Origin of the sequence: Dialister sp. i34-0019-2H8 (assembly GCF_042846925.1) — a bacterium.
Lineage (GTDB): Bacteria > Bacillota > Negativicutes > Veillonellales > Dialisteraceae > Dialister.
On record NZ_BAABYQ010000001.1, the window covers coordinates 2120741 to 2178411 of the forward strand.

Annotated in this window: 49 protein-coding genes, 6 tRNA genes, 1 rRNA gene, 2 pseudogenes and 1 other annotated feature (2 of these 59 running past the window's edge); of the genes and pseudogenes, 3 read left to right on the forward strand and 55 right to left on the reverse strand. The window is 50.8% G+C overall.

Annotation, left to right across the window (positions count from 1 at the left end):
* Positions 1-759 carry the 3' portion of a DNA repair protein gene (locus ACGG9R_RS09195; protein ID WP_390154261.1) on the forward strand. 501 nt of this gene lie to the left of the window's left edge, so the window shows 759 of its 1260 coding nt (coding positions 502-1260); its start codon lies beyond the left edge, outside the window; its stop codon occupies positions 757-759.
* On the forward strand, positions 752-1060 hold the full coding sequence (locus tag ACGG9R_RS09200; RefSeq protein ID WP_390154264.1) for a hypothetical protein: 309 nt from the start codon (positions 752-754) through the stop codon (positions 1058-1060). The genes ACGG9R_RS09195 and ACGG9R_RS09200 overlap by 8 nt, the downstream gene beginning before the upstream one ends.
* 175 nt (positions 1061-1235) lie before the next feature.
* Here ACGG9R_RS09200 and ACGG9R_RS09205 read toward each other — a convergent pair whose 3' ends face one another.
* From ACGG9R_RS09205 to tyrS, 27 genes are all read right to left on the reverse strand, one after another.
* On the reverse strand, positions 1236-1868 hold the full coding sequence (locus tag ACGG9R_RS09205; RefSeq protein ID WP_390154267.1) for a GH25 family lysozyme: 633 nt from the start codon (positions 1866-1868) through the stop codon (positions 1236-1238).
* A gap of 131 nt (positions 1869-1999) precedes the next feature.
* The gene (locus ACGG9R_RS09210) at positions 2000-2467 is read right to left on the reverse strand and encodes a phage holin family protein (RefSeq protein WP_390155140.1); all 468 of its coding nucleotides are present in this window, start codon (positions 2465-2467) and stop codon (positions 2000-2002) included.
* A 378-nt stretch (positions 2468-2845) separates the two neighbouring features.
* On the reverse strand, positions 2846-3868 hold the full coding sequence (locus ACGG9R_RS09215; RefSeq protein WP_390154270.1) for a nucleoside hydrolase: 1023 nt from the start codon (positions 3866-3868) through the stop codon (positions 2846-2848).
* Positions 3869-4159: 291 nt separating this feature from the next.
* A complete protein-coding gene (gene dcuC / locus ACGG9R_RS09220; protein WP_390154273.1) occupies positions 4160-5527 on the reverse strand; it encodes a C4-dicarboxylate transporter DcuC in 1368 nt (455 codons plus the stop codon).
* A gap of 656 nt (positions 5528-6183) precedes the next feature.
* The gene (gene tuf / locus ACGG9R_RS09225) at positions 6184-7371 is read right to left on the reverse strand and encodes an elongation factor Tu (RefSeq protein WP_390154276.1); all 1188 of its coding nucleotides are present in this window, start codon (positions 7369-7371) and stop codon (positions 6184-6186) included.
* Between the two features lie 489 nt (positions 7372-7860).
* Positions 7861-7937, reverse strand: a tRNA-Met gene (locus ACGG9R_RS09230).
* A 3-nt stretch (positions 7938-7940) separates the two neighbouring features.
* Positions 7941-8016, reverse strand: a tRNA-Thr gene (locus ACGG9R_RS09235).
* Between the two features lie 31 nt (positions 8017-8047).
* Positions 8048-8123, reverse strand: a tRNA-Met gene (locus ACGG9R_RS09240).
* Positions 8124-8130: 7 nt separating this feature from the next.
* Positions 8131-8215, reverse strand: a tRNA-Tyr gene (locus ACGG9R_RS09245).
* A gap of 3 nt (positions 8216-8218) precedes the next feature.
* Positions 8219-8294: transfer RNA gene (locus ACGG9R_RS09250), tRNA-Thr, on the reverse strand.
* Positions 8295-8484: 190 nt separating this feature from the next.
* Positions 8485-9432 (reverse strand): DDE-type integrase/transposase/recombinase, encoded by a 948-nt coding sequence (locus tag ACGG9R_RS09255; protein WP_390154279.1) that lies wholly within the window; start codon positions 9430-9432, stop codon positions 8485-8487.
* A gap of 221 nt (positions 9433-9653) precedes the next feature.
* A complete protein-coding gene (locus tag ACGG9R_RS09260; RefSeq protein ID WP_022105394.1) occupies positions 9654-9896 on the reverse strand; it encodes a DUF951 domain-containing protein in 243 nt (80 codons plus the stop codon).
* A 423-nt stretch (positions 9897-10319) separates the two neighbouring features.
* Entirely contained in the window at positions 10320-11372 is a 1053-nt protein-coding gene (locus ACGG9R_RS09265; protein WP_390154282.1) for a hypothetical protein, read from the reverse strand.
* Between the two features lie 239 nt (positions 11373-11611).
* Positions 11612-12526: a DNA-binding protein WhiA gene (gene whiA / locus ACGG9R_RS09270; RefSeq protein ID WP_390154285.1), complete on the reverse strand. Its 915-nt coding sequence runs from the start codon at positions 12524-12526 to the stop codon at positions 11612-11614.
* Positions 12526-13878 (reverse strand): uridine diphosphate-N-acetylglucosamine-binding protein YvcK, encoded by a 1353-nt coding sequence (gene yvcK / locus ACGG9R_RS09275; protein WP_390154289.1) that lies wholly within the window; start codon positions 13876-13878, stop codon positions 12526-12528. Before yvcK ends, whiA begins: the two co-directional genes overlap by 1 nt.
* A complete protein-coding gene (gene rapZ, locus ACGG9R_RS09280; RefSeq protein WP_390154292.1) occupies positions 13875-14789 on the reverse strand; it encodes an RNase adapter RapZ in 915 nt (304 codons plus the stop codon). The genes yvcK and rapZ overlap by 4 nt, the downstream gene beginning before the upstream one ends.
* A 461-nt stretch (positions 14790-15250) precedes the next feature.
* Entirely contained in the window at positions 15251-16063 is an 813-nt protein-coding gene (locus ACGG9R_RS09285; RefSeq protein WP_390154295.1) for a Cof-type HAD-IIB family hydrolase, read from the reverse strand.
* Between the two features lie 705 nt (positions 16064-16768).
* A complete protein-coding gene (locus ACGG9R_RS09290) occupies positions 16769-17962 on the reverse strand; it encodes a pyridoxal phosphate-dependent aminotransferase (protein ID WP_055236819.1) in 1194 nt (397 codons plus the stop codon).
* Between the two features lie 70 nt (positions 17963-18032).
* Entirely contained in the window at positions 18033-18158 is a 126-nt protein-coding gene (locus ACGG9R_RS09295; protein WP_390154298.1) for a hypothetical protein, read from the reverse strand.
* Positions 18159-18374: 216 nt separating this feature from the next.
* Positions 18375-18466 (reverse strand) — tRNA-Ser (locus tag ACGG9R_RS09300).
* Positions 18467-18830: 364 nt separating this feature from the next.
* On the reverse strand, positions 18831-19466 hold the full coding sequence (locus ACGG9R_RS09305) for an asparaginase domain-containing protein (RefSeq protein WP_390154301.1): 636 nt from the start codon (positions 19464-19466) through the stop codon (positions 18831-18833).
* Positions 19399-19812 (reverse strand): asparaginase, encoded by a 414-nt coding sequence (locus ACGG9R_RS09310; protein WP_390154304.1) that lies wholly within the window; start codon positions 19810-19812, stop codon positions 19399-19401. Before ACGG9R_RS09310 ends, ACGG9R_RS09305 begins: the two co-directional genes overlap by 68 nt.
* A 703-nt stretch (positions 19813-20515) precedes the next feature.
* Positions 20516-21232 carry an ABC transporter ATP-binding protein gene (locus ACGG9R_RS09315; protein ID WP_055237082.1) on the reverse strand — a complete coding sequence of 239 codons (717 nt, stop codon included), beginning with the start codon at positions 21230-21232 and terminating at the stop codon, positions 20516-20518.
* A 2-nt stretch (positions 21233-21234) separates the two neighbouring features.
* Positions 21235-21999, reverse strand: coding sequence for an ABC transporter ATP-binding protein (locus ACGG9R_RS09320; protein ID WP_390154307.1), 765 nt, complete (start codon positions 21997-21999; stop codon positions 21235-21237).
* A complete protein-coding gene (locus tag ACGG9R_RS09325) occupies positions 21999-22952 on the reverse strand; it encodes a branched-chain amino acid ABC transporter permease (RefSeq protein ID WP_390154310.1) in 954 nt (317 codons plus the stop codon). The genes ACGG9R_RS09320 and ACGG9R_RS09325 overlap by 1 nt, the downstream gene beginning before the upstream one ends.
* A complete protein-coding gene (locus ACGG9R_RS09330; RefSeq protein ID WP_022105096.1) occupies positions 22952-23833 on the reverse strand; it encodes a branched-chain amino acid ABC transporter permease in 882 nt (293 codons plus the stop codon). The genes ACGG9R_RS09325 and ACGG9R_RS09330 overlap by 1 nt, the downstream gene beginning before the upstream one ends.
* Before the next feature lie 301 nt (positions 23834-24134).
* Positions 24135-24582: a binding site (T-box leader), on the reverse strand.
* Between the two features lie 393 nt (positions 24583-24975).
* Complete coding sequence (gene tyrS / locus ACGG9R_RS09335; protein WP_390154313.1) at positions 24976-26226, reverse strand: tyrosine--tRNA ligase; 1251 nt, start codon at positions 26224-26226, stop codon at positions 24976-24978.
* A 549-nt stretch (positions 26227-26775) separates the two neighbouring features.
* Here tyrS and ACGG9R_RS09340 point away from each other — a divergent pair.
* Positions 26776-27189, forward strand: a complete 414-nt coding sequence (locus ACGG9R_RS09340; protein ID WP_390154316.1) for an amino acid-binding protein — start codon at positions 26776-26778, stop codon at positions 27187-27189.
* 172 nt (positions 27190-27361) lie between these two features.
* On the opposite strand, the gene bioA is transcribed toward ACGG9R_RS09340, so the two are convergent.
* The 28 genes and pseudogenes from bioA to rrf all read right to left on the reverse strand — a co-directional run.
* Positions 27362-28714, reverse strand: a complete 1353-nt coding sequence (gene bioA / locus ACGG9R_RS09345) for an adenosylmethionine--8-amino-7-oxononanoate transaminase (RefSeq protein WP_390154319.1) — start codon at positions 28712-28714, stop codon at positions 27362-27364.
* A gap of 200 nt (positions 28715-28914) precedes the next feature.
* Positions 28915-29589, reverse strand: a complete 675-nt coding sequence (bioD, locus tag ACGG9R_RS09350; RefSeq protein WP_390154321.1) for a dethiobiotin synthase — start codon at positions 29587-29589, stop codon at positions 28915-28917.
* 196 nt (positions 29590-29785) lie between these two features.
* Positions 29786-30355: a biotin transporter BioY gene (locus ACGG9R_RS09355; RefSeq protein WP_390154324.1), complete on the reverse strand. Its 570-nt coding sequence runs from the start codon at positions 30353-30355 to the stop codon at positions 29786-29788.
* A gap of 699 nt (positions 30356-31054) precedes the next feature.
* Positions 31055-31789, reverse strand: a complete 735-nt coding sequence (locus tag ACGG9R_RS09360; RefSeq protein ID WP_390154326.1) for a hypothetical protein — start codon at positions 31787-31789, stop codon at positions 31055-31057.
* Positions 31790-31806: 17 nt separating this feature from the next.
* Positions 31807-33240 (reverse strand): ATP/GTP-binding protein, encoded by a 1434-nt coding sequence (locus ACGG9R_RS09365; protein WP_390154329.1) that lies wholly within the window; start codon positions 33238-33240, stop codon positions 31807-31809.
* A gap of 544 nt (positions 33241-33784) precedes the next feature.
* Complete coding sequence (locus ACGG9R_RS09370; RefSeq protein ID WP_390154332.1) at positions 33785-34612, reverse strand: hypothetical protein; 828 nt, start codon at positions 34610-34612, stop codon at positions 33785-33787.
* Positions 34613-34662: 50 nt separating this feature from the next.
* Positions 34663-34950, reverse strand: coding sequence for a hypothetical protein (locus ACGG9R_RS09375; protein WP_390154335.1), 288 nt, complete (start codon positions 34948-34950; stop codon positions 34663-34665).
* Positions 34951-35170: 220 nt separating this feature from the next.
* Positions 35171-36393, reverse strand: a pseudogene (locus ACGG9R_RS09380) (nucleotide sugar dehydrogenase).
* Positions 36394-36481: 88 nt separating this feature from the next.
* Entirely contained in the window at positions 36482-37894 is a 1413-nt protein-coding gene (locus tag ACGG9R_RS09385) for a hypothetical protein (RefSeq protein ID WP_390154338.1), read from the reverse strand.
* Positions 37895-37970: 76 nt separating this feature from the next.
* The gene (gene tnpA, locus ACGG9R_RS09390) at positions 37971-38384 is read right to left on the reverse strand and encodes an IS200/IS605 family transposase (protein WP_045172396.1); all 414 of its coding nucleotides are present in this window, start codon (positions 38382-38384) and stop codon (positions 37971-37973) included.
* A 275-nt stretch (positions 38385-38659) separates the two neighbouring features.
* The gene (locus tag ACGG9R_RS09395) at positions 38660-39061 is read right to left on the reverse strand and encodes an acyltransferase family protein (protein ID WP_390154341.1); all 402 of its coding nucleotides are present in this window, start codon (positions 39059-39061) and stop codon (positions 38660-38662) included.
* Between the two features lie 40 nt (positions 39062-39101).
* Positions 39102-39591: pseudogene (locus ACGG9R_RS09400) on the reverse strand (UPF0236 family transposase-like protein); the annotation flags it as partial.
* A complete protein-coding gene (locus ACGG9R_RS09405; protein WP_390154344.1) occupies positions 39546-39680 on the reverse strand; it encodes a hypothetical protein in 135 nt (44 codons plus the stop codon). The pseudogene ACGG9R_RS09400 and the gene ACGG9R_RS09405, both read right to left, overlap by 46 nt.
* Positions 39677-39982: a hypothetical protein gene (locus ACGG9R_RS09410; protein ID WP_390154347.1), complete on the reverse strand. Its 306-nt coding sequence runs from the start codon at positions 39980-39982 to the stop codon at positions 39677-39679. Before ACGG9R_RS09410 ends, ACGG9R_RS09405 begins: the two co-directional genes overlap by 4 nt.
* 583 nt (positions 39983-40565) lie before the next feature.
* Positions 40566-41681 (reverse strand): RNA-directed DNA polymerase, encoded by a 1116-nt coding sequence (locus ACGG9R_RS09415; RefSeq protein ID WP_390154349.1) that lies wholly within the window; start codon positions 41679-41681, stop codon positions 40566-40568.
* 195 nt (positions 41682-41876) lie between these two features.
* The gene (locus ACGG9R_RS09420) at positions 41877-42428 is read right to left on the reverse strand and encodes an SIS domain-containing protein (protein ID WP_390154352.1); all 552 of its coding nucleotides are present in this window, start codon (positions 42426-42428) and stop codon (positions 41877-41879) included.
* A gap of 19 nt (positions 42429-42447) precedes the next feature.
* Positions 42448-42630: a hypothetical protein gene (locus tag ACGG9R_RS09425; protein ID WP_390154355.1), complete on the reverse strand. Its 183-nt coding sequence runs from the start codon at positions 42628-42630 to the stop codon at positions 42448-42450.
* Between the two features lie 63 nt (positions 42631-42693).
* On the reverse strand, positions 42694-43236 hold the full coding sequence (locus ACGG9R_RS09430; RefSeq protein ID WP_390154358.1) for a hypothetical protein: 543 nt from the start codon (positions 43234-43236) through the stop codon (positions 42694-42696).
* A gap of 478 nt (positions 43237-43714) precedes the next feature.
* On the reverse strand, positions 43715-44095 hold the full coding sequence (locus tag ACGG9R_RS09435) for an endonuclease domain-containing protein (RefSeq protein WP_390154361.1): 381 nt from the start codon (positions 44093-44095) through the stop codon (positions 43715-43717).
* A 510-nt stretch (positions 44096-44605) separates the two neighbouring features.
* Positions 44606-45538, reverse strand: coding sequence for an NAD-dependent epimerase/dehydratase family protein (locus ACGG9R_RS09440; protein ID WP_390154363.1), 933 nt, complete (start codon positions 45536-45538; stop codon positions 44606-44608).
* Positions 45539-45915: 377 nt separating this feature from the next.
* Positions 45916-48153, reverse strand: a complete 2238-nt coding sequence (locus ACGG9R_RS09445) for an autotransporter outer membrane beta-barrel domain-containing protein (RefSeq protein WP_390154366.1) — start codon at positions 48151-48153, stop codon at positions 45916-45918.
* Between the two features lie 321 nt (positions 48154-48474).
* The gene (yfbR, locus tag ACGG9R_RS09450; RefSeq protein ID WP_390154369.1) at positions 48475-49062 is read right to left on the reverse strand and encodes a 5'-deoxynucleotidase; all 588 of its coding nucleotides are present in this window, start codon (positions 49060-49062) and stop codon (positions 48475-48477) included.
* Complete coding sequence (gene thiD, locus ACGG9R_RS09455) at positions 49059-49868, reverse strand: bifunctional hydroxymethylpyrimidine kinase/phosphomethylpyrimidine kinase (RefSeq protein ID WP_390154372.1); 810 nt, start codon at positions 49866-49868, stop codon at positions 49059-49061. The genes yfbR and thiD overlap by 4 nt, the downstream gene beginning before the upstream one ends.
* A gap of 532 nt (positions 49869-50400) precedes the next feature.
* Positions 50401-50871, reverse strand: coding sequence for a histidine phosphatase family protein (locus ACGG9R_RS09460; RefSeq protein WP_055237561.1), 471 nt, complete (start codon positions 50869-50871; stop codon positions 50401-50403).
* 119 nt (positions 50872-50990) lie between these two features.
* Positions 50991-51671 (reverse strand): hypothetical protein, encoded by a 681-nt coding sequence (locus ACGG9R_RS09465; RefSeq protein WP_322350591.1) that lies wholly within the window; start codon positions 51669-51671, stop codon positions 50991-50993.
* The gene (locus ACGG9R_RS09470) at positions 51661-53139 is read right to left on the reverse strand and encodes a DUF2157 domain-containing protein (protein WP_390154376.1); all 1479 of its coding nucleotides are present in this window, start codon (positions 53137-53139) and stop codon (positions 51661-51663) included. The genes ACGG9R_RS09465 and ACGG9R_RS09470 overlap by 11 nt, the downstream gene beginning before the upstream one ends.
* Before the next feature lie 425 nt (positions 53140-53564).
* On the reverse strand, positions 53565-55910 hold the full coding sequence (locus ACGG9R_RS09475; protein WP_390154379.1) for an autotransporter outer membrane beta-barrel domain-containing protein: 2346 nt from the start codon (positions 55908-55910) through the stop codon (positions 53565-53567).
* Between the two features lie 1650 nt (positions 55911-57560).
* A 5S ribosomal RNA gene (rrf, locus tag ACGG9R_RS09480) occupies positions 57561-57671 on the reverse strand; it runs 6 nt beyond the window's last position.

A 57671-nucleotide genomic window follows, 5' to 3' on the forward strand; every position in this document is an offset into this window, starting at 1 on the left:
CACATCGGCTTCTTGGACGAGACAGCCTTTCGGGAAATCATGTGGCATCACCGTCCCATCACCGACATCTGGCAGATCGCAGGCGGCACCGCGCGCCGTCTTGCCAAGATCGGCGTCTACGACCTATACGGCATCACACGCATCCCTGAGGCGACGCTCTATCGCCTCTTCGGAAAAAATGCCGCCGCTCTCATCGATCATGCCTGGGGCCGTGAGCCCTGCACGCTGTCCGATATCCGTACCTATTCTCCGAGATCCCGCTCGATCTCTGCCGGACAGATCCTCTTTACGAACTACACCGCCGAAGACGCCCGCATCCTTCTCCATGAAATGGCAGAGACACTGATCCAAGAGCTTCTGGAAAAAGAGCTGGTCGCAAGGGAGATCAGCCTTCGCATCGGCTACGCAGGAGAAGAGCGCGCCTCCTCCGGCGGAAGCCGCCGCCTGCCCAGCTGGACCGACATCCCCAGCCGCCTCCAGCATGCGTTCTCTGCGCTCTATGAGGCGAAAGTCCGCCGGGAGATCCCCATCCGCTCACTAAACCTCAGTCTGGGCCGTCTCGCGCCCGCCGGCGAAGGCTATGAGGAGACAAGCCTTTTCAGCGATGCCAAAGCCGAGGCGAAGGAGCGCGCCATCGAGAAGGTCATGATCGAGATCAAAAAAAAGCATGGCAAAAATGCCATGCTTCGCGGGATTGACTATATGCCCAAGGCAACGCTGCGCCTCAGAAATACACTGATAGGAGGTCACCATGCCTGATAGAAAAAGAGCCGCGCAGTTCATGCCGTTCAACGGCCTGCGCGGCTACGCCGAACAAGTGACGGCCGCCCAGATCCGGCGAGCCGCCCGAAGAGAGATCACCGAAGACCGCGCCCGCGCCCTGAACGATGCCCTGCTCGAGCTTGAGAAGGGCGACACTGTCGCCATCACCTATTTTACAGGAAATGGCTACGCCTGCACCCATACCACCATCATCGAAGTCGATCCCGTCTATCGGAGACTTCGCACAGAAGACGGTATCATCCGCTTCAAAGATCTGTGGGATGTGGTGTGCGAGTGAGAGGAAAAATGTAAGGAAATACGGATTAAAAGTGACTGGGGACTAGTGACTAGTGACTAGGAACCTCGAGTGACTGGTGACTGAAATGCCATCTTCGGGCATCGCCACCATCCATACTCTGCGGTGCTTCCATATTTTATGCGCTGTACCACCATTTCTCATTCAAGCGAAATTTTCAAACGAAATCAACCGGCGATATGCCCTGCGGGCTAGTCCCGAGTCCCAAGATCCTATCCCCATCCAGCCGATGCCCTCCGATATCCAGCTGATCGGTATACTGCCAGAGGAAGGCTTCGGGAAAGTCGCAAGTCCTTCCCCACTGCGCGCACCAAACGGGCCAGCTGGAAGCTCTCCCCGGAAAGATCATCCGCGTCAGCCAGTCATAGCTCGCATAGACCCCGACAAGATAACCCGCACTCTTCAGAGAATCCACATACGCACCGCACATCGCCGTGATGCGCGAAGGCTCCATGAGCCACCGCGCCGCCTTCCAGCCGTCCGTATCTTCCATGTCATACCAGACACCAAGCGGCAGCTTTTCCGGGGAAAGTCCGCAGTCTGCGAGGACATGCACGGTGAACCACGCCTCATCCTCCGCCGCCTTTGGCGTATCCGCGTAGCTGTAGTAGTAGACTCCGACCGGCAGCCCGGCGGCGAGTGCGCCATTGATATGCTCATAAAAGAGACGGTCCAGATGCCCTCGTCCCCAGCCGAGACGGATGATGGCGAAGGCGATCCCCGCCCGGCGAATCTCCTCCCAGTCGATCTCCCCATTGTGTTCCGATACATCGATGCCTGTGTTGTACATAAGTTCTCCTTTTTGATACTAATAGTGACTAGGGATTAGGGATCAGGGACTCGGAACGCCGAGTCCCTGATGACTGAATGCCAGGGAAATGCAATACCAGTCCACAATCACCAGCCACTAGCCACCAGTCCCTATCTTCCCCTCAGCTTTTTCAAAAGCTCTGTCATGGATGAGACACCGGCATCCGACAGGTTCTCAATGACGGAAAGTGCTTCCGTCGCGGCAAGGTAACTGACCACGATCCCTGCCATACCGCCCGTGGAGGCCCCCGCTTCCTGAAGGAGCGCATCACTCACGATCCCCGCTGCCACGCAGAGGTTGTAAAGGATGAGCTTCTCCGTCCCCCGCTTCTTCATGATCTCACTGGAGATCAAGCGCTGCCTGCGCGCCTCCCGGATGCCGCAGACCGCCTCCAGAAAGGTCGGCTGCCTGCCGCAGGATACCAGATGCGCATGACTGATCGCGATCCAGCGCGTGAAACAATCGAGGAAGATCAGGATACCAAAAAGCAGGAGCATCGCCAGCTGTTTCTCAAGGGTCAGGAAAAGGATCCCGCCCATCAGCTTCATGGGGAATCCATCCGTCAGCCGTTCAAGCATGTCATTCACCTCTCTTCACCTCCTTCTGTCTATATAGTGTTTTCGGGGCCAAAAAAATTGTCATTTCCGGCAAATAAAAACGCACGACACATGTATATCTGTGTCGTGCGTTTTTATTTGGAAATTCAGGGTCAGCCCGTGGGGCGTATCACCCTTTGATGCGTACGAAAGAGGAGGGAGCGGATTCTATGGGTTCTATGGGGTCAGTGGGTAGGGCGGGGCGGTGCTCGAAGGTCTGCGGATAGCAGGTTTCCCATTTGGAAGTCCCAAACATCGGCCGCCTGGCCGCGAATGACAAAGATTTCTCGCTGCCGCTCGAAATGACGTGACGAGGATCTGATGTCTTCCAGTCTCTTACTCTCCCAGTCACCAGTTCCCCTATTTCCCCAGCGCCGCGAAGAGCATATCCGTGAATAGGCCGGCATCGGAATTGAGAGCGACCTTCGCCGTCACAGGAGCTTTGCATTTCTTCGTATTGTGGAAATCGGCCACCATACGCCCGTCGCAGAGGCCGCCTGCGATGTCGATGTCTACATTCGCATCTGCGAGCTCAGTCACGACATTCTCATTGATGAGGTAGGCGATGGCGAGTGCATCGTGAATGGGGGCCATGTGGTTATCGTAGCGATAGAGTATCGCGCCGGCGACAGTCCCTGCCTGGTGACGGAGGACATAGTTATGCTCCGATACATCATTGACCTTAAGGTTGTCGATGCGTTTCTGGACAAGAGCCGCTGCAACTTTCGCTTCCGGTGTACCAAGCTGTGCCAGCTCTTTGCATTTTTCTTCGGAGAGGCACGCACGCCAGGTGGCATCGAGCGGAAGAATGACCTTCGGGATGGCCGAGTCCATGACGATCTTCGCCGCTTCGGGGTCTGCATAGAAATTGAATTCAGCTGCCGGACTGGCGTTGGCGCCGCAGTGTCCGCCGCCCATGATGACGAGCTGCTTGATCTTTCCTGCGATCTTCGGCTCTATACGAAGAGCCATCGCAAGATTCGTCAGCGGGCCGACAGCTGCGACATAGATATCTCCTTCCGACTCCATCAGCTTCTTCACGAGATAGAAGACGGCATGTTCCTTCTCTGTCCGGATCTCGGCTTCGGGGAGCGGGAGAAAATCGCCGTGACAGTCATTGAGCGTCACGCGAGGAAGGCCGGGCTTTCTCCCCGGGATCTCATTGCAGATGATCGGTTCCTCACATCCGCGATAGACAGGGACGCTTGATTTCATGAACTGCACCACACGCAGCGCATTCTCCGTGGTTTTTGGCACGATGCGGTTCCCGTTCACCGTAGTCACGCCGATGAGGTCGATGGCGTCCGATTTCATCGCCAGCATCATGGCAATGGCATCATCAGAGCCGGGATCGCAGTCAAGAATCACTTTCTTCGGAATCATAGCAGAATACCTCCTTGGAATAATATGCGGGGTTCGGGGTTCGCCCGTGGATTGTGGATGAAAGTTTTGCTCGAATGAGGAATTAGAAATGGTGGTGGCGGCTTCGCCGCGAATATATATGGGGCGATGCCCGAAGGGCTCTTGATGGCAGGTTTCCCGTTTAGGATTTCCTATCATCGTTCACTTGACCGCGAACGAAAAAGATTTCTCGCTCCGCTCGAAATGACGATACGAGGGTCTGACGTCTCCGAATCCCTAGTCCCTAGTCACCAGTCACTAGTCACTAAAATCTCACATCGTAAAGATGTACGATGCGATCATGTCGACGATGAGCATGACGAAAAGGAGCGGAGCGGTGCGTTTGGCAAGGCGTATCGGGGCAAGTCCGGCAGTCCCGGCGATCGCGATGAGGGCTCCGCAGACAGGAGACGAGGCTCGGCCGATGGAGGTCGCCAGTTCCATCGGGAGGAGCAGTGTCAGCGTCGGGACGCCGAGTTTCGCCGCGACGGCAGGCGTCAGCGGGCCGAAGGCGAAGAAAGGAGCCGCGCCGCTCCCCATAATGATGGCGAAGACATACGTGATCCCGGTCAGGATCGCCATGATGAGGAGTGTCGCTCCCTTCATGTCAGAGATCATATTCGTGAAGATCGTGATGCCGCCCAAGATCTTGATGCCTTCCGCAAAGACGGAGGCCGAAATGATGATCGCAACGACGGAGACGAAAACATTCGCCATGCCTTTGAAGATCTCCGCCATATCTGACGGGATCCGGCTCCTGTCTTTCCGGACGATGAATTCACAGACGAAGGTCACGGCAAAGCCGATAAAATTGGCTGTGATGACATCGATCTTGATGGACGGCAGAAAATGCGCGGCAAAGACCAGCACCAGCGGGATGAGCGGCAGGAACACATAGAAAAAGGGGACCGACGGATCCTCGATTTCCTGTCCCCTCCCCAATTCGCCATCCGCATCGGCCAGGGCCGCATCCTTCCGGTCCATATAGCGGTAGTAAAAGGGGATGAGGAACGCCGTCACAAGGACGATGGAGAGCACGACTTTGTACTGGTAGCGCAGGAACATGTCGACGACATTCATCTCGGCGACATTCGCCATGAAGAGGGTGCTGCCGTCATTCGGGCCATAGTCAAGGCAGAGGAGTGCCAGCACAGAGGCCGCCGTGATGGGGCGGATTCCCAGAGCCATAAAGACGGGAAATACCGTCGCAAGCATCAGGACGGCCAACGACGCCTGACTCGGCAGTACGAGCTTCAGGCACATACCGATGAGATAGAAGGCAGAGAGGATCAGATATTTGTTCGAGATCCCACCCAAGAGCCGACTCGCGGTGAAAGCCAACTTCGTCGAAGCGCCGATGTGCTTCATGTAGGTCGCATACCCGGTGACGACCATGATGAGCGTGCCGATGCCTGCGATGTTCTTTTTGAAGGTGGCGGTCAGGAATCCGAAGGTATCCAGAAAGACATTGCCCAAAGATCCCTTCGGCAGGATCGGTGTACCGGTGAGAAGGCTCGCCGTCATCAGGATCACCACACCGGATGCGAAGAATACAAAGATCGCATTGTACTTTTTCAGGATCAGCTTCGCCACGATCACGGCAAAGATGATGGTGAGTGCGATCAGGAACCATGAATACATACTTACTTCCTCCTTTGAAGCAAAAATTTTCCTCATTATAGCATAGGTGGGGCTGGCGAGAAACAGACACGATGGTTGAGTGCAAGAGAAGCGCTTCTCGCATCTTCCCTCGCGGTCTTACCTACCGCCCCTGCCCTATCCGCCCTTCGGAGGAAGCTGCGAAGGGCGGATAGGGTGACCATGATATGAAAGACAGTTGAGATAAAGTCTTCCAGCTATCAGTCACTAGTCACCAGTCACTCCGATGATACGAGTAGGCCCTTGGAGAAGGGCCGCGCCGAAGGCGCAGGATAGAGTGCCTCGGAGAGGCACAACTCTACGCAGCGGTGTGAAAGACGATGTGAGGTTATCGTCTTTCTTGCGTATCATGAGGGCCGAAGTGGAGGGAGCCTTCTTGCAGACTGGTAAACCGGGAGCGAGGGAAAGGCGAAAAAGGAAGCACCAAGGTGTCGTTTACGTGAGGGCGCATGTGTGCATATGGCGGCAGTGCAATAAAGATCCCTCGGCTTCGCTCGGGATGACGATACGAGAAGTGAATTAGCCCCTATCGATTTTCATCCCGCTATGAGAGCACTCTCCCTCATACCAGGCACCACTTGCAAGCACGCAAAAAGAGCTCCCTTTCGGGAGCTCTCTTAATTCAACGGATGCTGAAATTATTTTGCGATCTTAGCTACAACGCCTGCGCCTACGGTACGGCCGCCTTCACGGATAGCGAAACGCTGGCCTTCTTCCATAGCGATCGGGGTGATGAGCTTAACGCTCATTTCTACGTTATCGCCAGGCATGCACATTTCAGTGCCTTCCGGCAGCTGGATGTCGCCGGTTACGTCGGTGGTTCTGAAGAAGAACTGCGGACGATAGCCGTTGAAGAACGGGGTATGACGGCCGCCTTCATCTTTGGTCAGTACGTATACCTGAGCGGTGAATTCAGTGTGTGGCTGAACGGTGCCCGGTTTTGCGAGGACCTGGCCACGAACGATGTCTTTACGGTCGATACCACGGAGCAGAGCGCCGATGTTATCGCCAGCCATTGCCTGGTCAAGGGTCTTTCTGAACATTTCTACGCCGGTAACGACGGTAGCGGTCGGTTTATCCTGCAGGCCGACGATTTCAGCGGTGTCGCCGACTTTGACAGTACCACGTTCTACACGACCGGTAGCAACGGTGCCACGACCGGTGATGGTGAATACGTCTTCGACTGGCATCAGGAATGGTTTATCGGTGTCACGTTCTGGGGTTGGGATGTAGTCATCTACCGCCTGCATCAGATCGCGAATCTTCTGTTCATCTTCTGGGTTGCCGTTGAGAGCGCCGAGAGCGGAGCCAACGATAATTGGGGTGTCATCGCCTGGATAGTCATAGGAAGAGAGGAGGTCTCTGATTTCCATTTCTACGAGGTCGATCAGTTCCGGATCATCTACCTGGTCAGCTTTGTTCAGGAATACAACGATAGCCGGTACACCGACCTGTTTAGCCAGGAGGATGTGTTCACGGGTCTGCGGCATTGGGCCGTCAGCTGCGGATACGACGAGGATAGCGCCGTCCATCTGAGCTGCACCGGTGATCATGTTCTTTACATAGTCTGCGTGCCCTGGGCAGTCAACGTGTGCGTAGTGACGGGTAGCGGTTTCATATTCTACAGTGGAGGTGTTGATGGTAATACCACGTGCTCTTTCTTCCGGTGCTTTATCGATGGAAGCATAGTCGAGGAAGTTAGCGCCGCCCTGTTCAGACAGTACTTTGGTGATAGCAGCAGTCAGGGTCGTTTTACCATGATCGACGTGGCCGATGGTGCCGATGTTAACATGCGGTTTAGTTCTTTCGTAATGTGCTTTTGCCATTTCTTTTCTTCTCCTTTTACAAAAAAGAATATGCAAAATATTTTTGCGCTTTATTTATTATACATGCAAAGTCAATGAGATACAAGGAAAATGTAGGGGGAAAGGATGGCTTGGTCAGGGGAAAATAGGGGGCAGGGTACAGGGTTAGCCCTTGGGGCGGCGTGACCCTTGATTACACGTAAAAACCTCGCTTGAATGAGAAATTAGAAATGAGAAATGCGAAATGGTGGTGCAGCGCCAGATCCTTCGACTCAGTTCTCACTGTTCCGCCTTTACATGATCGAACATCCGACATTTCACTCCGCTCAGGATGACGAAATGCGCCGCGAAGTATAAATACTGGCGATGCAATGAGCTGGCATGCCAGTCACTAGTCACGAGTCACCAGTCACTTGAGACTCCCAATCCCTAGCTACAAGCCACCAGTCACTGATCCCCATCTACACATGAAAAAAGAGCTCTCTTTCGAGAACTCTTATTTTCGTGGTTTGGTGGCGGCTCAGAGATTTGAACTCCGGACACAGCGGGTATGAACCGCTTGCTCTAGCCAACTGAGCTAAGCCGCCATATGGAGCTGATAACCAGGATTGAACTGGTGACCTTATCCTTACCAAGGATACGCTCTACCGACTGAGCTATATCAGCATATATAACGATATATGGGAAATAATAAACATGGTTGCGGGGGCAGGACTTGAACCTGCGGCCTTCGGGTTATGAGCCCGACGAGCTACCAACTGCTCCACCCCGCGATAGTGATGGTGGGCGGAATAGGATTCGAACCTATGAAGGCAAAGCCGGCAGATTTACAGTCTGCTCCCTTTAACCACTCGGGAATCCGCCCATATGGAGCTGGCAATAGGACTTGAACCTACGACCTACTGATTACAAATCAGTTGCTCTACCAACTGAGCTACGCCAGCACGTAAGCGACTTGATTATCATATCATCGATTTAGGCTTTTGTCAAGGACTTTTTTCAAACTTTTTCGAACCTTGCGGCTCGTTTTGAAGTTTCGTAGGAGTGTCCTCATCACGGTTATAGATTATAGCATGGACGCGCGTGTCTGTCTAGTACTTTTTTGAAAAAGTTTTGCGAAGAGATGTTGGTTTGTCAAACATATGTTACACCGTGCTTGATGAAATCATGGAGTGTATCTTTTGGAGATTTCCATCCAAGCGGTCGCATTGGGAAGCAGTTATAATCTCGATAATTATATCTTTTGAGTTGTATTCTGAAATCTTCAAAAGAGAAGAAACAATGCGTGGCATAAAAGCGTTCGTTATCCTTGCGATGACTGCGTTCTACTTTCCCATTGTGTCTTGGGGTAAAGGGACGAATCTTTTTGTGCTTGATGCCTAATTCCTTTAATTTACGCTCAAAAAGAGTAAGGTCTTCGTCAAGACTTGCTTTGGTGAATCGTTTAGTGAATTCGGTGCCGTTATCTGTCTGCACACATTCAATAGGCATCGGGAAAGCCTGAACGAGATGTACCAGAAATATCATGGAAGAGTAGGTGCTGTGCTCTTCAAAGGCTTCCACATAACGCCAGCGTGAGAACTCGTCAATGGCTGTATATTGATAGAAGCGTTTTCCTTTGGCTTCACCAGTCAGACATGCGGACGGCACAAACTTTACGTCAATCTGGATGCGCTGCCCTGGATACAGCATCTGTTCATAGGGTTTGGGCACATATTTGGGGTTAGGTGGTTTCACCGGAGTCACCCCTATGCGTTTCAATGTACGGTAAAGTCCGGTAATTGAACGACTGTATCCACGCTGACGCAGCTTTACCCAGAAAACCACTAGACCGGCTTCTGGATTTCGACGCCTCATATCCTGAATGAGCTTTAATTCCGCAGCTGTATGTGCTTTGGGATGGTGTTTGGGCCTGCGGGATTTATTACGTAGGGACTCCAGTGAGCCGTCATAACGTCGAAGCCAGCGATATACGTATTGGCGATATGTATTGTATTTGATGGCAGTTTTAGTAACGCCATGCTTCAATGCATATTCGACCATAGATCTGCGATATTTCATAAGTTGTGATATACTGTTCATGCGAGATACTCCTTTGATAAAAGTTTCTTTTGACGAATTAACTATATCACAAGGATATCTCGCTTTTCATGTTTTCAATGTGTAACACATGTATTGTAATCCTACATTTTTTGAAAAAGTTTTGCGAAGAGATCACGGAGCGCAGGATCCGCTCCCAGGTCGTCCTGCCGATCGCTTGCAAGGAAGGTCTTCCCCCTTGGAGGCCACTCTCCCGTCCTCTCCTATTCGCCTTCAAACTCTGAAGTGCGCTCAGCCAGCGGGGTATCCTGTGTGATGTCACGATTCAGGACTTTTTTCGCCCCCTTCAAAAATTTGGGGCGAGGGATCAAAACGATATGTCCGCAGCCGCAGCACTTGATGCGCATGTCGCTGCCCAGCTGCAGGACTTCCCACTCCTGGCTGCCGCAGGGATGTTTCTTTTTCATCTGTACGATGTCGCCGATGCGGAACTGGATGAATTTCATAGTGAGTCTCCTTGTCTATGGTTTTTATCTATTATATAAGGAAAGTGAATCAGGTTCAAGGTTCAGGGTTCAGGGTTCAGGAAAATGAGGAATGAAGGTGGCGGCTTCGCCGCAAATATATATGGGGCGATACGAGAAAAACGTTGTCGCACCCCGTTCCGCATTCTGGCTTTCAAAATTCAAGGAAACGTGGAATGATGGTGCATCGCATAAAATATAAATGTGCGGAGGTTTAAAACTAGCGGTTTTCTCGTATCGCAAACCTAATCCCTAGCTACTAATCCCTAGTCACTAGTCACCAGTCACAAGTCCCCAATCACTCCTAATCCCCAATCCCTAATCCCTAGCTACTAGTCATCAGTCACAAGTCCCCAATCACTCCTAATCCCCAATCCCTAATCCCTAGCTACTAGTCATCAGTCACTAATCCCCAGCCACCAGCAGAAAACGGAGCGGCAGGTATGCGGCGCCGGCAGGTATGAAACGGATGTAGAGATCCTTTCCGGCATGCCATGTGCCCGCCGGAAGGCAGCTCTCCATCGTACCATCACCGAACCATGCCTTTCCCACTGTCCCGTCTGTGCGATAGGTGCGGAGGAGCTTTTCATTCTGTCCGATCTCGAAGGTCCCCATGTAGACGCCGCCCATGGGATTGATATAGAGCTTGTAGTTCCCACTCCCTTTGGTCTTTACAGTGATATGGTAGCAGATGCCGTAGTCGCCTGTATTCTCACGGTTGACACCGCTCACCTCGTCCTTTCCCTGCTGAAAGGGGTAGGATGAACCGATGGTGATCTCCGCATTTCCTTTGGAAAAGTCCCATGGCTCGCAGGAAAGGTAAATATCTGCGGCGAAAGTGCCGCGCATTTCATGGGAATCAGGAGGAAGCGGCACTGCGGTATCGAGAGCCTTTTGGAGCGATTTGTCATCATCCATCGGCAAAATGGCAGCCCCGAGCTTCACCGGGTGCTTCGTTTCGATCTCTACGATGCCGCTCACGAGGTCTTCTTCGGAGATCCCTTTCGGATCGTCTTCAAAGAGGATGGTACGTTCGCCGGGCGCAAGCCGGAAGGTCTTTTCTTCCTGCTTCGCATCGATGGCTTCCCGGAAAGAGAGCGTGCTTCCTGTCGGGATGTAGCTGCTCGATGCATCCCCGCGGATGGCACGCTTCATCGTGAGGGGCTGTTTCTTGTCCGCTTTGGCATAGACGACGAGCCGCGCAGGCGCACCGGTCTCATTCACGTGGTAATAGTAGAGGCGTCCTTCCCCCTTTTCGACAGTGCCTTCATAGAGGATCCCCGTCGTATCTGCGTACTCGGGGCAGTCGGAAAAGATGAGCGTCCCTTCCTCCTTCTTCAGGGAAAGCGGGATCTCTGTGTAGTCCTCATACGCCAGCGAATCAGCGAACACAGAAGTAGAAATACAAATGGTCGCTGCCGCGACCATGGTGGATAAAAACGTTTGATAGTTGTTCATGATGACATCTTCTTTGATAGAAAAATGGGTGGTTGTGGGTTCAGGGGCGGCCCGTGGGGCGGGACGCCCCTTGATTCCAGTTGAAAGTATCGCATGAATGAGAAATGAGAAATGAGAAATGCGAAATGCGAAATGGTGGCACGGCGCATAAAAATCAGAAGCGCCGCAGAGGTTTGGAACCAGCGGTTTTCTCGTATCGCAAACCTAATCCCTAATCCCTAGTCACCAGCCACTAGTCCCTAGTCGGCAGTCCCCACCATCGCTTCGATCTTTTTGAAGCGGTGGGCGAGACCGGATTTTGTGATACCGCAGATCTCCGCAAGCTCGGAGAGACTGGCATTTGGGTGGGCGAGACGGAGGTCGCAGGCTTCGCGAATCTTTGGGGAGAGCGAGGAGCGACTCTCTTTGGCAAGAAGCTTTTGCACAAGGTGGGTCTGGCGGACGGCGGCGTCAACGGTTTTCTGGAGATTCGCCGTCTCGCAGTTCACCTGCCGGTTCACGCGGTTCCGCATATCCTTCACGACGCGGACGCTCTCGAAGTCCATGTAGCTTTGGGCAGCACCCACGATCTGGAGAAATTCGGAGACTTCATCCCCGTCTTTGATATAGACGATGTAGTCATTCTTGCGGTCGGTCAGGCGGGCATTCAGTCTGAAGCTCTTCATGGCTTTCACGATCTCTTCGGCGAAGCGGGCGGACTGCGTCACCATCTCGAGGTGGTAGTCGCTCTGGGGACGGCTGACGGAGCCGCCGCCTAGGAAGGCACCGGCCAGGTAGGCGCGGCGTTCTTCGGCGGTCACGAGCTTCTCCATATCCTCTGCGCCGGACAGCGGAGAGAGGCCCATGGTATCTAAGAAATGGAGGCCTTCCTTCGACGGCTGCACGAGGAGGGTGTAGACGTTCTTTTTCCTGAGACGGCGTCCCTGCCGTACCATGGTGGAGGGCATGAAGCCGAAGTCTTTCTTGAGGTACACCAGGACGCGACGGGCGACAGCGCTGTTGCCGGTGGAAAATTCCAGTCCCCAGCTGGCATGCGCGCCGGTGATGAAGGAACCGCTCATGCGGAGCAATGCAAGAAGCTCCGCTGCACGGCTTCCCGCATCTTCTCTGGGGATCCGTGCCAGTTCATTTTTGACCTGTTCTGTGAAGGACATCAATGACTCCTTTTCAAATATTCTTCCAGTGCTTCGGGCGGGATATTCACCTTCAGCAGGCTGTGGATCTGTGCAAGCTCCTCTGTCAGGACTTTCGTATCCTGTGTCGCGCCGCGAAGGGGCCCCAGAAGGTCTGCCTCGATGAGCTGCACGCCCATCCTCTTGACCTTTTCCCGATCGATCTTAACGGGCACGGCATGGACTTTTTCATATTTCTTCAGCACGTCGTCTTTCGGGACGGCATTGTTGGCGAGGACGAAATCAATGACGCCGCCGCCCACATGGTCGATCAGAGCTTTCAGGTGGTCGCTCACGGTATAACCGCCGGTCTCTCCCGGCTGGGTCATGACGTTACATATATAGAGTACGGGCGCGCTGCTTTGCCGGATGGCCTGCAGGATCTCCGGGACGAGAAGATTCGGCAGGACGCTCGTATAAAGGCTGCCCGGCCCTAAGGTAATGAGGTCTGCCTGTTTGATAGCTTCGAGCGCATCACCGACGGCGATCGGCGCCTTGGGGATGGTCGACATATGAAGGATGCGTACCTCCTTGCCGGATTTCTCCGGATAGGCAGAGATCTCAGACTCGCCCTCTATGATCTCTCCATCGGACATTTTCGCTTTGAGACGCACCTTCTCCGAGGTGGCCGGGACGACCTTGCCGCGGATATTGAGGACCTTGCTCGCCGCTTCGAGCGCGTTCTGCGGATTGCCGAATTCCTTGATGAGCGCCGCGAGGAAGAGATTCCCGAGGCTGTGCCCCGATAGCTCGCCATTGCCTGCGAAGCGATACTGAAAGAGCTGCTCCAGCACGGTCTCCTTATCTGCCAGCGCGACGAGGCAGTTTCGAAGATCACCCGGCGCGATGATCCCCATTTCTTCACGGAGACGGCCCGAGGAGCCGCCGTCATCGGCCACCGTCACGATGGCGGTAATGTTCGACGTCTTCGTCTTGAGGCCGCGAAGGAGCATGGAGAGCCCATGGCCGCCGCCAATGGAAACGATCTTCATCCCGCGGGAAAGCTCCATGCGGGACAGGATGCTCTTCGACACCTCGGTCTGCCCCGGAGCCATAAGCTCGAAGAAACGCTTCACGAGCCGCCGGACCGCATGTGTCATGATCCACAGCGCGAGGATGATCATGAGCGTGCCGCAGACCGCAAGGAAGGTATAGCTGTAGCTGCCCGTCATCTGAAAGGCGAAGCGCAGCATTTCCTCTTCCAGGATACCGAAGATCTGGTAATTCAAAATGAGTGTCGCACCGAAGACGAGAAGCAGGATGCCCAGAGAGAAAAGCAGCATCCACCGCTTCACCGCCAGCCCCGGATAGAGCCACTGGAGAAGATGTCTCATACCTTGCCCTCCATGATATCATTCGCATCGTGCTCGACCGGATTTCTATGGAGATCCCGATGCTCTATGCTGACGCGCGCATGCTTCCTTTTCAGGTACTGCCCCAGCTTCTCCGTCACGAAGACCGAGCGATGCATGCCGCCCGTGCAGCCGATGGCGATGGTGAACTGCGTCTTGCCCGCCGCCTCGAACTGATGCACGAGAAAATCCATGAAGTCATATAGCTTTGTCAGGAAATCCTGCGTCACCGGAGCCGATGCGATGTACTGCGCGACTTCCTTCACGCGCCCGCTCGAATGCTTGTATTTCGCGATGTAAAAGGGATTCGGCAGGAAACGGACATCGATCACCATATCGGCATCGATGGGGATGCCATACTTGAAGCCGAAGGAAAAGACCGTGATCTGCATCTCCTGATCCGTGCTGTCCGCACTGAACCGGCTCTGCATGTACTCCTTGAGGTCGGAGGCCTGCATCGATGTCGTATCAATGATCATATCCGCCTGTGCGCGCACGCCGGCAAGGATCTTTCTCTCCTGCTCGATGCCTTCCTGGATACGCATATTCTTCGCGAGCGGATGCTGGCGGCGCGTCTCCATGTAGCGGCGCACCAGCGCCTCATCGGAGGCCTCCAGAAAGACCACTTCATGCGGAATGCCGCGCTTTTCCAGCTCATCCAAGGCCTGCGGCAGGGCATCAAAGAAGGAGCCTCCGCGGATATCCGTCACGACCGCCACATGCCGCGTGGAAGACGTGCTCTTCCAGCAGAGATCCGCAAAACGGACGATCAGGACGGGCGGCAGATTGTCCACGCAGTAATAGCCCATATCTTCAAGCTTCTGCATGAAATTGGTCTTTCCGGCGCCACTCATGCCGGTGATGATGACGAAGCGAAATGTATCTTTGTCCATGGAATGCTCCTTTGGTAAATAGGGATTCAAGGTGAGCCCGTGGGCGGGGCGACCTTTGATTCCGTTTGAAAGCTTCGCTTGAATGAGAAATTAGAAATGAGAAATGAGAAATGGTGGTGCGGCGCATAAACATATAGAAGCGCCGCAGAGGTTTGAAACTAGCGGTTTTCTCGTATCGCAAACCTAATCCCTAGCCACTAATCCCTAGCTACCAGTCACAAGTCACCAGTCACTAGCCACTCATACCTGCTTTCAAACTTCAGGGTTAGCCACGGGGCGGAGCGCCCCTTGATTGTAGATGAAAGCTCTGCTCAAATGAGGAATGAAGGTGGCGGCTTCGCCGAGATCGAGGGCTCAGGTCGCAGCTGTTCTGGCATTCGTTATCTCACATACGACGTTTCTCGCCGCTCAGGATGACGAAACGGGGCGATGCCGCCACCTTCATTTCCGGTTTCTAATTTCTATTTCTCACCCAATACATACTTTTCCACTGCTTTCGCGACGCCGTCTTCATTATTGGAAAGCGTCTCGTGGCCGGCCGCTTCCTTCGCGCTCTTCGATGCATTCGCCACGGCAAATCCCCAAGGCGTCATGGACAGCATCGACACATCATTATTGCCATTCCCGAAGGTCATGATCTCCTCCATCGCGATCCCCCACGCTTTCGCAAGAGACGCGACGGCTTTTCCCTTCGAGCACTCTTTATTGTTCATTTCAAAGAAATACGGCTTCGACTTCACCTGACCGATCACGTCGCTGTACAGACCGCGGAGCGTGGTCTCGATGTCTTTCATCTTCTCCTCATCATGCTCACAGAGGAGGATCTTCGTCGGTGCCTTTTCCGGATGGTAGAAATCGTCTCCGACCTCATGCGCCTTCACACCGCACTGACGCTCATACTCATCCGTTCGTTCATCGCGATGCGCCACATAGATCTCATCATCGATATACGTCTGCGCGTACCAGCCATGCTCCCGGATGGTCTCAAGAATGGCAAGCGCCGTCTGCCGCTCGATCCGTACATCACGGATGAGCCGCCCGCTCTCGCAGAGACCCGTAAGCGAACCCGTGTAGCAGATCATCGGCACATCGCCGAGGCCGATCGCCTGCCCCCAGGGCCGCGCCGCCTGAAACATGCGGCCTGTCGCGATCACGATGCGGACACCCTTCTGCATCGCCTTTCGCAGGGTATCCCGGGTGTATGCGGAAAGGGAAATGTCATCATGTAAAAGTGTATCATCGAGGTCGATGGCAATGAGTTTGATAAGATTCATAGGAAGTACTCCTTTATATAATTTAAGGGTTCAGGTTGGCGGGCTCAGGGTTGTGGTGCGGCGCATAAAAATATAGAAGCGCCGCGGAGTATAGATAGTGGCGATGCCAGAAGGTGGCATTTAAGTCACTAGTCACTAATCACTAATCACCAGCCGCTGCATACCCTCATTATACCACAGCTGTGAAACGCCCGAGGACGTGGGAATAAAAAAGCTCCCGCCGATGAGTAATGCTATTAAGTTAAGGAAATCGTTAGCTACGTAACGTCTTGCTTCCCCCTTCGGGGGAAGTGCCGAAGGCAATAGGGGCATGCTAGCAGTATATCGTGCTATGTTGAATAGTCCGATGCTATCGATATTCCAACACTTTCATGCAATACCGCTACGTAGCCCCCCTCATCTCACTTCGCTCGAAATGGCGTCTCACTGGATTTTCACGTCGCTTCACTCCTAAAAATCCAGTTCGCTTGCACAAGCCCTTCGGGCAGCTCCCCCGATGGGGAGCCAAGAACGTTCTGCCGCTTAACTTAATAGCATTCCCTAGAGGGGAAGGCTGCGTACGAGAATACCATCTTCTAAGAAACGGCGGCGAAGCCGCCACGAGAGCCCTGAACCTTGAACCCTGAACCAAATGAAAGCAAAGTAAAAAGGGGCTGTGAAGAAATGAGGATTCATTTCTTCACAGCTCCATCTTATCCTAAGCCATCAATTCTTTTTGCCCGGATACTGAGAGAGACCCTTGCCGAGGAGCTCGATGGCTCTCTTGAGGTCGCTGCAGTTCAGGACATAGGCGAGGCGGGCTTCATCGATGCCCTTGCCTTCGGTCGCGTAGAAACCATTGCCGGGAGCGATCATGACGGTTTCCCCATTGTCAGAGAAATCCTTCAGCATCCAAATGGCAAATTTCTCCGCATCATCGACAGGAAGCTTCACCATGACGTAGAAAGCCCCCTTCGGGTCAGAGGAAATGACGCCCGGGATGGCTGCCAGACCGGCAGCGATGGTATCACGGCGTTTCTTATATTCTTCATTGACCGCTTCGAGGTAAGACTTCGGTGTATCATAGAGAGCAGCTGCGCCGATCTGCTCCACTTCCGGTACACAGAGGCGTGCCTGACAAAACTTATTGATCTGGCTGGTGAATTCATCATTCTTGGAGATAAGGCAGCCGATACGCGCTCCGCAGGCACTGTAACGCTTCGATACAGAGTCGATGATGATGACGTTGTCAGCGAGGTCTTCGTAGGTGCCAAAGCTGGTATACGCACCGTCGTAGACGAATTCGCGGTATACTTCATCCGCAATGAGAGCAAGGCCGTGTTTCTTCACGATGCCTGCCACCATATCCATTTCTTCTTTCGTGTAGACGACACCAGTCGGGTTGCCCGGGTTCGTCAGAAGGATGGCGCGGGTCTTGGCAGATACATACTGCTCGACAGTCGCTGCATCCGGCAGGCGGTAGCCATTTTCTGCATGAGTCGGTACCGCTTTTACGTGTGCGCCGGAGATCTTGGCAAACGAATTGTAGTTCGCATAGAACGGTTCAAAGACCAATATCTCATCCCCCGGATCGCAGAGAGCGAGAGCTGCAAGCTCCAGAGCCTCACTGCCACCATTGGTGATGTAGATGTTCTTCGCTTCGTAGTGCATTCCCCATGCTTCATAGTACTTCTGTACCTGAGCAATCAGCTTCGGATCCCCCTGCGAAGGACCATAAGCGACCACTTTTTTGTCAAAGCTGCGGATGGCATCCATAAACTGCGCCGGCGTCTCGATATCAGGCTGTCCGATATTCAGATGATAGACTTTCTTCCCTGCCTTCTCTGCTTCGAGAGCATAGGGGCCCAATCTGCGGATCGGGGATGTGGTCAAACTTAATGCGCGCTGAGAAATTTTCATACTGGCACCTTCCTTTGGCTTTCTGTAGGGAAGCACTGATTCGATCTTCATCAGACTGCATTCGTGAATTTTATACATAGCAGGGGCGTCCGCTGACAGAGACAGCCAGCTGCCGACGCAAAATCATGATGATGCCATGGATAAAAAGCCGGATGCCCTCTGACCCTCCGATGTGATCAGTTTTCCGTAATTTCATGCATGATAGCATAAAATTATTATATACCTTTTTCAGGCGTGCGTCATTAGGTAATTGTAACGAAGCCAAGTGAGGAAAAGAAGCCAGCCGTCATCCCCCCCCAAGAGCAGTGCGAAACGGCATAGCTATGCCGTATTTCTCATGATGCGGAAATGATTCTCTCGTACAAAAATGCATAGCAAAAGAGCCCGCCTTCTTCGACGAGCTCTTACTTTGTGGCGGAGAGAGGGGGATTCGAACCCCCGTGACGGTATTCGCCGTCAACATGATTTCCAATCATGCACCTTCAACCGCTCGGACACCTCTCCACGTTTGTTCCCTGACCTATCGGTCAGCGCCTTATTGATTTGTATCAGTGGTTGACTGACTTATGTAGTATACCAATCGAAGGCGCATATGTCAAGCATTTTTTTGAAAACTTTTTTGCTGAACATTTTGGTAACAGATTCCGAAGATTCAAAAGGAGCAAGGGGGGAAGCGCGGCGCATAAAAAATAGAAGCGCCGCGTATCTTGAATCAGGGTAAGCACGTATCGCAATCTGAAACCTCTTGCGGCAAATCCCCCCAGAAACTGGCAAAATCTAGGGGCACTGATTTTAACATGTATTCCCCCTAATCCCTAGTCACAAGTCACTAGCTACTAGTCACCAGTCACTAGCCGCCAGCCACGCATCAATGCGCCAACTTCTCGAAAATCGCCCGGATTTCTTCCCGATCCTTGGTCACACCGAGTGCGATGGCAAGAAGCAGGCGCGCTTTCCATGCGGAAAGGCGGCCTCCCAGGATGAGTCCGCTCTTTTTCATGGAGAAAGCGCTGCCATCGTAGCTGTATTCCTCCATGACGCTGCCTGAAGGCACGCGGGTCGTCAGCACCATCGGAAGACCGGCTTCGCCGAGCTTCATCATCTCCGCCTTGCACTTGGGCGGGACATTCCCGCAGCCAAGGGCATCGACGATCAGGCCATCCACCTGCGCCTCACCGGCCGCGCGGATGATATCGCCCTCCATACCGGACCAGCAGGTCACCATCCAGACCTTGGCTGACAGGGAGGACGGGTGAAGGCGCAGGTGTCCGATCGGACGGCGGCCATAGATGATCTCATGGCTGTAGACCGTGCCAAGAGGACCGTAATGCAGGTCGCGGAAGGTGTCGGGATTCGTCGTGTGGAATTTCGTCACGTCGAAGGCCGCATAGATGCGGTCCTGCAGGCAAACGAGGACGCCCATGCCGCGAGAGCGATCACTCGCCGCGACGCGGACCGCGGAGAGAATATTCTCGGGGGCCGTCCGCAGAGAGATCCGAGGCACCGCGCATCGCCCCTGTCACGCAGACCGGCTTCTCGGTGTGAAGCGTCATGTCGAGGAAGAAGGCGGTCTCTTCCAGACTGTCCGTGCCGTGCGTCACGACGAAGCCATCCGCCTTGTCTGCGAGCCCGTCGATGGTGCGGGCAAGGGACAGCATCTTCTCGGTATCCATCCATCCGCTCGGGACATTGGAAAATTCGACGACATCCACGTCTGCCCAGGAGGAGAGCCCAGGTACGGCTGCTGCCAGGTCCTCGCCGGAGACGGCAGGTACGAGCCCGCCGGTCACGGGATCCGTTTTCATAGCGATGGTGCCGCCGGTGGTGATGACGATGATATGTTTTTTCATAGGAAATCCTTCTTTCTGTGAGATAGTTCTTGTAATAGTTCTATTGTAGCATAGAGAGGGAAGATGGAGTGTAGGGTTCAGGGTTCGGGGTTCAGGGTTGTGATGGCGGCTCCGCCGCAAGTACATATGACGCAATGCCCGAAAGTCTACGAATAGCGGTACTCTCGTATCGTCATCCTGAGCGGGCAGAAACGACGTATCTGCGACAACCTCTGCCAGAACGAGTGAGGACTGCGTCGAAGGATCTATTCGTCCCCCGATTCCTCGCGAAAGAGGTTCAGCAGGTTCTATAGGTAGGACGGGAGTGGTGCGGCGCATAAAATCATGGAAGCGCCGTGGAGGTTTGAAACTAGCGGTTTTCTCGTATCGCAAACCTAATCCCTAGCTACTAATCCCTAGTCACCAGTCACTCATCCCTGCTTTCAAACTTCGGGAATCAAGGTTGTGGTGGCTGCTTCGTCGCAAGTATATATGAGGCGATGCCCGTTTGAGACTTAGAGACTTTAGACGTCTGACGTCTGACGTCTGAGGTCTGAAATCTAATGTCTCCCATTCATTTTCATACCGCCTTGGGGGGATCCATCCTGCGCCTTTGGCGCAGTCCTTCTCCAAGAGCCAGCCGCCAACTCCCCCAAAAGGAAAAGAGCCAGCTTTCGCTGACTCTTTTCCGAGATCGTGTTTCCAGCCGTGAGGCTGATATTGGTCACTGTTTCTTCTTACCGCCCAGATAGGCCGCCATGACATCCGGGTTTGCAGCCACTTCCTGCGCGGGGCCTTCCATGACGATCTTGCCGGTTTCCATGACATAGGCATAGTCGGCGATCTGGAGAGCTTTGCGCGCATTCTGTTCTACCAGAAGAACAGTAGTCCCCATTTTGTTGATATCCTTGACAACATCAAAGATCTGCTGTACCACGAGCGGAGCAAGGCCCATGGATGGTTCATCGAGCAGCATGACCTGCGGACGTGCCATCATGGCGCGGCCGATCGCAAGCATCTGCTGTTCGCCGCCGGAAAGGGTACCGGCGAATTGGCTCTGTCTTTCAAAGAGGCGCGGGAAGCGCTCAAAGACCTGGGCCATGTCTTCCGCGATCTCCTTCTTATCATTTCTGTGATAAGCGCCGAGCTCGATATTTTCGCGGACGGTCATGCCCTGAAGGATCTGACGCCCCTCTGGGACGAGGACGACGCCGCTGTTGACGATATCATAGGTCTTCTTCCCTGCGATGGATTCGCCCTTGAAGAGGACGTCGCCGGCGATGGGCTTCATGACGCCCATGATGGTCTTCATGGTGGTGGACTTGCCGGCGCCGTTCGCCCCGATCAGGGTGACGATCTTGCCTTCCGGGACAGCGAGGTTGATGCCCTTCAGGGCTTTGATATTGCCATACGCAGCTTCGATATTTTTAAGTTCAAGCAGCATCAGTCTTCCTCCTTACCCAAGTATGCTTCGATGACCTGCGGATTGTTCTGTACCTCTTCCGGCACGCCTTCTGCCAATTTTTTACCGAAATTGACGACCATGACGCGGTCGCAAAGGCTCATGACGAGCTGCATGTCGTGTTCGATGAGGACGATGGTGATGCCGTACTTTTCGCGGATCCCGCGGATGAGCTCTGTGAGCGCGGCGGTTTCCGAATCGTTCATGCCGGCAGCCGGTTCATCGAGGAGAATGAGCTGCGGCTTCGTCGCCATCGCACGGGCGATCTCCAGCTTTCTCTGCTTGCCGTAGGGAAGCTCGGTCGCCAGGCGGTCTGCATCTTCCTCAAGACCGACGAATTTCAGAAGCTCCATCGCATCCTCTCTGGCTTCTGCTTCTTCTTTTTTCTGGGAAGCGGTGTGGAGGATGCTGGCAAGGAAGCTGGATTTCAGGCGGTCATGATGACCGACGAGAATGTTTTCCAGAACGGTCATGCCGGTGAAGAGGCGGATATTCTGGAAAGTACGTGCGACGCCGAGATTGATGATCTCATACGGCTTCTTTCCTTCGATGGAGGTGCCGTTCAGGACGACATCCCCTTCCGTCACCTGATATACGCCGGTGATCAGGTTGAAAATGGTGGTCTTGCCGGCGCCGTTTGGCCCGATGACGCCGAAGATCTCCCCTTTGTCTACATGGAAGGACATATTGGAAACAGCGGTGAGGCCGCCGAACTGTTTCACTACATTTTTCATTTCGAGCAGCATCAGTTTTTCCCTCCTTCTACAGCTTTCTTGCTGAATTTCTTGGAGATCCATTTCACCGCATCATAGGAGAGGATGCCGTCCGGACGGAAGGCCATGAGTGCGACCAGCATGACGCCATAGATGATGTCGCGGTATTCCGCCATGGAGCGGAGCGACTCCGGTACGATGGTCAGGATGGAAGCGCCGAGGACAGAGCCCCACATGACATTGCTGCCGCCGAAGACGGTGTAGAGCAGGATGTCTACGACCTTGTGCCAGGAGAAATCGGTCGGACTGATGAAGAATGTCGCATGGGCATAGAGCGCGCCAGCGACGCCTGCGAAGAACGCAGAGAAGAGGAAGGTCATCATTTTGTAGCGGACTACATTGATGCCGGTCAGGGATGCTGCATATTCGTCAGCCTTGACCGCTGCCATGGCGCGGCCATAGCGGGAATGTTCGAGGCGGTACCAGAAGGTGACGATGAGTACGACGAGGATCAGAAGGACGAGGCACATGAGGAGCTGTCCTGCGGTCTGAGAGTCGATCTCCAGCGCATCGATGAGGCCGATGTCACTCGCATAGTCAGAAAGAACGCTTGCCATAGACGGGATGCCGGAGTAGCCAAGCGCGCCGTGGGTGATGTCCAGATTCAGCGCGATGACGCGGACGACTTCGCCGAAGCCCAGCGTCGCGATAGCAAGGTAAAGCCCGCGCAGACGGATGGTCGGCAGACCGATGATGAGTGCGACGATCGTCGCGGTGCAGCCGCCCAGGAGGATGCCTAACGGCATCGGGAAATTATATTCTGCGGTCAGGATCGCAGAGGTGTAAGCGCCGAAGCTCATGAGCCCTGCATTGCCCAGCGACAGGATGCCGGTGCAAAGCGTCATGTAAATGGTCATGGCCAGAATGATATTGATGCATACAAAGGTCAGGACCTGCAGGAAATAACCGTTCAGTAATTCTTCCATTACGGTCTGCCTCCTTTCCCGGCCTTGGAGAATAAGCCTTCCGGACGAATGAAGAGAATCAGGATGATGATGCCGAATGCGACAGCGTCACGATACGAAGAGCTGCCGTAAGCGACGGAGAATACTTCTGCGATGCCGAGGATGAAGCCGCCGGCCATGGCGCCTTCGACATTGCCAAGGCCGCCCATGATGAGGACTGCAAGCCCTTTAAGGCCCATCGCGGTACCCATGGTCGGTTCGATCGCATTGAAGGAAAGACCGATGAGGACGCCGGCTGCCGCACCCAGTGCCGATGCCATCATGACAGTGAAAGTGATGATGCGTCCGGTATTGATCCCGAGCAGGCTCGCTGTTTCCGCGCTTTCCGAAGTCGCACGGACAGCCTTGCCGATCTTTGTCTTATTGAGGAGGATGGTGAGGAGCACCATCAGGACGACAGCGGTCCCCAGTGAAATGATCTGGATCCCGGAGATCTTGAAAGCACCGAAGTCCATCAGTTCGTTACCGAAGGATGTCGGGAACGAACGGGTCTGCGGTCCCCATACCATCAGTGCGACACTTTCAAGGAAGGTCGAGACACCGATGGTGGAGATCAGCGGAGCAAGGTGCGTCACCTTGCGGCGACGCAGCGGGCGCAGTGCGAAGATCTCCAATGCATAGCCTAGGACGGCACCGCCGACCATGGCTCCAATCAAAGCTGGGAAAATCCCAAAGCCTGCCTCTGTGACGAGGAGCAGCCCGATGTAAGCGCCGACCATGAAGATCCCGCCATGCGCCATGTTGACGATGTTCAATACACCGAAAACCAGCGTGTAGCCGATGGCGATGACCGCATAGGCGCTTCCCAGCGTTAAACCGTTGACAAGCTGTTGTAAAAACACGATCTTTTCTCCTTTCAAAATACGAGGGCAAGCCCTCAAAGTGGGGATGGGGTATAAGGTGCAAGGTTCAGGGTTAGCCCCTTGATTGTGGATGAAAGCTTTACTCTCTAGTTAGAAGTGAGGAGTGGTGGTGCCCGAAAGTGGTATTCAAGTCACCAGTCACTCAAGGATCCTAATCCCTAAGCTACTAATCCCTAATCCCCAGTCACTAGCCACTAGCTATTAGAAACTAGTCACTTAAAAATCCCATCCCAGAACGAATAGCAATAAAAACGCCCCTGCTGCAATCTGGCGTCATTGCAGCAGGGGCGAAAGATTTCCGCGGTACCACCCTGGTTTTATCACTCAAAAGAGCGCTTTCTAATGAGATGTCACCATATAAAAACGCCCCTATTTCCATTCCGGAAATAGGGGCGACATGCGCGGTACCACCCTACATTATACTCAAGCTCACATCCGTAACGCGGATAGACGCCTTCATTTACTACGTTCGAAGAAGGAGCTCACAGGTGATATCAATCAGTGGAATGTTCCGGCTTGCACCATACGCCGGCTCTCTATGCCATGGACCACAGAATGCTTTGTCCCGATCATCGCTTTTCAGGTGCCTGTAACGCAGGCGGCGTCAGAAACTACTTTTTTCATCTCTGAAACTCCCGGGTGAGCGTGCATCCCTTCCCTGCTGGCTCGCACCGATCGCCGGCTCTCTGAAAGTTCTACGGAATGCTTTTCCCGTTCCTAGCTATTCGTTCTTTCGTTGTGAAATTTATTATACTATGTTATTGATGAATGTCAATAGTTTTTTGTGATTAGTAATTAGTAATTAGGGATTAGGGGTTAGGGATTAGGAGTGACTAGTGACTGGTGACTAAATACCACGTTCGGGCATCGCCATTATTTACACTCCGCGGCGCATTTCGTCATCCTGAGCGGAGTGAAATGTCGGATGTTCGATAATGTAAAAGCGGAACAGTGAGAACTGAGTCGAAGGATCTGGCGCCGCACCACCATTTCGCATTTCTCATTTCTAATTTCTCATTCAAGCAGAGTTTTCATCCGCAATCAAAGGGCGACACGCCCCACGGGCTCCCTCTCCCCCTAAACAAAAAAGCAGCAGACCTTCGTCTGCCGCTTCCTGCAAATTATTTCACGATGCGGATCGAGAAATAATTTTTCTTTCCTTTTTTGATGATGATGAACTGGCCATTCGTATTCGGATGCGCGGAGATCGCTGCTTCCGTATCCTTCACTTGGATGCCATTCACGCGGATCGCGCCATTCTTCACATCTTCTCTGGCCTGCCGCTTGGACTTCTCTACGCCGCCTTCGACGAGTGCTTCGACGATATTGATGCTCTCTTCATGCACTTCGCCGCCCTTGGTATTGCGGAAAGCGCCTTCGATCTCCTCGCCGGAGAGTTCCTCGATATGACCGGAGAAGAGGGCCTGCGTGACCTTCTCTGCCTGCAAAAGACCTGCCTCGCCGTGAACGAAGCGGGTGACCTCCTCTGCGAGCTTCCTCTGCGCGTTTCTATGCTCCGGATGCTCTGCGACTTCGGTCTCGAGCGCGTCGATCTCCTCCTTCGAAAGGAAGGTGAAATACTTCAGGTACTTCACGACATCGCGGTCATCCTGGTTGAACCAGAACTGATAGAATTCATAGGGCGAGGTCTTCTTCGGATCCAGCCATACGGCGCCGCCCGCCGTCTTGCCGAATTTCGTGCCGTCTGCCTTCAGCATCAGCGGGATGGTGAGGCCGTAGGCATCGTGCTTGTCCTCCATCTTACGGATAAGATCGACACCGTTCGTGATATTGCCCCACTGGTCCGAACCGCCGATCTGCAGCTGCACATCGTATTTGTCATAGAGCATCTTGAAATCGATGGACTGCAGGATCTGATACGAGAATTCCGTGAAAGAGATCCCCGTATCGAGGCGAGATGCCACGACATCCTTGGCGAGCATCGTATTGATATTGAAAAGCTTGCCATAGTCACGAAGGAAATCCAAAAGGGAGATCTGCGACAGCCAGTCATAGTTATTCACCATCGTGAAACCGTCCTCTCCAAAGAGCCGCTTCATCTGGTTCGTCAGACATTCCGCATTGTGCTTGACCTGCTCCGCCGACTGGAGCACACGCTCCGTCTTGCGGCCGGACGGATCGCCGATGGAGCCCGTGCCGCCGCCGATGACGATGACCGGATGATGCCCCGCCAGCTGGAAACGCTTCAGGATCATGAATGGGATCAGATGCCCGATGTGCATGCTGTCCCCCGTCGGATCGATCCCGCAGTAGAGAGAGATCGATTTCTCTCCCACCAGCTTGTATAAACCCTCTTCGTCAGTCTGCTGATTCACAGCCCCGCGCCATTTCAGTTCGTCGATGATATTCATTCCTGCACCTCATTATAAATATAGTCTATGGCTACCATATTACCATAAATAAGGGGAAAAGGGAATGGAAAGAGGGAGCAGGTTCAGGGTTTAGGGTTCGGGGTTCAGGGTTAGCCCGTGGGGCGGGGCGCCCTTTGACTCCGTATGAAAGCTTCGCTTGAATGAGAAATTAGAAATGCGAAATGGTGGTGCGGCGCCAGATCCTTCGACTCAGTTCTCACTGTTTTGCCTTTACATGATCGAACATCCGACATTTCACTCCGCTCAGGATGACGAAATGCGCCGCGAAGCATAAATAATGGCGATGCCATGAGCTGGCATGCCAGTCACTAGTCACCAGTCACTTGCGACACCTAATCCCTAGCCACTCATCCCTGCTTTCAAACTTCGGGGGTCGGGATTATGGTGGCGGCTTCGCCGCATTATATATGTGTGGCGAAGCCGCCACCACAACCTTGAACCCTGAACCTTGAACCCGAATCCCATTTCTAATTCCCCCTATCTATGCTACAATGTAAAAATACATTCACCCATCCAAGGAGGTCCATCATGTTACAACAGGTATCCATCTTTACGGCGAACCGTCAGGGCGCCCTCTCCCGCATGACATCCATTCTTGCGAAGGAGAACATCAATATTTACACCATGCTCGCCAACGACAGCGCGGAATTCGGCATCGTCCGCCTCATCGTAGATAAACCGAAAGAAGCCGTCTTGATCCTTGAAAAGGAAGGCTACCAGTGCCGTGTCGACCTCGTCATCGCCGTCGATATGGGCTCGGACAAGCCGGGCGCCCTCGACCGCATCTTAGGCGACCTTCAGGCAGCCAATGTCATGATCCGCTACCTCTACATTTCCTTCGACCGTGCGACCAGCTCCCCGATCGCCGTCTTCAGCACCACCGAGTCCGAGACCGAAGCCTTTCTCAAAGGCAAAGGCTACAAGCTGGTGGAAGAATTCTGATAGACTGGGGATTAGACGTCAGACATTAGATGTCAGACTTCAGACTTCAGACTTCAAGCACAAAAAGACCCGTGATTCCCTCGTTTGAGAATCACGGGTCTTTTTGTGCTCCTTGTCTGATATCTGATTTCTGACGACCAGTCACCAGTCACTAGTCACTAACCACCAGTCTCTACTTCCCCAGCACGGCTTCGACAGCTTCCTTGCAGAGGGAGACACCCCGATCCAGGTCTTCTCTTGTGATATTGAGCGGCGGATTGAAATAAATGATATCCCCCATCGGGCGAAGCACAAGCCCCAGATCCATGGCCTTTCTGAAAATATGCCAGCCGATACGGCGCGAAGGATCGAAAGCCTTCTTCGTCTTCGGATCCTCGACCAGCTCGATCGCATGGATGAGCCCGATATGACGGATCTCTCCGACATTCTTGTGACTGCCGAGAGCCTGCATCAGCTGCTCATGCAGGTACTTCCCATTCTCATTCACCTTCGTGAGGATATGGTCACGTTTCATGATCTTGAGGACAGTGAGCGCAATGGCGCAGCCCATCGGATTTCCTGCATAGGTATGGCTGTGGACAAAGGCCTTGTGCGTGCCGAAATCATCATAGAAGGCATCATACACTTTGTCTGTCGTGATGGTGATGGACATCGGCATATAGCCTGCCGTCAGTCCCTTCGACGTGCAGAGGATATCCGGGGACACGCCCGCATGCTCGATCGCAAAGAGCTTGCCCGTGCGGCCAAAGCCCGCTGCGATCTCATCATCGATCAGGAGCACGCCGTACTCATCGCAGAGCTTTCGAAGCTTTCGGAGATACTCCGCCGGATAGATACGCATGCCGGCCGCGCCCTGCAGGATCGGCTCCACGATGCACGCCACAGTTTCCTTTCCATATTTCTTAAAGGCCGCCTCTGCGTCCTCGAAGCACTCCACGCCGCACGTCTCTCTCGTCTTGCCGTATGGACAGCGGTAACAGTCCAGCCCTTTGAAATGAATATTATTCATCAGCATTGGATGGAAGATCTTCGCATACAGATCCATCGAGCCGACCGAGAGCGCCCCGATCGTCTCCCCGTGATACGACTCCGGCAGACACATGAAGCGCGTCCTCTCCGGATGTCCCGTCTGATACTGATACTGGAATGCCATCTTCAGTGCCGCCTCGACCGCAGACGACCCATTATCATGGAAAGTGAACTTCGTGAGCCCCGCCGGTAAAAGCTCCGACAGCTCACGAGCCAGCTCGATCGCCGGCTTGTGCGTGAAATTTGTGAAAATGACATGCTCCAGTTCATCCACCTGCTGCTTCAGCGCCGCATTGATCTCCGGATTCGCATGCCCCAGAAGATTGCACCACCATGAAGAAATGATATCCAGGTACGCCTTGCCATGCGTGTCATACAGATAGCACCCCTTCGCATGGTCGATCACCACCGGCGGAAATACCTCATTATCCTTCATCTGCATGGCCGGATGCCAGATATACTTCGCATCCTCCGCTTCCCAGTTGATTTCACTCATCAGACTTCTCTCCTTTTACTTTGTTGTAGGTTGTTTGGAAATCATGTGTACGATTTATGGTTTTTGGGTTTTGGGTTTTCCTCCATCTGAACAGGCCCTTAGAGAAGGGCCGCGCCAAAGGCGCAGGATGGATCCCACGAGCGGTATAAAACCCATGTTGGACAATGCCACCTTTGCCACTGTCTGCCGCAAACTATCCATCACACCTCTTGATACAATCCTTCCAGTACCTTCGGATCGCAATGGAGAATCTCATCCCCCTTCGCGACCTTCGCGATGACAGAGGCCCCCGTGATCTCCTCGATCATCTTCACATTATCCTCTTCCATCACGCCGCCCTTCCAGTTGTTCAGGATGATGCCCCGGATCGGAATATTTCTATGGGTGATATATTCGCACGTCGTTACCACATGATTGATCGTCCCCAGCCCCGCATCCGCGATGACAAGCACCGGCAAATGCAGCCAAGAAATGATATCCGACAGATAGTACACCGCCTTCTCATCGTGGCGGATCGGACACACGATGCCGCCGGACCCTTCCATCGTTACATACGGATACGCCTCCGTCACCCGCTTCCACGCCGCAAGGATCACATCCTTCTCCAGCGGATGCCCCTCAAGGCGCGCCGCCAGATGGGGAGACACCGCATGCTGATAGAGATACGACAAGAGCATCTCCTCCGGTTCATGGATCCCCGCGAACTCATTCACAAAGCCCGCATCCGATGCAGCGACCGTCGGCGCCCCGCTGACCGCCGCCTTGTAATAGCCCGTATCATACCCATTCTGACGCATCGTCTTTACCAGAAGCGCCGTCACATAGGTCTTCCCGATATCCGTATCCGTCCCCGTGATAAAAAGTCCCTTGCTCATTGCTATGCCTTCCTTCGTATAAAACGTGACGGGTTTATCCCTTCACCATTGACCATGTACCCAAACGCCATTCATCATCCTGCGCGAAAGAAAATATCATGTGCGGCATCGGACGAGAGCCATGCAGCCTGCACCGAGCCCTTTCCATGCGCCTCACCTTCACACGTCGTCTGAAAATGCAGAAGAGATCCCTCCGCTATTTCCCTAGCGCCCTCTTCAGCCGCGATGCCAGCATCGCTGCCAGAATGCACAGACAGATATCCCCTGGCACCGCCAGCACGAAACAGTACAGCACCACCGGCCAGACCCCGATCGGCGTCCCCAGATAGAAATTATTGATGATGTACACATACACCATCCCGAAAAGATACACCACCAGAAGCCCCGCCAGATTTGCAAAAAGAGTCTTGCCGAAAGAGAAGTCTCCGCTCCTCTCTGAGATCCAACCCGTCAGCCATGCACCCGCGATGAACCCGATGAGGTATCCAAATGTCGGTTGAAAAATATACGAAGGCCCACCGCCCTCTGTAAAGACCGGCACCCCAGCGAGCCCCAGAAGCACATACAGCCCCACCGAGCAAGCCCCGTTTCGGCTCCCCAGGATAAGCCCTGCCAGCGTCGTAAACAAAAGCTGCAGCGTAAACGGACACACCGGCACCGGGATCTTGATAAACGCCCCGATCGCGATCAGTGCTGTAAACAAACCAAAGAGCACCATCTCCTTCGTCCGGCTTCCGCCGGCCAGTGCAGCCTCTCCTCTGATCATCTTCATCGCCTCGATTGTTATACCTATGAGTCTGTAAAGTTAACATACATATCATATAACAACTCTCGACTTTATTCAACGTTGACAATTCGGTTGGTTTTAGGTTTGGAAATTCACACGTAGCAATATGAGAGCTAATATGAGCCACTCCAAATCCCGTAGGCCCTTAGAGGGGAGCCACACCATCGGCGCAGGATGGGTCCTCGTAGCCGTATGAAAGAAATGTTTGACAATCCCACTCTCGCCAACTGCCAACAGCCAGCAAAAAGGCCCAGCCCGCAAATCTGCAGGATGAGCCTTTTGAGTAATGAGCCGATTGCCAAGACCACGTTTTGAAATTTTAGGCACGCTTCACGACTCCACAACAGCTCTTCCTCCGGTGTAATAACTATTCATCAGGTGGAGGCGGCAGGTAGCAGAGCCCGAGCGATCCCCCCAATAACTCTCATCGCCATTGTACCGATAGATCCCCCCCTAAATCATACTCTGAGAAACTTGGGCCTCCCCACCAATTCGGCGAAAGCCCCCCAAGGGAAAACATCTGATCAAGTAGGCCACCTTTCTCCCCCCATTTTCTCTCCAAAATCTGAGTCAAATGCTCGAAGGGCATGCTGCAAGAGTTCTTGCTTCCACTTGCGCACTATACTGGAGGACAGATGAAAGTCAGCGCAGATGGCGCGCCCTGACTTATTCTCACCCTCAAGGAAACGCTGGTCTGCATCTGTGAGAGCATTGTAAAATGCCATCCTGTCTAGCTCTATCAAAAAAGATATTAAAATTGCTGCAGCGCTTCAAGGAGTTATCCGCAGTTTCTATAAAATTCCAACTTTCTTGATAGTCCGCCCCGCCCAAGGCTATGTGAGGAGAATCAAAAAAACGTACAAGGCTTTGCGGATCCCCCATGAGCTCCTCTACCTTTTCATCCGCCCACTTTACTTTTTCCTCTCGGGAAGCATTTGGCTGGTCGTAGAAGACATGTTCCAAATTCATTGACATATAATATATCTCATAGGGAACCGAGCGGTAGACTTTGGAAAGAGTTCTGAGTTTATTCACCTTTGCCTGCTTTAATTGATTTCTTCGAATCATATCATCCGTATTTCTCGTCCAGATGCCTTGCTCAGAATCATAAAAAATACGACGATCCGCCCCCAAAAGCGTCGAACTCAAGCTCATATCCAAAATCTGCGAGTCAGGGATGAAAGCTGCGTCTGAATCGATGATATGCACCACTTTATAGAAGTCTTTCGCCTGAAAGTGCTGCCTTCCTGCAAAACATCTCACCCGATTTCCTACTTCCTTTGCAATAGCCGAAGAAGCGATCCGGTAGTCTGCTGTCACATCCCCATCCATGATTTCAAATTGGATGTTATTCTTGCTGATGAGTCGCGTCATCGCCATAGCCAGAGATGTCTTATCCGTAATCCCTTCCACCAGAAAAAGCAGTACCTTTAGTCTTGCTGGCATACACCCTCCTTGCTGACGGGTCGAGCCATCCGTTTCAACGCATACTCAATGGCGATATTATTTGTCCTCTCGTACAAAGGCTCCAGCGTCCCGCCTAATTGAATATCTCCATAATAAACAGAGCGGAGATTATTATTGGGCTTAATATTTTTCAAGCGAACATAGCGATTTTTCGGATTCACCGTCGTGAAAATGATAGATTCCTTCGACAGCGTCTCCAGCGGACGCAGATTGTGCGAGGTAAAAATCAGCTGCCCCTTCCCGGAACTCTCAAAAATAGCCAGAAGCTCTCCCAAGAGATACTCGAAAATCCCCGCATCCAGTTCATCTACCACAAGAGTGATAGAGAAATCCGCATACGCAGCAATAAGCATACTCAGTATCGCCACGATTTTCTTGATTCCCTCGGATTCATACCGGAGCGGCACCTTGCTTTTACTGCGAATAGACATCGCTTCCAGTGCCAAACCTTCTTTCCCATCCGGCAGTACCTGCTCCCCCATATCTTTTAACTCCAGCTGCAGATGAGGTATCATCTCGCCCAATACCGGATTCATCATCGCGATCACTTTTTTTAGCGGCTCATACAGCTCTTTCGGCATGACCGTTGGCCTATCCAGTAAGAATAAAACCACGCCAGCGTCCAGCCTGTGCTGCATCTTATTTTCTACACGGAAATACAACGGGATTCCCGCATTCATATTGATCGGCCCCCAGCCGCGCGTATCGATCACATACAAATATTTCTGCCCATACGTCCGAAGCGCCCGGCAGACACTCCCAAGCTCCCCGCCTTCATCAACGAACAAGGAGAATGCATCATGAGAGAACAGAAAAGAAGTACACTGCTTCCGAGCCAGACTTTTCGCGACCAGCAGATCAATCAGTTTCTCCTTCTTATCCCCTGTCATTTTCTTTATCAGACTTTGTGGAGAAAAAAGGACTTCTACATCCTGATCCTGCACGATCAGCGTATGCTTTCTCCCCCATCTTCCCCCATCAAAAGAAGAAATCTTCAATTCTTCCCGGCTGACATACACCCCCAGCCTTTTTTCATTTCCGCCCCTATGGTCTTCGTCAAATTTCTCTTTACGAAGCGTCACCTTGTACTCAACATAGTACATTCTCCCATCACAACGCAACTGAAAAGCCGCCATCATCCCAGCTTCCATTTTCCCCTCCGTGATATAGGGCAACGCTTCATACTGCAGAGACTCTCCCTGTAAAATCATCTTCAAAAGCTTCATGGCGTGGACAAATGTCGTTTTCCCTGAACCATTCTGCCCATAAATTCCCAACACATCCGCTTTGCAGTCTGACATCCACTTCCCTTCTTTAGAAGAAAGCGTGATCGTCCCGTATTCGACATTCTGCAAGTTTATAATGTCTACCCTTTTCAACCTGATCCATTCGGTCATTTCCCTTGCACCTCCTTCGAATAGATTACTACCTTAACGCATTCCGGTCAACAAAATAGTAACAAAATGTTACCGTTTTGTTGATTTCATTCATCGAATGACCGTTTCATCAAAGAAGTGCTTATTTGTCGAAAGCACCACTTGAAAGGAACCACACGCCAATGTGAACTGCCAGATGAATGAGCATCTGACCATTCTTTCTCTTTAGGCTTACCCGCTTTCATCTCAGAATCTGAGTCAAATGCGCAAAAACGCATGCTACAGGAATTCTTGAATCCACTTACGCACCACGCGAGCTGCCATAAAGTCGGCACAGATGGTATTCTCCTCCTTGTCCTTGGATAATGGTCAGAATCATCTTGGTTTTGAACTCTGCGTCGTACTTTTTCTTAGGCTTGATAGTGATTTGATCTAAGAAAACACGGATTATGCCACAAGAACGCACTTATAATTCATGGAGCTGGTTTGAATCTATGGGGCCATTATATATTCATTATCATTTACAACTACAAATGCAATTTCTGTAATCAAATCAATATCAATCCTACTCTTCATTTTCCTGCTTTTCTTGCTCTATCTTCAAAGAATCAACATAATTAAACTTTAATGTATTATAGTAAGTGCCGCCGCTCCAGCCAAAAGTATAACACGTTAGAATATTAGGTCTCTCACTGTACATATTTTTATACCAAAATGTTACATTGGTATCTTTAAACTCAACCATCACTTTACATATCTTTTCCGGTGGAATAGTGCTTCTAAGTACCAATTCACAGTAGTCCTTATCCTTGTAAAACCTCTTCCATTCATCTACCTTAATTTTAAACGTTCTATCTTCCCAATCGATATCTTTGCAGTTGCATTGAACAGTTATCGTCAAATCAACATTCATTTTCATTAAAGCAGGAACATAAAAATTGACATACGATTGAATTCCATATTTTTCCACATCATCCAATGCCCCTATGCAATACTTTGTCATTCGCGGCTGTGGATCCCCAGCAAGTCTTTCAGAATTTTCGTGAATCTCCATAAATGAAGCCACGGAAAAAGACCGCATGGACAAAATATCCAACTTCTCACCGATTGATGGCAATTGGCTTTTTAATTCTGCATTTTCTAAAAAACATGGATGAAATATACTTGGCGGTTGAGGATATTGTATTCGATTACGTTCTATAAATATGCTTTTCAAGAATTCCCTTCGTTTATGTGTAATTTTATCAAAAAGAGAATCTCCAATACGTGTCCTGTTTACTTTAATTCCAATACCCACTAAAAAGAAAACTATTAATCCCCATAACCATATAGAAACCACTTGCCACAAGGCTAATAGTGGAACAACTAACGTAAAAAATATGAAAGTCGTCATCAAAAAAAATTGTATGGACGCACTGATAAATTCAACATGGTTTACCAACTTCACATATTGGCTTTTAAATGCTCTCCTTCCTCAAAGTTTTGTTTATAAGATTTCACCACATTCATTAAATGTAGTCGTCTCATCATGAATTCATCTAAAGTAATAACATTTTGACTTGCAATTGATACCATTTCATTTAGTCGCTGACATAACATAGATTCCCTATTATCTATTTTCTGTATAGGAAAAACAGACATCAATGCCAACATCGCGCCAAGAATCGCAGCAGCACCTATAACAAAAGCAGCCAGTGCATACAAGAAATTGAATATATCAAAATTCCCCATATTGGATTCTCTCCCTATTTATATCATAAAATATTTATGATAAGTCTTGATGTTAGTAAACAATATCGTAAGCAACTATCTAGATAAAATTCTACTTCTATAAAAATTATACCATAATAACAAAAGTCCGGAATATAATGGCCGCTACTACAGCCTCCCGGACTTTTAACTCATATCAATTTTTTCTTACGCTACCAGCAACTATCCACCGTTAACCAACTCAATCTCGCTCAAACAGATCTCTGGTATACACCTTCCCTCTCACATCATCCAGCGAGTGATCATAGCGATTTGCAATGATGCCATGGCTCTGCGCTTTGAACCTTGCCAGGTCATTCACCACAAGACTGCCAAAGAACGTCGTACCATCCTCTAGCGTCGGTTCATAGATGATGACCTGCGCGCCCTTCGCCCTGATGCGTTTCATGACGCCTTGGATGCTGCTCTGGCGGAAATTATCCGAATTCGACTTCATCGTCAGGCGATACACGCCAATCGTCATCGACTCTTCCTGACTCGGATCATACTCACTGTTGTCATGGTAGTAGCCAGCAATTTCCAGCACCTTATCGGCGATATAGTCCTTTCTCGTCCGATTCGACTTCACGATCGCTTCGATCAGATTTTCCGGCACGTTCTCATAATTCGCCAGAAGCTGCTTTGTATCTTTTGGCAGGCAATAACCACCATAACCAAAGGAAGGATTATTGTAGAATTCCCTGATTCTGGGATCCAGGCAGACACCATTGATAATTTCTTCTGTCTGAAGTCCTTTCATTTCTGCATAGGTATCCAGTTCATTGAAATAGGAAACCCGCATGGCCAGATAGGTATTGGCAAAGAGTTTCACCGCTTCCGCTTCCGTGAATCCCATGAAGCGGGTAGGAATGTTTTCTTTGATGGCTCCTTCCTGAAGAAGAGAAGCAAAGTCATGAGCTTCCTTCACCAGCCTTTCGTCCTTCAAATCCGTACCCACGATGATGCGGCTGGGATACAGGTTATCGTAGAGAGCCTTGCTTTCGCGGAGAAACTCCGGACTGAAGATGATACTCTTCTTTCACGGATGGCTTTCGTATAGCCTACCGGAATGGTAGACTTAATCACCATGATAGCATGGGGATTGTACTTCATTATCAGCTTAATCACTGCTTCTACGGAAGAAGTATCAAAGACATTCTTCTGGGAATCATAGTTGGTAGGTGTCGCGATGATGACGAAATCGGCATCCCTGTAAGCAGCTTCTGCATCCAGCGTGGCAGTCAGATCCAAATCCTTCTCTGCCAGATACTTTTCAATATAATCATCCTAGATGGGAGACTTACGATGGTTTACCATGTCTACCTTTTCAGGGATAATATCCACCGCTGTCACATGATTGTGCTGTGACAAAAGGGTGGCTAAAGAAAGACCTACATAGCCGGTACCGGCAACTGCAATATTCATTTTTATTCTCCTTTTCTGTTAAACTTTTTACTTTTAATTTGATATTTGGATTATATTAAGATTGTAGATACAAAATTACTTTCCTGAATTAAAAGCAGAAGAAAAAAGGAAAGAACGCTAGGCTCAGCCTTGCATATACTGGAATCTCATATGCCTGATTCACAGGAATATAAAGATCCGGATAAATGTAATCCCCATTTTCTGCGCTTACCTTTTTCTCTAACTCTTCAAGATTATCTAAACGTTTTTTCAAAGTCACCATTTCTGACGAATAATAAGAATAATCTTGATTTGGAGTTGGATTTTCTAATTTAAAATTCGTACTAGGATCCCCTTTTATTCCTATAGTATCTCCCGGTTTCACACCAAGCTTATCCTCATTCTCTAGTAAGCCAATTTCACCTTGACAAATCTTATAGATACTCTTCGCTATATCTAAATATGATTTACAAGTATTTAATGAATTTACATCGGTGTTAAATACGGAAAAATCACCCCCAGTATCAGTATATCCTAAATCATAATAAATATAGCCCAGCCTATAGAGGACTGACAAAAGTTCATACTTATACTGATTAGCTTCATCATCATGGATGGATTGACTTATATAATGGCACAAATAACTAAGCAATAAATAGTTCCTGTCCTTATCCAATTCTTCTATTTTCACTTCATCTACCGCATCAATAAAAAGATTCGACTTTCGAACAGACTGCCCCATTTCAACCCCAAACGGTAATAATGCAATCCCAACCATTATAATCATTGCCAAAGCGAAATTCCTGACAGAATTTTTTAAGGCAAGTGCCAGATATACTGCTCTTCCCCAGCCTAAGACACATCCAATCCAAATAGCCAAAGATAAAAATGCTCCAATTAGCACCATTAAATAATCCTGCAGCGCCATTTTCCCCAAAATCCGCACTACATCTAATAACTCGGTATTTTGTAATGAGGCTTTGGCATTTCCAAAAAAGATATTAAGTACTAACAGTCCTCTGGAACTGAAAAAAGTAAAAACAAGATTAATTATATTAGCTAATATTATATAGGGTAAATAAAATACACTAGCATATTGGACACAACCAAGAATCCTTAAAAAATATGACTCTTCGCTCTTTTTCTGAAGTTTCCACGTCAGGATCAAAGAGAAGATGATTGTTCCTAAAAATAAAGACAGAAAGCTATAGATAGGCCAATACAAATGGTTTTCAATATCATGTTTGAAAACCACATTTGCAATATCGCTACCACCGACATTGTAGGAAAACAATTCCAAAAGAAGCAAATTGATAAGCCAAAACAAAGAAGGTGTAAGGCATCTATCATTTTGGACTCCATTAGGATAAATGGCCTGTGGAGTTTTCCACATCATTATAACAGTATAACAATATCGGTAGATACATAGACTGATATAATCAAATAATTTTTCTAGAAAGTTAGCAACCCCCATTTCAAATGGGGGTTTATTTGGAACCCCTCCGGGGTTTTGTACTGACACCTGCCTATGGCAGGTCTAGCAAATCGTCTTTGTACTTACAGCCGCCTATGGCGGCTCTTTCGCTTATTCGTCTTACTTACTTCTCGAACTTATCGCTTTCTTCTTGCTCTGAAATGTAACGCTTGATAACTTCTTCGTTGATATTCCCGACGGTTTCTACATAATAGCCTCGTGCCCAGAGATGCCGTTCTCCCCATCTGGCTTTTATCTCGGGATGCCGGTCGTATATCATTAACGCACTTTTCCCTTTGATATAGGCTACTACGTCTGATATATTCAACTTCGGCGGTATCCCGAGATACAGATGCACATGATCCACGCATGCAGCTCCCTTGATCAGTTCCACTTTCTTCATCTCGCACAATTTTCGGATGATTTCAACCAAATCTTTCCTCATTTGCCCGTAGAATACTTTCTTGCGATATTTTGGGATGAATACGATATGATATGTGCAATTCCATTTGGTATGAGCTATACTATTGTTGTCCATTTGGACTCCTCCTTTGTTAGCTAAAGTGGTTTGCTAGACCCTCTTTATTCTAACACTGGAGGATTTTTTATACTCTAGGCAAAGCTACGGCTCCACCGGGTCCCCCATCTCAGATGGGGGCTTAATATACGAATACAGTTACCAGGATCTGGCTTTTTGAACTGATTTATCGACATCCTTAGCCTCCCTGTTTCGTAATGCCCACACATATCGTAAAATATTCATCCAAAATGGCATTTGATAGTACAATGTACTTTATAATTCAGAACAATCAATTAATTTCCCGTCAAATATCTGAGAACCTTCACTCCCAAAACGACTTCTGAAAGAGCAAGAGTAATAATCATGGTTCCTATAAAATTAATAACTCCATGTGCAATCGGTGGAACAGCACCATTCAGCCAGGTAATAAAGAAATAAATGACCTGCTGGTGCAGCAAATAAACGATCATGGTTCTGTGAGACAAATATTTGAAAATCGGCATCCGTCCACATTTACAGCGGCTGGACCACTGAACCAGTATGGAAAAAGCACTGAATGCGCCGAATAAATTAAGTAAAAATCTGAAAGCAAAATCCCCTGCCTTATATATGCCGGTCATCTGCCCATGGATAATGAACAAAAAGGAAAACAGGAGAAGATCTACGTAAGTGTCAAGTTTTCCTCGGTAATTCATTTGACTGTCGATAATTACTATCTCCGTGGCTTTGGTTTAATCAGTATTTCTGTATAGCTCTGGCAAGTCTTCCCATGGGGGAAGAAGAAGCTCCATAAACGCCTATACGCCCTTCCGGGCATTCTGGCCTATAGTTTCTCATTCTGCGCTCTGCCTGCACCACGGCTTTGTGCATGGCTCTATCCATCTTTTTGTAGCTCTTCCCATTAGCATGGTATAAGAGGGCTTGCGTAAGCGTCTTATTCTTCCGGGCGGTCAGTACCCAGACCATGTACTCCTCCTTCGCTGGACCAGCTCCGCCCTTGCCGTTTCATGCGATAGCTGTAGAACCGGTGATTCGTTTCTGCAGTACCCAAGTGGATTTCTGTATGGATGCCGCGCTGGCTCAGGCTTGGGATATACGGAGCATTTCTTTCCAGATAGCTCTGCTGTTTGTCTACCTCCTCCTAATCCGCCTCTGTTCGGGCGCAGCTCCAGCCAGTCCTTATCCGAACACGTGCAGTTTGCCGTCGATGTAAGCCTCGACTAACAGCAAGATTCCCTCCGGCATCTTTTCGCCATAGCAGTCGATCAGCTTGATGCCGTTATCGTAGTAGGGGTTGTGGCAGGCGGAGATCATGATGCCACAGTCGAGTCGTCCACGCGGGCGATGTAGGCCACAGACAGCGTAGTGGTAACGTGCAGCAGGTAGGCATCTGCGCCGAAGGCGGTCAGGCCTGCGACCAGGCTGTACTCGAACATACAAGAGCTGCGGCGGGTGTCCTTGCCAACAACGATGCGTGCAGGCTCGTTGTTGCCGTTGCGCTCACGCAAAGCGTTATAGTAGCAGCCCAGCAAACGACCAACCTTGTAGGCGTGGTCAGCGGTCAGAGTTATTCCAGCCTCACCACGGAAGTCATCAGTCCCAAAATACTTTCCCATTATAGTTTTTCCTCATCCAAAGATTGAAGTGACGAATATATGCTTTAGCCGAGAGAGAATCTCGTTGCCTGCCATCCGCCACGTAGAGACAACATATCTGGATGGCGTAGCCATGTTTTGAGTATGGCCAAGTTTTCATATCAACTCAAATGTATGTTCCTCAAAATCAGTTGGACTTTTGCTCTTAATTTCCTCCTTAATATCTGAATTCACTTTTCAAAAATGATACTCCTTGATTTTTCATAGCAGCCCAATCTCCAACTAAATTTCGTTGGTCTAAGGCCTCATATATGAATAACCAGTTCCTATCCATGTCAGTTTGCGCTAGACTCTTAGCATCATTCTGTAGGCAAATAATGCTGGAAGAATCCCCATTCTTCTTAAAGTAAAGAAAAGACAATGATTTATAAACGCAATCATTTGTTGCTGCCACTTTAAACGATTCGATGCACTTTACTTCCATATCATACTTCAGTGCAAAATAGATAGCATAGCTACATTCTTCATAGTTTTGCTTTTCTAATCCGTCCTCATAAGCCAAATCAATAAACTTTTGAATCTCATCTTTTGGAGCACCAAAGGCTTAAAAAACATACTCATCCATTATGGATAGCAAATACGGATATAGTATACAAAGATGCATACTCATCTTCCAACTATATCCCTTTGCATTGTCCGTAAGGTTCTGTTTTGATAAAACCTTGATTGCGTAATTTAGTACCGAAGCATTTCCACCGCTTATTTTCATAAGTTCAATTGCTAAATCGAAGTAGGCTCTTGCCTGTTTATAGTCCACCTTCCCATATGAGGTTAGTAAACTGAATCCATTTAGCTTCCTAACCCAGTCCTCAAGCACCGTATCTGGAAGTTCCTCTATTTTCGTCTTTTTGTTATTCAATTGTAAGTCAAATTCTTCTAACGCAACACCAAGGTCTACTATAAAGGAATTCGCCCGATCTCTTGTTTCCACATAGCAGGTGTAATCATCAATATTGCGAACGAATTTCCAACCTTTATCGTATAATTTTTGATCCACTACTGTGAGTATCATTTCAGATATAAGGTTTGACGCATGAGGTCCAATTAAAAGTCCATGTGTCTCGCCATATTTTACGCATTGACACCTTTTATCAATTTTGTTAAACCACTTGGATTTGCTTCGATTCTGCTTCGCGACTGCTTTTCCCACCAATGCCCACGGAATTGAATGCGTATAAATACTAGGAAAAAAAGTTGAAATATCTGCTTTTACAACAAATCGCTTCCCAATCAACAGGTCGTCCTTCGGTGAACCAGCATTTCTCCAGTCATCGTAATTCATTTCAAAGAGTTCATCTTTATTCTTTCTCTTTTGAATATGAATTCTACTGATAACGTGTGTTTGCGAGTCTGTATAGGTGTGAAAATGCGATTGGATATCACTCCAATTGCTTTTTAGCACAGAACACATTTTTTCATATGCCATTGGTACAGGAATTCCTAATTGTCTGGGTACATTAATGTTGCGGAGTGTCTTATAACGGACATAGTCATGATCACTATTGGAAAATGTCGGATGATTTTTTTCACAGTAATCAAAAAAAGAAGTGCTGCTGAATACAGGTGGAATCTTGTTCGAGAACAGCCCAAACGCTAGTAAACCTTTATATAAGTCATCCGCTGAAATCTCATCCATAAAATCCGCATATTTTTTCCCCATATGTAGGCTCCTTATGCTTTACATCACAATGTCATATCGTTCTAGCCAGAGAATATTTTTCATTTGCTCCGTTGCCTGCCATTCTCCACGTAGATGCAGCATTTTTAAACGGCGGAGTCACGCCTTCGCATGGTTATTTTTTGACCAAAGGGCTTTCCGTTCGCCCTTTGGTATCCTTCGGCTCCCCTTTTTCACTTATTCAAAGAACTTATCTTCCAGCATCAGGCATAGGCAATGATAGATGGGCAAATGTAGCTCCTGAATCATGTAAGTCTCCGTCTGCGGGGCTTTGATGCACACATCGCTCATATCCTTCAGTTTGCTATCCTTTGCCCCCGTCAGTCCAATGACCTTCATTCCCTTAGCGTGTGCGGTTGTCGCCGCAAACAGCCCATTTTTGCTATTGCCGCTGGTGGAAATGCCAAGGAATACATCCCCGGATTTACCGTATCCATTGACCTGCTGTGCAAAGCAAAGCAGCGGTTCGCAGTCATTCATATAAGCTGTGGACAGGGCAGGATGCCCATCCAATGCAATTGCGGGAAGCGCCCCCTGCAGGTTTTCTGCTAGGACAGCTCCGAGTTCCTGATTCTCGGAAATCAGCTTTTCTGCGAAATCTGTTTCAGGCTTACGGGGTAGCTTAAAGCCCTTCATCAGCTCACCAACGATATGCTCCGCATCTGCTGCAGAACCACCATTGCCAGCCACAAGAAGCTTTCCACCGTTCTTATAGGACTCCTCCAGCAAAAGGTATGCGGCAACAATATCATTCTTCGCAGATTCTGTCGATGACGCGCTTCCCGAAGAGGTACTCAGGTGATGGGGAGTATCGACAGACGCGCAGGATTTGCAGGTAAAAAAGGTGGATCTTCTCGGCGCTGCTCATGATGACGTCGCCGACGCGAGGCAGGACGAAGGAGTCGATGCCGCGGGCAACGCAGTATTTCACGATAATATTTCTCTCATGGCTGTGGATGCCACAGAGGAAGATGGACTCGGCGTCCTGAAGTGCTTAGTCCAAATTGCTAAGGCATTCTTCGGAGGCGAGGGTGCGGATGACTTCGAAATGGATATCCATACCGCAGCGCTTGATGAGAGGGTTCACCTCACGCCCTTCGCCCAAAATAATGACGGTCTTTTTCGGTGGAAATTTTCGGAAATACCAGTGGTGTGCGAAGGTGCACCAGCCAATAATGAGGGCAAACTGGACAAGGAAGGCGAGACCAAGAGGAATGGGATTAATGAGGTGACGATTGATAAGGACAGTGATGACGTACATCATCGCATCGGCAAAGAAGACTGCCAGGGTCTGGCTATAAACAAGGTCTGAGATGCGGCTGATGGAAACTCGGTATCCATGATAGAGGTGCGAGATGAAGTAGTAGCGGATCGCAAAGAGTGCCACCATGATCTCATTCCCCAGATTATAGAAAGGAGTAGATATCTCGTCTCCGTAGTAGGCGTACCAGCAGATCCCATATGTCATTGTCAGTAGTAGCAGGTCGATCGCATTCAGAATTTCGAGCTGCAGTTTATGGAATACATTTTGATCCATGGGGTTTTGATACGCTCCTTTATTTTGTAAAAATGGTGGCTGTTTTTGCTTTAATGGTTGTCGAGAGTTTGCGTTTTTTGTCTATGCGAAGGAGCTTCCCGCGGAGGACTGCCCTACATTGACTTTCTTTCCACTTCGTGGATCCATCCTCCGCCTTTGGCGCGCCCCTTCTCTAAGGGGCTACTCGCTTCGGTCTATCTCACTTTCGCTTTCGCACCGCTTCGAGGATCCATCCTTCGCCTTCGGCGCGCCCCTTCTCTAAGGGGCTACTCGCTTCGGTCTATCTCACTTTCGCTTTCGCACCGCTTCGAGGATCCATCCTCCGCCTTCGGCGCGCCCCTTCTCTAAGGGGCTACCCACTTCGGGACTAGCTCACTTTCCCTTTCACACCGCTTCGGGGATCCATCCTCCGCCTTTGACGCGCCCCTTCTCTAAGGGGCTACCCACTTCGGACTATCTCTCTTTCGCTTTCATTCGGCTACGACGGATTGGTTTCAAGCAATCGCAAACGTTCCCGAATGATATTTTCTATGTACTGCCCCACATTTTTGAGGTTGTGCTCGATGTCGAAGTTTGAGAAGCGGATGACGAGAATGTCGTATTTCTCTATGCGGCTGCTGCGCTTTTCGTCGTATTTCATACCTTCCAAAGAGCGATGCTGCGCGCCGTCGACTTCGATGACGAGCCGTGCTTTCCTGCAGAAGAAATCGACGATGTAGCTTTCTATGACGTATTGGCGGTAGATCTGCACAGGAAGGTGCTTCAGACAATAATTCCAGAGGAGCGTCTCCTGCGGCGTCATGTGGCCACGCAGTTCGCCAGCTCGCTCTTTCATGGCAGGGTTTTTATAGATGCGCATGAAGAAAAACCTCCTTGCATGACATTTTGGATTACGGGTAAACGTGTTCGCCCTTCTCCAAGGGCCTACTCAGTTAGCATGCTGGACGTTTTCTTGCCCTATGAGACAGTTCTTAAACGCGTTCCCCCTTGGAGAAGGGCGCGGCCAAAGGCCGGGATGGATGTGCCTCATAGAGGCACAAATCTGCACAGCAGATTCTTCTTTCTCTTTTTATGGCCTTCTCATAAGTCGCCCTACCGCTTCGAGGATCCATCCTGCGACTTTGGCGCGGCCCTTCTCCAAGGGCCTACTCAGTTAGCACGCTGGACGTTTTCTCACCATATGAGACAGTTCTTAAACGCGTTCCCCCTTGGAGAAGGGCGCGGCCAAAGGCCGGGATAGACGAAAGCGTCAGCTTTCGAATTTCTGCGTGGCGGGAGAAGAAAATTGTTGGAAAATCGGTATTCTGCAAATGGCGGTGATATGAGATGACGATTATCTCATATAGGCTTTCATACCGCCGACGACTTACTATTGGCCTTCTCTTTTCGCAAAGTCTTCGTAGGTGCGCCGGAGTCCTTCTTCGAGGGAGATCTTGGGCTCCCATTGGAGATTGCATTTCGCTTTGGCATTGTTCAAGGAGGAACGGTAGATGTCGCCCTCTCTGGGTTTATCGTAGGCGGGGACGATCTCTTTGCCGGAGACTTTGGAGAGGATGGCTACCAGTTCTTTCAGGCTGGTTTCCTCAGAAGTGCTGAGGTTGTAGGCGGTATTGGCCGCTTCGGTCGTGAGCGCATCAAGGATGCCGTCTGCGATATCACCGGCATAGACGAAGTCGCGGGTCTGATTTCCATCGCCGAAAATGGTGATGCCATTCCCCTCAGCCATGCGTTTCGCAAAGATGCTGATGACACCGCCTTCTCCACCGTCGCCTTGCCGTTCGCCGTAGACATTGGCAAAGCGGAGGATGACATAGTCTATGCCATAGGCGAGGCGGTAAAGCTCGAGATAATTCTCGGCTGTCTTTTTAGTGAGGCCGTAAAAGGAAAGCGGCTGCTGCGGCAGGGTCTCGGAAATCGGGAGCGCGCTATCGGCCACATCCCCATAGGTCGCTGCGGAGGAGGAGAAGATGATACGCTTGACGCCGTATTTCCGGCAGCACTCGAGGATACGGACCGTGCCGGCGATGTTCTCATGCATGTCGTGCTCGGGATCGGTCATGGAGTCGGAGACGAGGGTCTGCGCCGCGAGATGCACGACGGCATCGAAGTGTTCCTTTTTGAAAACGTCTTCGACGACTTTGTCATGGATGTCCATGACGATGAGATTCATATGCGGGAGCAGGTTCTCACGAAGGCCGGTGGAGAGATTGTCCAGCGCGATGGCTTCATGGCCTGCTGCTTCGAGTGTCCGCATCAAGTGGGAACCGATGAATCCGGCTCCGCCGGTAACAAGTATTTTCATGTATTATTTGCTCCTTTGGTATTTGAGATGTTAGACGTCAGATGTCAGACTGAGAGACTAAATGGCACTAGACGGGGAAGCTTCAGATACCTCATGTCTCCTGCTCTCTCAGTCTCCGCCATTTAGATCGCTTTTTACTGATACTCATTACTATTATAACACTCCACCCCCCTTGTCTGCCATTTGCAAGAACTCATTCTGTTACACGCAGTATAAACATTGGCTGCTCAGTAAGACTTGAAGACTTTAGACTACGCACCAACGTGTCCTCTCTCAGCCTGACCTCTGATTTCTCTATACAAAAAGCCTACTGAAGAAAACATCCTCAGTAGGCTCTTTTTTACTTTTCAATGATTGCCGGCGCATCCGCTCTTTCTTTAGAAGGAGTAGCGCACCCCTGCATTCCACTGCCACGGCGTATCGACATCGCCGCCTGCGGTGGTTTCTACATCCAGATAGAAATGGGTATCATGACCGAGGTCAAGGTTCGTGCCGACACCGAATTCCCACCAGCCGCCGCCGAGGTCGGTCTTGAAGGAGGTCGCTGCTCCGTTCTTAGACATCGTCACGGAGGTGTCGCCCTGGAAATCATAGAGGTAGGACGCACGGACGTATACATTGCCCTGCTTGATATCCTTGCCGAGCGAGAAGCCGAGACGTCCGACGAGGCTGTCCATGCTGTCCTGATGGACGGATGCCCCATTCTTCGTCATGAAGTCTGCCGAGGAGACTCTGCCGTAGGTCAGTTCCGCCTGCGGTTCGATCCAGTAGCTTTCCTGATGGAAACGCTTGCCGTATTCCGCGGAGAAGGAGAGACCATTCGTGCTGTAGTCGCCGCTGCCTACACCGCCATTCACGTCGAAGTCATTCTTCATGTGTGCATACTTCGCAATGAGGTCGATGAAGCTGCCGTCATCTCGAAGGTTGCTGCCGTATACGGCAAAGCCGGTGTGCTTATTCGTACCGCTGCCATTGGTATAGCTGCTGTCCCCGTCGGTATAGGTGAAGGCGCCGCCCACGATCCAGTCATCGGAAATCTTGCTGTCGTAACCGAGCTGGTAGTAGTTGTACTGGTTCTTGATGCCCTGCTGTCCATACTTAGACTGACCGCGCGCCATACGAGCCCAGATGCCCTGATTGCCTTCGCTTGCGCGTACTTCACCGAGACGTTTATTCATATCGTTGTTTTCCTGACGCCAGGTCATGAGGGAGAGGTTCGCCATGCTGCTGACCGCCTGGTTATGCTGCTGAATGGCTCTCTTGACCGTCGAGGCATCGATCTTGCCATCAGTAACCTTGGCAAACATTTTGCCGGCGATGATGCCATCCTGTGTCTCCACTTCATCGGAAGCTGTTTTATCCCCCACTTTAGCCGTGGCAGCAAGATCTTCTAGTGTGGCTTTGCCCGCTAGGATCTTGTCGCCGATCTCGCCCGAGCCTTCGACTTTGAGCTTAGCACCTTCTGCTTTGTCACCGATCGTCAGCTTATTCTGTAACGATGCTGTTGTTACTGTACCATTGCCTTCGTATGTATTGACCTTTACGTTTTGCTTGCTGCCCTGCAGGTTAACTGTACTATCTGCCAATTTAATGGTGTCAATATTGACTTTATTGGCATCTTTGGTCACATTGACCGCAGCCCCATTTTCTGCAACGACATGATTGGCAAAGCTATCTCCCGTCACATTCCACTGCGCCCCATCAGAGAAGTTCAAAGTCAGACCTGTAGCATTACCATAATACGTTGGTGCATCAGATAATTCTATCGATGTAGTTTTCCCAAACTCCTGATACGCTCTCCCTGTCCACTGAGAGCCTTCACCAGCGAAATTGATATTCAATGTAGCATCAATCTTATTGCCGCTGTTATGACCGTTTCCTCCCTCTTCATTGGGCGTACCGAAGTTAATGTCCCCATTGATTACCGTTTTATGCTTACCACCCGCATTGATATTCGTTGTAGAAAAACCACGAACACCCAATGCATCTGTTGGCGCATCAATAGTGACATCCCCATTCATAGTCAATTGACCATTAGAAAATATCCCTAATCCTGTATCATTACTGGATATGTGAATGCGATCTGCATTGATCGTCATCTTTGCTGCATCAGATGGAATCGGCTGAGTGACTCCATCATACTGTGTATTATTTCCTACATTGATAGCTATGGCACGTTCACCGGATACCGAAATGTCAAGATCTTTAGCGGTTACTGTAACTGTACTTCCTTGACCATTAGACATTAATCCGATGACCTGCCCCTTCAATCCTTTATAGGAATTATCCCCTTTGAGAGTAATTGACTTCGTTTCACTATCTCCAAGAATCAATTCATTTCCGTTATAAGCATCAGCCACCCACACGTTCTGATTCTTGTTGGAAGTCGACTCAATATCAATAGTTTTAGTTGTAATTGAAATTGTTCGGCTTTCGCCAACGCTATCAGTATCCACCGCATATGGTTCATTCACATTTTTCCAAACAAAAGACTCCCCCGTATGCTCTCCTGCAGAAATAACGCCGTTTCCTGCTGCCGACACGCTTCCCCACGCGCCACAGCTGAGAGCCATCACGATACCAGCGGCAATGAGTTTCTTTGTTTCTTTCTTCATACCTATCCCTCCCGAATATGACCATGATAAAAGTAAAAATAAACTCCTTTTCATGTTATTAGGATAGCATTACCCCCCCCGTTAGTAAAGTGTTAAAGCATATTTTTACAAATTTCTATAGAAATCGATGCATCCATGACAATAACGCATGTTTGAGAGCTTGGAGACCGTAAGACAAAGAGACATGAGACTTAAAGACATCAGACATCAGATATCTGATGTCTCTCATCCGCTCCCCACAGTCTCTAAATCTAATGTCTTCCAGTCTCTCAGTCTCTTAGTCTCCCACAACAAAAAAGAGCCGCCCGCAAGGGGCTGCTCTTACTGATTCTGATTCAGTTGATCCAGCGTCTTCTCGAAGCTCTTGGCGAAACGCGCGAGAAACCAGTCGACCTCTTTCATATGAAGGTCTTCGAGTTTTTTTCGTGTCGTGCGATAGGCTTCTTGAAATTCCGGATTTCCATCGCGGACTTCTTCGGCGCATTTAAGGAAGGCGGAGAGGGTATCGGCGGCTTTGGCAAGGGGCCAGAGGGGATCCTGCTCAAGGGTGACGAGATAGGATGCGTAGCTTTCCTGCAGTTCTTCGGGGAGTGTCGCGAGGAGTTTCTTCCTGGCTTCTATCTCGATCTCCTCATACTTTTCGTGGAGGCCGGGGGTGAAGTATTTCACAGGTGTCGGGAGGTCGCCGGTGAAGACTTCGCTGGCATCATGGTAGAGGGCGAGCATGGCGCAGTGCTCGGGATCTGTCGGCTCATGGAAGATGTCTTGCCGGATGAGGGCGAGGGCGTGGGCGATCATGGCAGTCTGGAGAGTGTGCTCGGCGTCATTTTCGGGGATGGTGCTGCGCATGAGACCCCAGCGGGCGATGTATTTCAGGCGCGACATGTAGGCAAAGAAGGGATAGCTCATTTCATCCTCCCCCATGTATCTCCATAAAACCAGAAATGATGGACGGGGCCATGGCCGTGACCGACGGAGTCTGTCTTCGCACGCGCGATGGCGCCGGTGAGGTAATCCTTGGCGGCCTCTATGGCGCCTTCGAGAGGAAGGCCTTTGGCAAGGCTTGCCGCGATGGCGCTTGAAAGTGTGCAGCCTGTACCGTGGGTATTTTTCGTGTCAATGCGCTCTCCGGGGTAGGTGATGAAGTCTTTGCCGTCATAAAGAAGGTCATCGGCGTCCATGATGTGATGGCCACCCTTGATGAGGACGGCTTCGCAGCCGAAGGTCATGAGTATTTCAGCCGCTTTTCGGCGGTCCGACTCGCTCGTGATGGATATGCCGGAGAGGACCTCGGCTTCGGGGATGTTCGGCGTGATGAGCGCCGCCAGGGGGATGAGCTTTTCTTTATAGAGTGCGATGGCATCATCTTCGAGCAGTTTGTCTCCGCTGGTGGCGACCATGACAGGGTCGACGATGAGAGGTGCGCTTCGGTGATTTCCAAGGAAATCAGAAACCGTATCCACGATGGCTGCTGTCCCGAGCATGCCTGTCTTGACGGCGTCAGGTGCTATGTCATCGTAGATGGCTTCGAGCTGGGCTTTGACCAAGGAGATCGGAGTATTCACGACCATGCTGACCCCCTTCGTATTCTGCGCTGTCAGGGCGCAGATGCAGCTCATGCCGTAGGTGCCGAGGGCGGCAAAGGTCTTCAGGTCTGCTTGGATACCGGCTCCGCCGGAGGAGTCAGAGCCTGCGATGGTGAGTAGTTTTTTCATAGGTACCTCCTTGGAAATAGTTAACTGCTTACAGTGGGCGATCAGCAGTCAGTGGATCAGCTCACATCGTTTTTCATGCCGCTACATGGGATATATCCTGCTCCGTTATCATGCCAATCCGCTTACCTGCAATATGCGACTATCATCAGACGCGTTCGCCCTTGGAGAAGAGGGAACGAGTTTAAGAACTGTCTCATATGGCAAGAAAACGTCCAGTATGCTAACTGAGTAGACCCTTGGAGAAGGGCCGCGCCAAAGGCGCAGGATGGATCCTCGAAGCGGTAGGGTGACTTATGAGAAGGTCTAAAAAAAGAGAAAGAAGAATCTGCTACGCAGATTTGTGCCTCGATGAGGCACATCCATCCCGGCCTTTGGCCGCCCCCTTCTCTAAGGGGGAACGCGTTTAAGAACTGTCTCTTATGGCAAAAAAACGTCCAGTATGCTAACTGAGTAGACCCTTAGAGAAGGGCCGCACCAAAGGCGCAGGATGGATTCTCGGTGCGGTAGGGTGACTTATGAGTCGGATCCCCAATTATTCTTTCTTCATCAGTTTCAGCGACGGTGTAAAGTAGCCGACGAGTTTCCCCTGCCGCCAGCGGAGGTCGTAATCGATGACAGCGATACCGGCGAGATCAAATTTCACTGCCGCACTACAGGAGGAGAGCAGGTAGGACTGCAGGAAAGGATGGTGGGATACGAGCGCGATGGGACTACCGTCGGAGATCAGATGATTCAGCACCATCTGCCAGTTCGAGGAGAGAAGCTCTTCGGCGGTATGGATCTCCTCGGCAAAGCACTCTTCGGCGAGGATCCCCGCCGTCTGGCGCGTGCGCTGGTAGGGGCTGGTAAAGATACGGATGGGATTGTCCTTCAGAAATTTGCTGAGGATGCGCGCACTTTTTCGTGCCTGACGCATGCCTTTCGGCGTCAGGGAACGATTTTTATTGGCGATATCTTCTGTCTCCGGCTCTGCTTCGCCGTGACGCATAAGGATGATGTACATAGATGGCCTCCTTGGTAATGATCATAAATGAGACTCGAAGACGAGAAGACGATAGACCGAGCGCCCGCCAAGTCCGAAAGCATGAATCTAAGGTCTGAAGTCTGATATCTCCCAGTCTCTTAGTCTCGCTGCGTTTTCTCTTCTTTATTGATCCTCGTACTATACTGATCTCTTTCTTTAGCGCTTTTCGCATAGGTCACATTGATATTTTTTCCGACCGTGGTGAAGGTCTGCTCGACGGGCGAACCATTGGCGAGGACCTTCGCAATGACTGCGCGGCCATCCTTGATATGGATCAGTGCCGAGAGCTCATTTTTCCTATGAGTCTCCGTGGTCTTTTTTTGTTCATTCTTCACCTGTACACGTTCGGAGAGCTCGACGATCGAGAGCTTGGCGAGTTGCTCAGGCGACATGTACATCCTGTCGGCAGGGAAATGGAAATGCACCATGCCGTCGATGTACGACAGTACGCGAGTGATGAGGTAGTCCCCACCGGGACGGGTATCCTGCGCCCCGGTGATCTCCATCATACCATCGGCATTCCTGGTGAGCGCGAGATAAATCTCCTCTCCTTTCTCCGGTACCTGCTGCCCGTGCCACGGAGCTTCGGTGAGAGGCACTGTCACGGGAAGATAATTTCTTTCATAGAAATCCCCCTTGAAATCGATTGCCGCAGGGACCTGATACTCTGCCCCATCGATCATCGTACTGCGATATTCGCCGCGGATCCAGACAAGGCTCGTAAGCTCTACGACTGCCGCCGCCGCAAGGAGAATGAGAGACAGCTTCTTATTCAGCATGGTCGTCCTCCTTTTCTTCCTCTGCGGGAACCACTTTTCGTTTCCTCTTCGCAGGCAGGTACAGCAGGAAACAGACTGCGCCGGAGAGCAATCCGACCATCAGGAAAAAAAGCCCGCGCTCAGAGAGCGACAGCGCGGAATCCATCACACGGATCACGCCGTCCGCTGCCAGAAGCGCGACACCGCCCCAACGCTGCATCGGACGATCCATCTGCACGCCGCGGGCAATGACGGCAACCGAAAGGATCGCGCAGAAAATAGAGACCACCGTCGCAGAGAACGCCCCGGAGGATTCGAAGATCGCGATCATCGCCGAGACCGCCATGATGAAAGGCGTAAGCCCCGCAAGGATCGAGAGCCACTCCTTCTTGACCGCCATACGCACGATAAGCACCGCATCCGCAGCAAGGAAGAGCAGGAAAAGGAACCACAGTGCGTAGCTCCCCGACACATCTGCCCAGACTGCCCCATACGAGCCTTCGAGCAGCACCGCAAAGACCGCGATCCCACCGAAGAAGCGGAGCGCTGCCGCGCCTACGCCATAGGAGCGGAAAGCTCCTCCCGCCATCCATGTAAGCGACGCCGCAAGCGAAAAGAAAAGCGTCTGCCACAGCATATTTCCCGCCGACCAGAAGATCAAAAGGAGAATGCCGACCGCCCAGACCCAGGAGAAGCACACGACAGCGCGGTCACGATGCTCCCGCAGCAAATGCACCAGCATCACGAGCGCCGTCAGCATGTAGATCCATGAAAGGAACTCCGGCCAGCCGCGCACCGGCGCCGTATAGAAGACCCCCACGGACACGATCATATACAAGATGCCGGACGCCGCCGAGCTTGTCACGAGCGTCAGCACCAAAAGCAGCAAACCGCAAAGCGAAAGACCCACGTAGAGATCATCCGTCAGCTTGAAAGAATCCGCCACCATCCAGAAAGCAGCGAGAATGCTCACACCGTGGAATGCAGCAGCCGATTCGCGCAGGAAGACAGGCATACGGTGATGCCACGTCTTCGCCGGCTCCAGATGCTCCTCCTCCATGAGCGCTCCCCATAGCTCAGCCTTTTTGCCGATGCGCTGCGCTCTTTCCAGACTCCCTGCCGAGTCTGACACCTCATCGAGCACCCCCGACGCGCCAAAGGGCATCGCTGTCCCTTTCACTGCGACCGGATCATCAGGGATCCTCCGATCCAACAGCACCATGGTTGCCACGAAGAGAAGCGAGACCAGCAAAGGAACGAGCGCCAGCAGAAACCGCTCATCCTGCGTGAGCCCACTCCACAGACCTGCTCCCAGAAATCCCAGCCCGCCCAAAAGGCAGACCAGCGCCATCACAAAGAAGGCCTCCTTGTACGGCCCCGGTTTCCCCTTCCGGTACCGGGCCAGCAGCACCTTCCCCTCTTCTTCACTGATGAGCTTCTCTTTCACCCATGCGGGCACCTCGCGCTTCAGCCAGTGCCTGTTTGTCATACTATCACTCCTACGATCGGACTTTTTATCATAAAATCAAAACGCCGCGCCTAGGGAAACACTGATTAAATCGTTGTCAGATTTTATTCTTGAATTTTTATACATGACGAGGAATAGCCTGACGCGAATAGCGAGCTATTTAAGGAAGGCTATGACGAAGTCATGTATAAAAATTCTTGTAGAATCTGACTCTGCGATTGAATCAGCGTTTCCCTAGAAATGCAGTGGCATTCACTGCTTTTATTGTATACAACAATGGATGAAAAAGCTAGAGAAACACAGATGAAATCCCACGGCAAGAACAAAACGGGAGGGCATCGCCCGATCGCAGAAAAAGCACCAGCCATAAAGGCTGATGCTTTTTTAGAAAGATCATGATCACATGCAAGGCATGGAGAGAGACCTCCATACCATCACCTATTTCATTAGAAAGAAAGACGCACACCCGCATTCCACTGCCACGGGGTATCGACCTTTCCGCCTTCCGTTCTTTCCACATCGAAGTAGAAATGCATATCCTTACCGAAATTCAGATTCGTACCGACACCGAATTCCCACCAGCTGCCACCGAGATCCTGATCATAGGTATCAGAAGCCACGCCATTGCTCATGCGCATAGCCACATCACCCTTGAAATCGTAGAGGTAGGACGCGCGGACATAGACATTGCCCGCTTTGACATCCTTGCCCAGCGAGAATCCGAGGCGGCCGACAAGGCTGTCCAGACTGTCCTGATGAACCTTCGCCCCTTCCGAGGTGGTGAAATCTGCCGAAGAGACCTTGCCATAGGTCAGCTCAGCCTGCGGTTCGATCCAGAAGCCATCCTGCTGGAAACGCTTGCCATATTCCGCAGACAGCGCATACCCATTCGTGCTGTACTCGCCGATACCGACGCCACCGATGGTATCGAAATCATTCTTCATGTGAGCATACTTGGCGATGAGATCGATGAAGCTGCCATCATCGCGCAGGTTGCTGCCATACACAGCAAAACCCGTATTCTTATTTGTACCGCTGCCGCCGACCAGATTGTTTTCACCATCGGTATAGGTGAAGGCGCCGCCCAAGATCCAGTCATCCGCGATCTTGTGGTCATAGCCCAGCTGATAGTAATTGTACTGGTTCTTCACGCCCTGCGAGCCGTACTTCGCTTCGCCGCGGCTCATGCGCGCCCAGATGCCCTGCTCGCCCTGGCTGTCACGGATCTCGCCAAGACGCTTGTTCATATCATTGTTTTCCTGACGCCAGGTCATGAGAGAAAGTGCACCGAGCTTGCTGATGGAAAGGTTCGTCTGGTTCTGGGATTTCACTTCATTGACGACATGGCCGTTTGCGTCCACCTGTGCGTAATACTCCCCTGCGATCACTCCGGCATCCGCCTTGAGGCTCTTTGCGATAGATTTGCCATCTTTATTGACAGCTACACCAGCCAGCTTCTGCGCAAGCGTGCTGTCGCCGGCGATCAGATCCGCAATATTGCCGGCTCCTTTGATGGTGATATTTGCATCCGTCGCATTCTCTGCCTTGAGCTTATTATTGAGGCTGTTCGTCGCGATCGTACCGTTGCCGGAGAGCTTCTTTGTGACATTGACCGTCTGCTGATCACCCGCAAGGTCAATCGTAGCGTCATTCAGTGTCACGTTCTGCATATTCGCCGTCTTGACATCGCGTCCGACATGGATCACGCTGTCACTCGAAGCATTGACATCATTGACAAAGCTGTCGTCCGTCATGTTCCACGAAGCACCGTCAGCCATAGTGAGCTTAAAGCCTGTGACATTACCCGGTGTCCCATCCTTACCGGCATTCGTTGTCATATCTGTTACATGCTGCCATTCCGTATCCGATGCATGATCTTTATATTGCTGATAGGCACTGCCCGTCCAGGATGAATCCTTCCCTGTCAGATTTACATTGACATTGGCATCAATAAGTTTGCCACTATTAGCTCCATTCCCTGGACCTGGAGTCCATGGCGTTTCAAAAACGATGTCCCCGTTCAATACGGTGGAGTGGTTTCCCTCTGTATTGATGTTCGTCGTGGAGTGACCGCGTACATCCAGTGCATTCTTCGCATTGACTGTGAGATTGCCCTTGATATTCATCTGTCCGTTTGACCAGGAAGCGATCCCGACACCGTTACTTGTAACAGTTATCTTGTCTGCATCAATAGCAACACGCGAAGCATTGTCAGGTGCTTTATCCTTCTCTGTATTATTCTGTACCTGCAGAGCAGCAGCCTCCTCTCCCGTCGCTGTCACAGACACAGAGTCCCCCTTAATATGGATGCTGCTGCCTGGAGCACGCGAGAATACGCCAATAGCATCCTTACTGCTTGCACTGATGGAAACGTCCTTCGCCGTGATATCGATTTTACTGCCAGGATTCTCGTCCGCAACGACAGCTACCGCCTTCTTCATTCCGGTATTGACAGCTTTGATGCTGATCTTTTCGGCATTATCATTCCCCAGAGTCACCTGACCACCATCCCACGCAGTGACAGCATATATACTGTAGTCATCATCTTTACCTTGGGAGACGATATCAATGTTATCCCCCGTCACTTTAATGTTTGTACCTGGGTCATAAGTAACGATACCAAAGCCTTTATCATTATTTTTAAGGATAAAGCTTTCATCTGTTATCGTAGCTGTTTGGCTAAATACTTTATCTGTATATTCCAGCGCCCATACGCTTTGGCTTGCCCCCAAAGCACACGCAGCCAATAAACCGCACATCACATTTCTTGCCAAGACAGTTTTCTTCATCATGAGACTCGTCCTTTCTTTCTAAAACAGAAATGATAAAACAACTCTCTATCGCAACCATTAGATACTCCTAGCGACAGTGTACCCCCCCCCCCCCCGGCTATATTGTCAAATTTCGATATATCTATACCAATTCCGCATCCAGGTCTGCCCTATCCGCTCCCCAAGCACCGTCATCCCGAGCGCAGCCGAGGGATCTTTATTGCACTGCCGCCATATACACACATGCGCCCTCACTCAAACGATACCTTGGTGCTTCCTTTTTCGCCTTTCCCTCACCCACGGTTTACCGGTCTGCAGGAAGGATCCCTCCACTTCGGTCGGGATGACGTTTAAGGGAAACGGGTAATCTCACATAGTTTTTTACACCGCTACGTGGATCCATCCTGCGCCTTTGGCGCGCCCCTTCTCTAAGGGGCTACTCGTATCGTAATATAACACCGCTAGTTCCAAAACACGCAACATATCTCCCAGATAAGAGCCCATCCGCTCCCCCGTATCGTCATCCTGAGCGGACGAAATCGCTCTAAGTGTGAAAACCCCCAGCCAAAACAGGTAAGGACTGAGTCGAAGGATCTCATACCACGCATGTGAAACGATTCCTTCCCTCGTATCGTAGGAGTGACTAGTGACTGGTGACTTAAATGCCACTTCCGGGCATCACCCCAATAAAGAAAAGGCGGCGAAGTCGCTACCATACAAGCCTTCCCCGCGTGGGGAAGGGGGACCGCGTCAGCGGCGCTCGAGTGCTTTCGTTAGCTGCACAAATGCGCCTCTCCTTCCCCTATACTACCATCTGCCTTTCATACCATAGTCATCCTATCCGCCCCTGCGGGGCACCTTCCCCTAGAGGGGAAGGCTACGATACGAGAATACCACCCTAAAAAAAAGGCGGCACACCCCCCTTATGAACCTATCCGCTCCCCAAGCACCGTCATCCCGAGCGAAGCCGAGGGATCTTTATTGCACTGCCGCCATATGCACACATGTGCCCTCACTCAAACGACACCTTGGTGCTTCCTTTTTCGCCTTTCCCTCGCTCACGATTTACCGCTCTGCAAGAAGGATCCCTCCACTTCGGTCGGGATGACGTTTAAGGAAAACGGATAGCCTTACATAGTCTTTCACACCGCTTCGTGGATCCATCCTGCGCCTTTGGCGCGGCCCTTCTCCAAGAGCCTACTCGTATCGTTGTTATAACTGGTAACCCGTGACTTGACTGCTACTTTCGGGCATCGCCCAATAAAAAAAGGCGGCGAAGCCGCCACCCCGTGAGACTACCCGCTCCCCCCGTATCGTCATCCTGAGCGGAGGAAAACGCCCTATGCGTGAAAAGCCCCAGCCAAAACAGGTGAGGACTGAGCCGAAGGATCTCATGCCACACATGTGAGACGATCCACTCCCTCGTATCGTAGGAGTGACTAGTGACTGGTGACTTAAATACCACTTTCGAGCATCGCCCAATAAAAAAGGCGGCGAAGCCGCTACCTCAACCTTGAACCTTGAACCAAATGAAGGCAAGCAAAAAGCACATCTTTGCAGATGTGCTTTCATGTTAATCAGCGGCTTGTTCCTCCCGGCGATTCCAGCCAACCAAGAATGTAAGACAAAGCAAAAAGGACCAACCATTTACATGATTGATCCTTTTTAGTTAATCAGCAGCTTCCTATCCTCCCGGGCCGCTTCCAGCCAAGTACTTTCGGCGTTTGTGAGCTTAACTACCGTGTTCGGCATGGGTACGGGTGTATCCTCACAGCTATCGCC

Excerpts from the sequence above, each read along its gene's own strand:
- ACGG9R_RS09470 (WP_390154376.1), bottom strand. The coding sequence starts at position 53,139 with ATGACAAACAGGCACTGGCTGAAGCGCGAGGTGCCCGCATGGGTGAAA.
- dcuC (WP_390154273.1), bottom strand. The coding sequence starts at position 5,527 with ATGTATTCATGGTTCCTGATCGCACTCACCATCATCTTTGCCGTGATC.
- ACGG9R_RS09340 (WP_390154316.1), top strand. The coding sequence starts at position 26,776 with ATGTTACAACAGGTATCCATCTTTACGGCGAACCGTCAGGGCGCCCTC.
- ACGG9R_RS09460 (WP_055237561.1), bottom strand. The coding sequence starts at position 50,871 with ATGTACATCATCCTTATGCGTCACGGCGAAGCAGAGCCGGAGACAGAA.
- ACGG9R_RS09355 (WP_390154324.1), bottom strand. The coding sequence starts at position 30,355 with ATGATCAGAGGAGAGGCTGCACTGGCCGGCGGAAGCCGGACGAAGGAG.
- bioA (WP_390154319.1), bottom strand. The coding sequence starts at position 28,714 with ATGAGTGAAATCAACTGGGAAGCGGAGGATGCGAAGTATATCTGGCAT.
- ACGG9R_RS09265 (WP_390154282.1), bottom strand. The coding sequence starts at position 11,372 with ATGAACAACTATCAAACGTTTTTATCCACCATGGTCGCGGCAGCGACC.
- ACGG9R_RS09255 (WP_390154279.1), bottom strand. The coding sequence starts at position 9,432 with ATGAACAGTATATCACAACTTATGAAATATCGCAGATCTATGGTCGAA.
- thiD (WP_390154372.1), bottom strand. The coding sequence starts at position 49,868 with ATGAAAAAACTACTCACCATCGCAGGCTCTGACTCCTCCGGCGGAGCC.
- ACGG9R_RS09325 (WP_390154310.1), bottom strand. The coding sequence starts at position 22,952 with ATGGAAGAATTACTGAACGGTTATTTCCTGCAGGTCCTGACCTTTGTA.
- tuf (WP_390154276.1), bottom strand. The coding sequence starts at position 7,371 with ATGGCAAAAGCACATTACGAAAGAACTAAACCGCATGTTAACATCGGC.
- yfbR (WP_390154369.1), bottom strand. The coding sequence starts at position 49,062 with ATGAGCTATCCCTTCTTTGCCTACATGTCGCGCCTGAAATACATCGCC.
- ACGG9R_RS09410 (WP_390154347.1), bottom strand. The coding sequence starts at position 39,982 with ATGGGAAAGTATTTTGGGACTGATGACTTCCGTGGTGAGGCTGGAATA.
- ACGG9R_RS09290 (WP_055236819.1), bottom strand. The coding sequence starts at position 17,962 with ATGAAAATTTCTCAGCGCGCATTAAGTTTGACCACATCCCCGATCCGC.
- tyrS (WP_390154313.1), bottom strand. The coding sequence starts at position 26,226 with ATGAATATCATCGACGAACTGAAATGGCGCGGGGCTGTGAATCAGCAG.
- ACGG9R_RS09435 (WP_390154361.1), bottom strand. The coding sequence starts at position 44,095 with ATGCGCATCTATAAAAACCCTGCCATGAAAGAGCGAGCTGGCGAACTG.
- ACGG9R_RS09295 (WP_390154298.1), bottom strand. The coding sequence starts at position 18,158 with ATGAAATTACGGAAAACTGATCACATCGGAGGGTCAGAGGGCATCCGG.
- ACGG9R_RS09210 (WP_390155140.1), bottom strand. The coding sequence starts at position 2,467 with ATGCTTGAACGGCTGACGGATGGATTCCCCATGAAGCTGATGGGCGGG.
- ACGG9R_RS09415 (WP_390154349.1), bottom strand. The coding sequence starts at position 41,681 with ATGGGGAAAAAATATGCGGATTTTATGGATGAGATTTCAGCGGATGAC.
- ACGG9R_RS09200 (WP_390154264.1), top strand. The coding sequence starts at position 752 with ATGCCTGATAGAAAAAGAGCCGCGCAGTTCATGCCGTTCAACGGCCTG.
- ACGG9R_RS09370 (WP_390154332.1), bottom strand. The coding sequence starts at position 34,612 with ATGACGACTTTCATATTTTTTACGTTAGTTGTTCCACTATTAGCCTTG.
- yvcK (WP_390154289.1), bottom strand. The coding sequence starts at position 13,878 with ATGAGACATCTTCTCCAGTGGCTCTATCCGGGGCTGGCGGTGAAGCGG.
- ACGG9R_RS09205 (WP_390154267.1), bottom strand. The coding sequence starts at position 1,868 with ATGTACAACACAGGCATCGATGTATCGGAACACAATGGGGAGATCGAC.
- ACGG9R_RS09395 (WP_390154341.1), bottom strand. The coding sequence starts at position 39,061 with ATGAATTACCGAGGAAAACTTGACACTTACGTAGATCTTCTCCTGTTT.
- rapZ (WP_390154292.1), bottom strand. The coding sequence starts at position 14,789 with ATGGACAAAGATACATTTCGCTTCGTCATCATCACCGGCATGAGTGGC.
- bioD (WP_390154321.1), bottom strand. The coding sequence starts at position 29,589 with ATGAGCAAGGGACTTTTTATCACGGGGACGGATACGGATATCGGGAAG.
- ACGG9R_RS09405 (WP_390154344.1), bottom strand. The coding sequence starts at position 39,680 with ATGATCTCCGCCTGCCACAACCCCTACTACGATAACGGCATCAAGCTG.
- ACGG9R_RS09440 (WP_390154363.1), bottom strand. The coding sequence starts at position 45,538 with ATGAAAATACTTGTTACCGGCGGAGCCGGATTCATCGGTTCCCACTTG.
- ACGG9R_RS09465 (WP_322350591.1), bottom strand. The coding sequence starts at position 51,671 with ATGCTGAATAAGAAGCTGTCTCTCATTCTCCTTGCGGCGGCGGCAGTC.
- ACGG9R_RS09375 (WP_390154335.1), bottom strand. The coding sequence starts at position 34,950 with ATGGGGAATTTTGATATATTCAATTTCTTGTATGCACTGGCTGCTTTT.
- ACGG9R_RS09260 (WP_022105394.1), bottom strand. The coding sequence starts at position 9,896 with ATGAAATTCATCCAGTTCCGCATCGGCGACATCGTACAGATGAAAAAG.
- ACGG9R_RS09215 (WP_390154270.1), bottom strand. The coding sequence starts at position 3,868 with ATGATTCCGAAGAAAGTGATTCTTGACTGCGATCCCGGCTCTGATGAT.
- ACGG9R_RS09285 (WP_390154295.1), bottom strand. The coding sequence starts at position 16,063 with ATGAATCTTATCAAACTCATTGCCATCGACCTCGATGATACACTTTTA.
- ACGG9R_RS09365 (WP_390154329.1), bottom strand. The coding sequence starts at position 33,240 with ATGACCGAATGGATCAGGTTGAAAAGGGTAGACATTATAAACTTGCAG.
- ACGG9R_RS09475 (WP_390154379.1), bottom strand. The coding sequence starts at position 55,910 with ATGATGAAGAAAACTGTCTTGGCAAGAAATGTGATGTGCGGTTTATTG.
- whiA (WP_390154285.1), bottom strand. The coding sequence starts at position 12,526 with ATGTCCTTCACAGAACAGGTCAAAAATGAACTGGCACGGATCCCCAGA.
- tnpA (WP_045172396.1), bottom strand. The coding sequence starts at position 38,384 with ATGGACAACAATAGTATAGCTCATACCAAATGGAATTGCACATATCAT.
- ACGG9R_RS09445 (WP_390154366.1), bottom strand. The coding sequence starts at position 48,153 with ATGAAGAAAGAAACAAAGAAACTCATTGCCGCTGGTATCGTGATGGCT.
- ACGG9R_RS09310 (WP_390154304.1), bottom strand. The coding sequence starts at position 19,812 with ATGAAAAAACATATCATCGTCATCACCACCGGCGGCACCATCGCTATG.
- ACGG9R_RS09430 (WP_390154358.1), bottom strand. The coding sequence starts at position 43,236 with ATGGATCAAAATGTATTCCATAAACTGCAGCTCGAAATTCTGAATGCG.
- ACGG9R_RS09320 (WP_390154307.1), bottom strand. The coding sequence starts at position 21,999 with ATGCTGCTCGAAATGAAAAATGTAGTGAAACAGTTCGGCGGCCTCACC.